We start from the raw sequence: 55,329 nt of genomic DNA, 5'->3' as shown, positions 1-55,329 counted from the left end.
TCGAAGCCGGGCGGCCGACGACGCCGACGGCCAGGCAGCCCTTGCTCATGCGCACCGCACCGGCTGTATCCGCCGCTATGAGCGCAGTTTCATGCGGCCGGTGTTCGACGGTCCCGAGGAACAGGAATCGTTTGTTGTATGAAAGATCGTGAGTGCCTGGCCCTGCGGGTGTGCAGCGGCCGATTGATGCTGCTGGATCAGTCCCGCCTGCCGCATGTGCAGGACTGGTTCGCGGTCGAGGACGTGGCCACCCTGGTCGAGGCGATTCATGCGCTGCGGACCCGCGGCGCGCCGATGATCGCCATTGCGGCTGCGCTGCTGGTCGCGGTGCGCGTCGAAGCGGGTGACGATCGCGAAACCGTGGGCGGTGCGATCGCGCTTCTGCGCGAGGCGCGGCCAACGGCGGTGAATCTCATGCATGCCATGGATGCATTGGCGCGTGCGCTCGAAGCCGACGATTGGCAGGTGGCGGTGGTCGATAGCGCCGAAGCGCTGTTCGATGACGACCGCGCCCTGTGCGATGCCATGGCCGAGTACGGCGCCGCGCTGATTGGCGCCGGCGAGCGTATTCTCACCCACTGCAATACGGGCGGTCTGGCCACGGCCGGGGTCGGGACGGCGCTGGGCGTGATCCGGCGCGCGCACGAACAGGACAAACAGATCTCGGTCTGGGTCGATGAAACCCGGCCGTTATTGCAGGGCGGCCGGCTCACGGCCTGGGAGCTCGGCGAGCTGGGGATCGATTACCGATTGATCACGGACAGCATGGCGGCCAGCTTCATGGCTGCCGGCGAAGTCGACCGCGTGCTGGTCGGTGCGGATCGTATTGCGGCCAACGGTGATTTTGCCAACAAGATCGGCACCTATGGGCTGGCCGTATGGGCGCATCATCACGGGATTCCATTCGGGGTGGTCGCGCCGCATACGACAGTAGACGCCGGCTGTGCCACCGGCGCCCATATTCCTATCGAGCAGCGCAACGCCGCGGAAGTACGCGGCGTGACCGGCGCGGCCGGCGAGCTGTGCTGGGCGCCGGCCGATGCCCGCGTCGCCAACCCCGCCTTCGATGTCACGCCTGCGGCGTTGATCGATCACTGGATTCTGGATACCGGCGTATTCGATCGGCTCGAAGTCGAGGCGGGCGTATTCCAGTTTGGTGGTGCCGCCGTGGTCTCGGCCTAGGCTTCGATCAGCCCGCGCTCGCCGAAGACCTCCTTTGCAGCCGTCATGCCGTTGAGCGCGGCCGGGAACCCGGCATAGACCGCCATCTGGATGATGACCTCGACAATCTGGTCCGGCGTGACGCCCACATTCAATGCGCCGTGGATATGCACCTTGAGTTGGGGCGCACAGTGCCCGAGCGCGGTCAGCGCGGCGACCGTCGCCAGTTCGCGGCTGGCCAGATCCAGGCCCGGCCGTTGATAGATATCGCCGAAGGGAAACTCGATTGTGTAGCGGGCGAGATCGGGCGCGATCGTGCGCAGGCTGTCGATGACGGCTTCGCCTGCCGCCCCGTCGATTTCCTTGAGTTTCGCCAGACCGGCTTCGTAACGCGTAAGTGCCATGCCACTGTCTCCTGAATGATAAAACAGAACGAGAGTGGCCAAGCTACGGCCTGGAGTGAACTCCAGGTCAAGCGTTATGTCAGCTGGCGTGGCTGCGGTCGTAGAACGCGATCTTGGCTTGCATCGCCGCTAAATGATCGCGATCGCGCTGGATCTTTTTCTGCAAGTGCCCAGCATGGGCTTCCAGCATCTGCCGGCGCTCGTCGCATGTGGCGTCACCTTGGGCCCGAAGCTCGGCATAGCGACGAATATCGGCCAGCGGCATCGCCGTATCCTTGAGTCGCAGTACAAAGGCAATCCAGTCGAGATCGCGTACGTCGTACACGCGATGACCGCTGGCATTGCGTGCGATGGTTCGCAATACGCCGATTTTTTCGTAGTAGCGCAGGGTATCGGCGGAAACGCCGCTGCGCGTCGCGAATTCGCCGATATTCACACCGTGAAGACAGCGCTGCCGAATGCGGCGCCCCGAGCGCGATCAGCTCTGGCCGAGCATCTGTTCACCGGCCGGGCGGAACTCCTTGGCGATATCGGTCCCGGTGAATTTCGCCACCCAGCCCTCGGTATTGTTGAACAGCCGAATCACCTTGAAATGTGGCTTGTCGCCCATGTCGAACCAGTGGTGCGTGCCGGCGGGTACGCTGATCAGGTCGTTGGCTTCACAGAGCGTGGCATAGACACGCCCGCCGATATGCAGCGTGAACAGGCCGGCGCCGTCGACGAAGAAGCGGACTTCGTCCTCGCTGTGGCTGTGTTCATCCAGAAACTTGGCCCGCATGGCGTCCTTGTCGGGATGTGCAGGGTGGATACCGATCACATCCCACGTGGCATAGCCGAACTGCGCCTGTAGACGTTCGATATCCGCCGCATAGGCCTCGCCGATCTGTTCGGCCGTGGCCTCGGCGGGCAGCGCATGCTCGGCCGGCCAGCGCTCGAACAGCACGCCGACCCGGTCGAGCTCGGCGGCGATCTCGTCGGCGTCGCGGGTATCCAGGATCGGGGTATCGGTATCGCGGTCGTTATAAACGGTCAGTCGGCTCATCGGACTCACTCTCCTGGCAGATAGGTATGGCCGTCGTGGGCGTCAGATCAGCTCGATGTCGGCAAAGCTGGTCACGATCGGGTGGCCTTCGTGGATTGTAGCTTTTTCATGCGTTTCGTCATCCCGGGCGACCCAGCAGGTCTGCAGGCCGGCCTTGCGCGCGGCGTCCAGCTCGTCGCCGACATCCGATAAAAACAGCAGCGACTCGGGGGGCTCGCCCAGTTCGGCCGCGATCGCGGTATAGCTGGCCGTCTTCTTTTTCGGTCCGACATGGGTATCGAAATATCCGGAGAACAGCCCGGACAGGTCGCCGTGGTCGCTGTAGGTGAACAGCAGCTTCTGAGCGGCCACCGAGCCGGAGGAGTAGACATACAGCGCGCGTCGGTCGTCGGCCCAGGCCTGCAGCGCCGCCACCGCATCGTCATAGACATGGCCGGTGAAATCGCCATCCAGATAACCCTGGCGCCAGACCCGGCCCTGCAGTGCCTTGAGCGGCGTCGCCTTGCGATCGGCGGCCATCCAGTCGTCGAGGATGGCGATCACCGTGTCCAGATCGGCGTCTGGCCGGCGTGCCTGCTCGCGCACCTCGTCGAGAAGTGCTGTGATCTGTGGATCGTCGGCGTGGGCGCGGACGAAATCCGGCAGATACGCCCGTGCGTAGGGAAACAGCACTTCGTGGACGAAGGCGATATCCGAGGTCGTGCCTTCGATATCGGTGATGATCGCCACGACTTCCGGCGTGGGTTCTTCCAGCCGCAGTCGGCTCGGGTCGCTCATGCGTGTGTCTCCAGTTGCCGGCGCGTCAGCTCGCAGCCGAGCAGGAATTCCCAGCCCTCCAGGTGTCGGCGGGCGGCGGCGATATCGCGGCCCCAGGCATAGATGCCATGTCCACGCACGAGAAAGCCGTGCGCGATGGCTGCGGTGTCCATGCAGCCGGCGACCGTGGCCGCGAGCGCGTCCATATCCTGGTTGTTGTCGACCACCGGAAGCACCAGCCGACCCAGATGATCGCTCTGGCCGGTGATCGCCTTCTGCATTTCGTAGCCTTCGAAGACCAACTCGCTCGGCTCTGACAGGCGCGAGAGCAGCGTGTTGGCGATCGAATGGACATGCAGGACCGCACCGATGGCAGCATCTCGGCGGTAGAGAGCCAGGTGCAGGCCTGTTTCGGCCGAGGCTCGCCCCTGGCCGAGCACGGTGCCGTCGAGCGCGACCGGAAGCAGCTGCGCCGGCGTGAGCGTGCCCTTGTCGACGCCCGAAGCGGTGACCAGCACCGAATCGCTGTCGTCTCGACGAACCGAGAAGTTACCGCCGGTGGCCGGGCACAGGCCGCGCTCGGCGAACCATCGGGCACAAGCGCAGAGGGCCTCGGCCAGCGGACGATCGCGCAGGCTGGGAGCGGCAGTCATGGGCCGGACTCGAGAAAAATCATGGCGCAAGCGTAGCGCCGCTTGGCCCGTCGACCAAGCGGTGCGGTTGATGGGCGACCGATGCATGCGCCACAGCCCGGCCGCGGCCGGGCTTCGAGGCCGGTTCGGGCCCGATCAGGCGCTCGCGCTCGCGCGCGCCGAGACCTGCTCGTGCCAGCGGGCCAGGTGTGACTGGTCCTCGCCGATGCGCAGCTTGACCACGCGCGCGAAATCAACCGCGCACAGGGCGGTGATATCCGCCACGGTGAACACGTCGCCGGCGATGTATTGGCTGTCGGCCAGATGCCGGTCCACGAAGCCGAACATCTTCGTTGCCCGTTCGAGGCTGATCTCGCCGAACTCGCGCGAGCATTTTTCGCGGTCCGCGAAGGTGGCGGTGATGTTGCGAAAGGCCAGCGCCACCGGGAACAGCAGCCCCAGTTCCATACGTCGGTTCCACATCTCCACCCGGGCCTTATCGAGCGCGTCGCGGCCCATCAGCGGCGGTTCGGGATGAATCTCCTCGAAATAGCGGCTGATCGCCATCGATTCGGAGATGAAGGTGCCATCGTCGAGCTCGAGTGTGGGCACCCCGCCCATCGGGTTCTTCTGCTTGAAATCGGCCGACAGATTATCGCCAGCGGCCAGATCCAGCTCGATCCGTTCGACGTCGTTCAGATCGATGCCTTTTTCGGCCATGAACATGCGGGCACGGCGCGGGTTGGGCGCGCGGGCGGTTTCATAGAGTTTCATGAAGTCTCCTCGGGGTCGATTGCGGCCGTGGTATCGGCACGCAGGAATCGTTCAGCTGTCGCGGATCACGCGCTCGCACTGGTCGGCGAGTACGCGTACGGAATCGCCGAACGACTTGAAGCGTTCGTCGGTCGTCTTGCCCTCGACATAACGCTTGTAGATCTGCTGCAGGATCGCGGCCAGACGAAACAGCCCGAACACCTGGTAGAACGGCCAGTCGTCGATCGTCTGGCCGGTGGCCTCGCGGTAGCGTTCGAGCATCTCGTCGCGGGTGAGCATGCCGGGCAGCTGGGTCGGACCCATACGAATGGCCCGCAGGGGCTCCGGGTCGTCGGCCTGCACCCAGTAGGCCATCGAGCAGCCGAAATCCATCACCGGGTCGCCGAGCGTGGCCATTTCCCAGTCGAGCACGCCGATGATGCGCGTCAAGTCCGTATCGAAGACCACGTTGTCGAGCTTGTAGTCGTTATGGATGATCGCGGTGCGCGTCACGTCGGGGATGCGTGCGGCCAGCCAGTCCATGATCGCCGTGCATTCCGGTACGTCCTCGGTGCGCGCATTGCGATAGCGCTTGTTCCAGCCGGTGATCTGGCGCTGGATATACCCTTCGGGCTTGCCGAAATCACGCATGCCGGCGGCATCGATATCGGTTGTGTGCAGCGCGGCCTGGACATCGAGCAGCTGCTCGCAGAGCCGGGTGGCGCCGGCCGGCGACAGGACCACATCGTCCGGCAGGTCGCGACGTACGATCGTCCCCCGCAATCGCTCCATGACATAGAACTCGGCGCCGATCACCGATTCGTCGGTGCAGTGGATGACTGGCCGGGGCGCGTAGTCGTAAACCCCGTGCAGGCGCGAGAGCACGCCATACTCACGGCCCATGTCGTGGGCCGAGGCCACCTGACTGCCGAACGGCGGCCGACGCAGTACGTATTCATCGCCGTCGACCTGCAGCAGGTAGGTCAGGTTCGACGCGCCGCCGGGAAACTGGGCGATCTCGATGACACCCTCGGCGGGCACCAGCGACGGCGCATGGTCGCGGCAATAGGCCGTCAGTGCCTGGGCATCGATGGCCTCGCCCTCGCGGATATCGCGGGCCTGGTCGATCGCGGTCATGAGTCGTTCTCCGTGGCCAAGGGCCGGGCCAGCGCCGGCTCTATCGTATGGGTGATCAACGCAGCGTAACGGGTCAGGGTGAGCCCGCGCTCACGGTGCTTGCCATGCTTGAGATACCAGTCCTGCAACATGGCCTTGATCAGACCGGCCGCGACCGCGGCATCGCAGTCGCCATAAACGCCGGCCTGCTGGCCGGCGCGGATGATGTCGCTGAAGATATCTTCCGAGGCCCGCTCCATGGCCACGGCCTCGCGTCGTTCGTCGGCGGCCAGATGGTGGGCTTCCATATAGAGAAAGAAGAACCACTCACGCAGGGCCTCGGTGATCATCAGATGCGCCTGGATCGCGCGCGCCAAGCGCTCGCGTGGGTCGTCGAGATCGGCCAGCGCGGTCTGCATGGTCTCGCCCAGCGTGAGCGCGATACGTCGCTGGATCAGGCGCGCCAGTTCATCCTTGTTGCCGATATAGGCATACAAGCCGCCGAGCGACAGTCCGCTGGCCCGTGCCAGCTCGCGCAGGGTCATGGCGGCAAAGCCCTTGCGATTGGCCAGCCGCAAGGTCGATTCGATGATGCGGGCAAGGTTGTCGGCGGCCACGTCGGGGCTGCGCACCGAAATCTGGCCCTCTCGGGCGGCCACGATGCGACGACACAGCGACGGCGTATCCAGGCCATGCGCACGAACGAATGCCGCCTGGGCCGTATCCGGCGCCATTTCGGTCATCGGAAGGTCACCAGGGCGGCGTCGCCGGCCCGGCGCTGGGCCGAAATATCGTTGAAACCGAGCAGCCGCCAACCGTCCCGGGTCGAGCGCAGGTCGGTAACGGCGGCGTTGTAGAGGCTCCAGTTCAGCTCGAGGGTGGTGGTATCCGGGATGCCCAGCGCCGTGCCTACGGCGACCGCGATCGGCCCGCCGGAGGAGAACACGGCAAACCGTGTATCGCGCGGATAGTCGTCGTGCAGGCGGGCCAGGGCGGCGCTTACGCGTGCCTTGAATGCGGCCCACGGCTCGAAGTCGCCCTCACCCGTGTGGCCGGCCAGCCACCGGCGCATCACCTGTTCGAAAGCACGCTGAAACAACCGACGGTCGGTGTGCAGTTCGTCGCGGCGGGCCGCGAGATCGGGGTGTTCGTCGAGTACGCCAGGCAGATAAGCCCCGAACAGGGCGTCGGCATCGTATTCGTCGAAGCCGGGGTCCACATACGGCTCGCCGGACGCGCCGAGCCGCTCGGCGGCCAGGCGCGCGGTATGCTGTTGTCGCCGCGGCCGGCCCGAGATCCAGGCATCGAAGCTCAGGCCGTGGTCGGCCAGCTGTGCGCCCACCAGGCGGGCCTGGCGCTGGCCGATCGCCGACAGCCGGTCATAATCGTCGGTGCCGAATCGGGCCTGACCGTGGCGGATGAGCAGAAGCTGCGACATGGCGCGACTATAGGCAGGCCCGGTCAAGGCGGTCAACGTCAAACGGACGTTCGTTCGGTATGCTGGGCGATCACACTTTTTCAGGCTCGGGGGAGCGGCAAATGGCAGGCAAGGGCGGACAGGACCGGTTCGAGCACAAACGTATTGCGATCACGGGCGCGGGCAGCGGCCTCGGGCGCGAGCTCGCCCTGTCGTTCGCGCGCGACGGCTGGCGGGTGGCAGTCACCGATATCCAGACCGGCCGTGCACGACGGGTGGCCGGGGAGGTCAACGAGGCCGGCGGCCAGGCGATTGCACAGACGCTAGACACGCGCCGAGACGAGGATTTCGCGGCGTTGTCGAAGCGGCTGGTGGAGGAATGGGACGGCGTGGATGTGTTCGTCAACAATGCGGGTGTTTCCAGTGCCGGCACGGTGGTCGAGACCGCGATCGAGGACTGGGACTGGATGCTCGATATCAATCTGATGGGCACGGTCCGCGGCGCGCGTGCCATGTTGCCGCTGCTGCGCCGGTCGCGTGGTCATCTGGTCAACACCGCTTCGTTTGCCGCAATCGCCAATGCCCCGGGCATGGCCGCCTACAACGTCGCCAAGGCGGGTGTGCTGTCGCTGTCGGAATCGATACGCGGTGAAGAGCATGCCAACGGCGTGGGCGTCACGGTGGCCTGCCCGGCGTTTTTTGCGACCAATCTGCTGGAGTCTTTCCGGGGTACCAACGATCGGCAGAAAGCCATGGTCAGAAAGCTCATGGAGCGCGCCAAGATCAGCGCCTCCGATGTCGCCGCGGCCATACATCAGGCGGTCATCGACGATCGGTTTCTGGTCATCCCGGGGCGCACAGCCCGCTGGCAGTATCGGATGAAGCGTCTATCGCCCGAGACATTCTTCGACGCCGTGCTCAAGGCCACGCGCTCTTTCAACCGGTCCTGAGTGTTCCGCACGCGCGGGGATCGTTGTCATGGCCGATAAGACCTTCATGATCTACGGTGCCTATGGCTATACGGGCGAGCTGATCGCGCGGCAGGCGGTGGCGCAGGGTATGACGCCGGTGCTGGCCGGGCGTGACGATGACCGGGTGCACGAGCTGGCCCGTTCGCTGGGCCTGACGTCGCGGACCTTCGGCCTGAGCGAGGCCGCCGAGATCACGCCGCATCTGTCCGATATCGATGTGCTGCTGCACTGCGCGGGCCCGTTCTCGGCCACGGCGCCGCAGATGATCGCGGCCTGTATCCATACCGGAACCCACTACCTGGATATCGCCGGCGAGATCGACGTGTTCGAACATGCCTTTTCGCGCGATGGGGATGCTCGTTCAGCCGGCGTCGCCCTGTGCTGCGGGGCGGGCTTCGACGTGGTGCCCACCGATTGTGTGGCGGCCTATCTGCATGCGGCGCTGCCCGATGCGTGTCGTCTTGCGCTGGGTTTCGATTCGCGCACCGGCCTGTCGCCCGGTACGGCGCGTACCACGGTCGAGGCGCTGGCCGAGGGCGGGCGTGTGCGCCGTGACGACGAATTGACAGAGATCGCATGGGCCGAAGGCGTGCGTACCATAGATTTCGGCGCTGGCCCGAAGCAGGCCGCCTGTGTGCCCTGGGGCGATATAGCCACCGCCTGGCGTACCACCGGTATCGGTGATATCGCGGTCTATATCCCGGTGTCGCCGGCACGTATCCGTCAGCTGCGCCGGCTCGACCGCATAGGCCCGCTGGTCGCCCTGGGCCCGGTCCAGCGCTGGCTCAAATGGCGCGCCGGTCGCATCGTCGGGCCGGATGCCACCCGCCGCGAGCACACCGAGACACATGTCTGGGGCGAGGTCGTCAATGCCGCGGGCGAGCGTCGGGTCGCCCGGCTGACGGTCGCCAATGGTTATACGGTTACCGTCCACGCGAGTCTGGCCATGGTCGGGCATCTGTTCGAACACGCGCCCAGCCCGGGTACCTATACACCGTCGCAGCTGGCCGGCCGGACGCTGGCCGAGCGGCTGCCGGGCAGCGGTCAGGTCGTGATCGACGATCACTGAACAGGCTGAGTCGGCGGGTATCGGCTCGGTCGCGACACTTGAGCCGGCATATCGTATGCGGTCCGGTGCAGCGCAGCCGACCGCGATTGGCTAGCCATGGACATCCGGGCCGGCAAGAAAGCGGGGCGAACAGGCGGCGGTATCCAGATCGAAGTACGCGGCCATCACGGCATGGAGTGCCGGGTGTGCGCGCGCCAGATCGGCACCGCGCTGGAAGAAGGCCTCCACGGCCACGGCAAAGAATTCGGTCGGGCTCTGTGCGCCGTAGAGGTCGATCACCGGCGAGCCGTCGCGGCGCAGGGTCTCGAACGCCTCGGCGAACGATGAGGACCAGCTGTCGAACCGTGCCATGGGCGGCGCGCCCTCGACGCCGGGGGCGGCAAAATCCAGCAGGTGTGCGAATTCGTGCAACACGACATTGTCGGGGGCGCCGGCCAGCGCCTGTTCGATATCCGCCCAAGACAGGATCACGCGGCCTTCGACCCAGGCCTCGCCCGAGGCCAGCATCGGCAGGTCATCGACCAGACCGTGTTCGTCGGGGGTCTCGCGCGGAATATAGAAGGCGTCCGGGTAGATCAGAATTTCGCCGGGCGGGGTGAACGAATCCGGATGCGCGCCCAGACACAGCATGCTCGCCTGGCCGGCCACCGTCAGCCGCATGGTGCGGGTGATCGCGAGCCCGTCGCAGCCCACGAAACGGACGTCGGCAAGCAGCCGAGCGCTCAGACGCAGCAATTTGTCGTGTTGGCGCGCATCCAGCAGCTCTCGCCAGGGCAGGCGGGCGAGCAGTTCGCGGCGGTCGTCGGCGTCCAGGCGAGCCGGCGGGCGCCAGCGGCGCCGTAGCTGCGGATACGCCATAATCAGGGCCGCCACCGCCAGAGCGCCGGCGATGACCACGAGCGCGCCGAGGCTGTTCATGACAAGGGCCGTATCGGGATGGGCATGCGGCGAAGGGAGCGCGTTTTGATGTCCTGGCTACAGATTCTACAGAGCATTTTCGGCACGGTGATGTCGTTCGTCATCTGGTCGCTGCTGGTGTATCTGTTCTATCTGGCGCGCAACTGGACGCTGGAACGCAAGCTCAAGCAGCTCATCGAGCCGGCGCGCAGCGACCCCGACGAAGATCGTGTACATGTCGTGTGTGCCAACGGCACCGGTGTGCGCGTAACCGTGCGCGACGTGCGGCTGATCACCTCGGGCGACACCCACGTCAGCCTGACTTATCTGGGCGATACCGGCGATGTGATCCGGCCGCGCAAACCCGACGACATCATCGCCCGGCGGCGCAACAAGGTGCTCACCCGACACGAAAAGGCGGGCCAGGTCGAGCGCAATTTCGTGGAGCTGCCGGCCCAGACCGCCGGCATGTGGGCGCTGACGGCCGATCAGGTCGACGATTCGGAATGGCGATTCGTCGAATGCCTGATGGTCATCGACTATCCGACCCTGCTCAATTCAAGAAAGCTGATGACGGTTACCGCCAAGGATCGCATCCTGGAGGACCTCAACGCCGACTTCCGGCAGTACATCGTCTCGCGGGCCGCCCGAAGCCGTAGCTGAGGCGCGGCTACTCGTTGGCCACGCCGTGCGGTACGTGTCCGGCGGCGACCATGGCCGAGGCCTTGCCGATATGACTGGCCTGGTCGTCGAAGAAGATATCCGCGCCGAAAGCGCTCAGAAACGCCGACTTGGTCAAGCCGCCGAGAAACAGCGCTTCATCGATACGGATATGCCAGGCCCGCAATGTACGGATGACCCGTTCATGGGCAGGTGCACTGCGTGAGGTCACCAGCGCGGTGCGAATAGGGCAGTCGGCCGGGTCGAATTCGGCCTGGATACGGGTCAGCGCTTCCAGAAACGCCTTGAACGGGCCACCCGGCAACGGCTCGCCGGCCGAGCTGGCTTCGCTGGCGGTGAATGCAGCCAGCCCCTGCTCCTTGAAGATGCGCTCGGCATCGTCGGAGAACAGCACCGCGTCGCCGTCGAAGGCGATCTTGAGTGCGCCCTCGGCCGCGCTCAGCGAGTGGCCGGGCACGATGGTGGCGGCCGCACAGCCGGCCGACAGCGCTGCGCGCACATCGTCCGGGTCGGCCGAGAGGAACAAATCGCCCCCGAACGCACCCACGTAACGGTAGGGTGATGTGCCGCTGGTGAAGGCCGCGCGGGTGATCGGCAGCTGGTGATGCGCAATGGAGTTGAATACCCGCAGACCGGTATCGGCACTGTTGCGCGACAGCAGGATCACCTCCACCCGCTCGTGCCGATCATCGTTGAGCGCCAGCAGTTTGCGTACGAGACCGAAGGCCACCCCCGGCTCGAGCACGTCCTCTTCGTGTTCGATCTGGTAGGCGCAATAGGCCTCGCGCCCCGATTCCTCGAATACGCGATGACTTTCTTCGAGATCGAACAGCGCCCGGGAGGAAATTCCTACCACCAGTTTGTTGTTTTCTTGGCTCATGGTCGGTTGCCGTGTCGTAATCGCCGCGGTCGGCGCCCTGGCTCGAGTCTTGCAGGCAGTTGCCATGTCGACGCTGCGTTGCTGTTGCCGCTGGCTCGGGCCGCGGTCGACGATTGTTGCATATGTCTGTCCATGGCACCGGGTGCCGTGTTCAGTTACAGTTCACCGAACGGAATCGTGTTGGGGCACGGTTTCGGGGGATTTCAGGTATATCAGGGAGAAAATCATGAGCACGACACCGTTCCGGTCCGCCAGAGTGCGGGCTGCCGTCCGAGGTGTGCTGGGCACCACCATCGCCGTACCGATGCTGTTTTCCGCCATGCCGGCGCTTGCCCAGGGCAGCCAGCAGGATCAGATGCAGCAGCTGCGCGATCAGATTCGCATGCTGCAACAGAAAGTCGACGACATGGCCGCTCAGCAGGATGCGGCCCAGGCCCGTCAGCAGGCCCGCTCCGAAACCGACGCGGCCTCGCAGACCGCGATCGGCCAGGCAGACAAGGAGCCCGCGGACGGCTTCAAGGTCGGCAATACCACCGTCAAGCTCAACGGTTATCTCAAGTTCGACGCGGTCTACGACTTCGAGGACGATCACGGCGCCTCGCTCGGTCCGTCGGACGCGATCGCCACGCTCAATGCCAAAGGCACCGACCACCCCGGTGACGGCAATATCGGCGCGACCGTCAAGCAGACCCGTCTGAAACTGTCCACGACCACCGAAACCGAGACGTTCGGCGAGATCGGCGGCTATATCGAGATGGATTTCTACGGCGACAACTACAGCGACGCGTTCGGCGATGGCCCGGACCCGCGTGTTCGTCGTGCGTATCTGACAGTGGGCAACTTCCTGATCGGCCGCGACTGGTCCACGTTCTCGGACTTCAACTACGGCACCACGCTGAACTTCTACGGCCCGCAGGCTCAGCTGTTCGAGCGTCAGGCTCAGGTGCGCTACACGTTCGACATGAAGGACGCCGGCACGCTCGACGTGGCGCTCGAGACGCCAACCGGTGATGGCGTGGAGAACGGACTGGCGAGCGACGACGGCTCCCCGTACTTCCAGTCGAACCAAACCGGCAACGAGGACTCGCCGCTACCCGATTTCGCGATCCGCTATCAGGGCTCGCAGGGCCCGGTCAGCTTCCAGGTGGCCGGCATCGCGCGCTACCTGAAGGCCGATATCCAGGGTTTCAACGGCGCCGACGACAACGGCAACGACACGACGTTCGGCTGGGGTCTGGATGTGGGTGCGACCTGGTCGCTGCCCACGGGCACGACCCTCATGGGCACCGTGGCCGGTGGTGAAGGCATCGGCAAGTACATCTATGCGCCGGCCGGTGGTGCGGATACCTATATCAATAACAACGGCGAGCTGGAAGCATTCCAGCGCTGGGGTTATATCGCGACGATCTCCCAGGAGCTGACCTCCGAGCTCACGGGCAACGTGATCTGGGGCCAGGCGTTCTCGGAAAACCCGAACAACGTCTCGTATTCGACCGCCGCGTTCCACGACAACTCCGACACGCTCGCGGTCAACCTGCTTTACACGCCGGTCGATCCGTTGACCCTGGGTATCGAATACAACCGGGCGTTCTACGAGCAGCAGGACGGCGTCGACGCCACCGCCCAGAACGTGCAGTTCTCCACGATCTACAACTTCTAGGCGTCATGCGGCGGCCGCGTTCGCGCGGCCGTCCACCGATCGAGGCCCCGGCAATGCCGGGGCCTTTTTTGTGTCCGTCGATCCCTATCGCGCACCGATCGCAGGTAGAGTAACGCCATGACTCGCAAGGCCTCTGTCCGCTCGCACCCCTCGCCCGCTCTGCACCGGGCGCTCGAACTTCACCGCGCCGGGCGGCTCGATGCCGCCGAGGCGGCGTATGCCGCGATCAAGCGCCGCGATGCCGATTATGCCGAGTCGTTGCGGCTGCGCGGGGTGCTTGCCCAGCAACGTCGACAACCGGCGGCCGCGGTGCGTCTGCTGCGCCGCGCCTGCGAACAGCAGCCGGCCAATCCGATCCACCACCACACCCTCGCCGAGGCCCTGCGTGCCAACGGCGACCTGGCGGGGGCCATCGCCAGTTATCGGCGTGCCTGGGCGCTGGCACCGGGCCGCCATGCCACCGGAATCGATCTGGGCGATGTCCAGGCACAGCGCGGCGACGGTGAGGCCGCACTGGCCAGCTATCGGGCGGTGGCCGACGCCGCACCCGATCATGCCCAGGCCAATGAGCGCATCGCCGGCTTGCTGGCCGAGCGAGGCCAGCCCGGGGCGGCGCGCGACCAGCTCGCCCACTGGGCGGCGAATATCGGCGCCGATCGTGCCCAGGCCCATCGTGTAGCGGCGGCCCATGCCGCAATCGGCGATTTCGATACGGCCGCTGCGCGCTATCGTGATCTGCTGGCCGAGGGTGGCGACGACGCCACGGCCTGTGCCGGGCTGGGCAGCGTGTTGCAGAGTCAGGGCGATTTCGCCGGCGCACGCGAATGGCTCGAGCGCGCGCTCGATCTGCGGCCGGATATCGGCTGGGTCTACGCGGCACTGGTCGCCGATCGTGACTATACGATCTCGCCAGCGCGCGAGGCCGACATGCAGCGGCTGGCCGATGCGCCGCAGACCAGCCCGCGATCGCGTATCAGCCTGCATTTTGCGCTCGGCCAGCTGCTCGACCGGCGCGGCGAAACCGAGGCGGCCTTTGCGCATTTCGCGACCGCCAATCGTGCGCACGCCCGCGCCGAACCGTTCGATCAGGCGATCTTCGACGATCGTATGGCGCGGATCATGGCGCAATATACGGCCGGTTTCTTCGAGCGACGGCCGGCGGCCGGGCATGCCTCGGCGCGCCCGGTATTCGTCGTGGGAATGCCGCGTTCAGGGACCAGCCTGGTCGAACAGATCATCGCAAGCCACCCGCAGGCGCATGGGGCCGGCGAACTGGACGATATTCGCCGGATCGCACGTGAGCTGCCGGTCGCGCTCGGCGATCGCCGACGATTTCCCGAATGCGCCGATGCGCTGGCCGATCCGCTGGCCGAGCAGCTTGCGAGCCGGTATCTGGCCACGCTCGAGGCGCTCGATCCGGTCGTCGAACGCGTGACCGACAAGATGCCGTTCAATATGCTCTGGCTTGGTCTGATCGCCCAGCTGTTTCCCAATGCGCGCGTGATCTACTGTCGTCGCGAGCCGATGGACAACTGCCTGTCGTGCTATTTCCAGATCTTCAGCAAGGGGCTGCGCTTTGCCTACGATCTGGGCCATCTCGGCCATGTCTATCGTCAGCATGAACGCCTGATGGCCCATTGGCAGTCGGTGCTGCCACTGCCGATCCTGACGGTGGACTACGAGACCCTGGTCGCCGAGCCCGAGACCCAGAGCCGGCGTCTGATCGATTTCATCGGTCTGGACTGGGACGACCGCTGTCTGGCTTTCCACGAGACCGAGCGCGCTGTCCGTACCGCCAGCGTCTGGCAGGTGCGCCAGCCCGTCTACGCATCGTCGGTGGCGCGCTGGCAGGCCTATGCCGGCCAGCTGGAGCCCTTGCGCAGGGCGCTGGAGCGCGCATGAGCGATCTCATCACGCCGACCGAGCACGGTCTGTACTGTGCGCCCGGGGATTTTCATATCGACCCCTGGCGATCGGTCGACCGGGCGTTGATCACCCACGGTCATGCTGATCATGCACGGGCTGGTCACGGTCACTACTGGGCGGCCCGGCCGGGGCTCGGCATCCTCTATCAGCGGCTGGGCCGCGACATCGCGCTCACCGGTGTGGACTACGGCCAGCCGCTGGATTTCGGCGGGGTGCGCGTGTCTTTCCATCCGGCCGGGCACGTGCTGGGCTCGGCCCAGATCCGTGTCGAGTACGACGGTGAGGTCTGGGTGGCATCCGGCGACTACAAGCGTCAGCCCGATCCGACCTGTGCGGCATTCGAAGTGGTGCCCTGCGATACGTTCATTACCGAAGCGACCTTCGCGCTGCCGGTCTATCGCTGGGACGACACCCCGGCCGTGGCCGCGGATATCCGACACTGGTGGCAGACCAACGCCGAGGCCGGGCGCACCAGCGTGCTGTTCTGCTATTCGCTGGGCAAGGCGCAGCGCCTGCTCGCTGAACTGGCGGGGTTGGCCGACATGCCGGCCGGGGCCATGGCCTATCTGCATGGCGCGCTGGTCCCGTTGACTCGCCTGTATCGCGAGGCCGGCATCGACATGCTGGCCACCGAGCCGGTCAGCGCCTGCGACAAGCGCCACGATTTCGCTCGGGCGCTGGTCATGGCCCCGCCCTCGGCCGCCGGCTCACGTTGGATGCGGCGTTTTCCACGACATTCCACCGGCTTTGCCTCCGGCTGGATGCGGATTCGCGGCAACCGGCGCCGGCGCGGCTACGACCGTGGCTTCGTGTTGTCCGATCATGCCGACTGGCCCGGGCTGATAGACACGATCGAGGCCACCGGCGCGCACCGGGTACTGGCCACGCACGGCCGGACCGATGTGCTCGTGGCCTATCTGCGAGATCGCGGTATCGATGCCGCCCCGCTGGTGACCGAGTATGCCGATACCGCTGAGGCCGAGGCCCGGGCCGATTGAACTCCAGACGCGGCTCGACAATCACGGCCCGGGGCGAGGGTGACGGCATACACGAGGCCTCGGTATGCTGGCCGGCGATCGGAAACCGGCACTGCAGGCGTCATGTTCGACTCCGCTGCCGCCGATACCGGCTGCTGAGGCCGAGGCTTGCCCATTCGGGCGGACGACAGGGTTTGGGGGTATATCCATGAACACGGCGCGCCCTACCGCAACGGCGTTGTCGCGTGCCGACGTCGAACGCGACGAACGCGAGCGGCTGCAGCTCCAGCGTATGGAGCGCGCCCTGGTGCGTGCCTGGCTGGGGGCGCCGTCGGCGATCGCCGATGCCGACTACCAGTGTCTGCGTTATGCCCTGGGTCTGGCCAGACTGCATGTGTTCCGCCCGGCCAGCGGCCAGGATGATGTCACCGTCGACTCCGCCCAGATCGCGCCGCTGCGCGCCTGGCTGCTCGAACATCTATACGACCGGCTGCGCGGTTCGGCGACGGCCGAGGAAAAGCTGGTCTACTGTCTCGAGGCCGTGCCGGGCCTGCGTGCGCGCTGTATCGCGCTGCGGCGCCGGTTGCTGGCCACCCATGGCAACGACTTCGATGCCGCGGCGCTCGACCGCGAGGCCGGCCGCCGGGCCCTGGTCGTGGTTGCCGGTGGGGGCGGCGGGGCCGGCTATGTCTATGCCGGCGCCTTCGCTCGGCTCATGGAAGACAATCTCATTCCGGACTACATCGTGGGCAATTCGATCGGCGCCATCCTGGGCCTGTTTCGTGCCCAGCGACGCCACGGCGATGTCAACGAATACCTGGATTTTGCCCGGCCACTGAAAAACGGCGATATCTTCTCCACCGCGCGTCGGCGTCGCGAGTTCTGTCTGCCGGGGCTGCTGCACCTGCATCTGCGGGCCTTGCACCAGCGCATGTCCACCGGTGATCTGCGCCGGCCCCTGCGGCTCGACGAAATGGAGATCCCGCTGGATCTGATCGTGGCGGGCATTCGCCGACGGCCCTACGAGCGGCTGGCCTCGGATGTACGCGCACCCGAACGTGGCGCCGACCGCTGGCTGCCGATGTGGATGCGTGTGGCCGCACGCTTTACCCGCCTGCTGCAGTTCTTTTCGGCGGATGTGGTCGAGCCGATCGTACTCGGCCGGGATACCGACACCCGGGCAGTGCATGCCGTGGACGCCGCCGGCTTCTCGGCGGCGGTGCCGACGATCCTGCAGTACGAGCCGGGCCCCAGAGCCGGCGTCACGCGCGAGATATTCTCCGAGCTGATGGCCCGACGCGAGCTGGCGGCGATCGTCGACGGCGGTGTAGCCGACAACGTGCCCGCCCGGGCTGCATGGCAGGGCGTGGCCGCCGGGCGGGCCGCCACGGCGACGCGCAATGCCTACTACCTGGCCTTCGACTGTTTCTTTCCCCGGGTGGATGCCAAGAATCTCTGGCTCTGGCCGATCACGCAGACGGTGCAGATGCAGATGCGCATCAATCGAGTGTATGCCGACACGATGGTTCGTTTCGACAAGACCCTGTCGCCTTTGAATATCGTGCCCGGCGGCGAGGCGCTGGATCTGGCCGTCGGCTGGGGATACCGTCAGATGGACGCCCAGATCGACGAGGTGCGCGAGATGCTGCGCCCAGTGGCGCTGACCGGGGCCGATGCGCGGGCGGTGGCCTCGTGAGCCGTCGCGAAAAAGCACCACACGCGCTGGACGCGTTCGATCTGGTCGATCCGAAGCGCAGCCTCGGCGAACGGCTGTTCCTGCTCTGGGATCTGGCCATCATCGTGCTGGTGTCGATCAATCTGGTGCTGATCGTGTTCGACGCTTTGTTCGCGGTCGGCCCGTTGTCGTCGGCCTTCGACGCGCTGTGGCCGGCCGGCCACGACTGGTACGAAAGCCGTATCCACGAAAATTTCGTGACCATCGATCTGATGTTCGTGGCCGTCTTCGTCGCCGATGTGCTGGCCGGCTGGGCGGTGGCGATCTACCAGCAGCGCTACTATCGCTGGTTCTTCTATCCCTTCGCGCGCTGGTACGACGTGCTGGGCTGCGTGCCGGTAGCGGGTTTCCGTTTTCTGCGCATCCTGCGCGTGATCTCGATTCTGATGCGTCTGCAACGCCTGGGCGCGATCGATATCCGCAACTGGGCCGTATACAAGACGGCCATGGTCTACTACGACATCGTCGTTGAAGAGATCTCCGATCGGGTGGTCATCAAGGTGCTGAGCGGCGCCCAGGACGAACTGCAGAGCGGCGGCCGCGAACTGTCCAACCAGGTCGTGCGCGAGGTGATCCAGCCGCGCCAGCAGCGGCTGGTGGCTTCGGCCAGCACCCATATCGAGAACGCCATCATCAGCGCCTACAAGGCCAACCGCGAGCAGCTGCAGGCCTATGTGGCGTCGGTGGTCAATCGCGGGGTGGACAACAACAGCGCGCTGAAGAATCTCGAGCGCGTGCCGATGCTGGGCAGCTTCGTGTCCCGGGCGCTGGACGAGGCGATCACCGATACCGTCAACAATGTGCTCGACGAAGCGGTGGCGGGTCTGTCCTCGGCGGACTTCGACGCGCTGGTCCAGAACATCACCGACAGCGTGATAACCCGCCTGCTGGCCGATGATATCGGCGAGAGCTCGGAGGTGCGCGATGCCGTCGTCGAGATTCTGGACTTGGTCAAGCAGCAGGTCGCGGTCCAGCGCTGGCGCGAGCATTTCGAGTAATCTGAGCAGGTTGTCAGCCACGGTCCGGGAGCGCGCCATGTCGATACGCAGGCCGGGGAGAGTCGCTGCAAGCCTGTTGCTGCTGGCCGGGCTTGCCGTCTTGGCCGGCTGTGACTGGTCTTCGGAACTGGGTGTCGGCAGCGGACACGACGATGGCGTGACCGATACGACCGAGCCGGTGGCCGATACCGATGTCTCGGGGCTTGCGTTGGCCGTATCCGACCGCAGCTTCGACGCGACCCGCGATGCGCTGGTCGCAGCCTACCGCGAGCGCAATCGCTATCTGGCGGATGTGATCGATCACCGCCAGCGCGCAGCCAACGTGACGCTCGAGCTGCGCCCGACCACGGTGTATTTTCTCGACGATCCCAACCGCACCGCGGCACTGGTCGCGGCCGATCCGCGCGTCGGGCTCGACCTGCCGGCACGGATTCTGGTCTATCGCGATGACGACGGCGAAGTGGGCCTGGCGTACAACAGCGGCAATTATCTGGCGGCACGCTTCGATCTCGCCGATGCGGAAGACGGTGCCCTGGACAGCTACGACGACGATCTGCAGGCGCTGGTCGAACAAGCCGCTGACAACGCGGTGGACAATCGCGGGTCGAGTGCGGGCCTGGACGAGGGCGCAGGTATCGTATCGGTGGACAGTCGGGTCGGCTTCGCCGCGACCGTGTCGAATCTGAACACTGCGATCAACGCCGATGCCGACCTGGCCAGCGTGTTCACTGTCGACTTTGCCCAGCGTGCGCTGCAGATCGGGCGTGCGCTCAATCCGAGCACTTTGTTCGTGTTCGGCGACGTCTCGGCGGACTCCCGCCTCATGCAGGCCGGTCAGACCGCAGGCATCGATCTGCCCGAGAAGATGCTGGTGACCCAGGCCGATGACGGTCGGGTCACGATCTACTACGAAAGCCCGCGCTTCGTGGCCGATCGCCACGATATCCAGGGGCAGAGCGATCGTATCGAGGCCATCGCCAACCGGCTGGCAGCGCTTGCCGATACGGCGGCGGGCCGCTCGACGCCCGGGCCGGGCGCAGGGGCCGGCCAGGGCACCGTCCTGACGGCCGGCCCCCAGGCCACACCTTAACGGCCGGCGTCGTCGGCGGGCGTGTTCAGCAGCGCCAGCGGCACGAGATACACATGCTTGTCCTGGGCGGGCACGACCAGATGCTGGCCCACGAGCACCGGCCCGGCGGGAGCCAGCGGCTTGTCGCTGAGCTTGTAGCGCTTGCGCAGCGTGCCGCTGGCCAGATCCACGACCAGGATTTCGCCGGCCGCGTTGACCGCATACACCGTGCCGTCGTGAATGACCACCGGCGCCTTCATCGCACCACTGTCGAGGCGCCATAGACGCGTGCCGTCCAGGGTGAATGCCTGCAGGCTTTTGCTGGTCGGGCTGCCGACCACGACGCGATCCTCGGCGACCACCGGCGCGCCGCTGCGGTTGTTCTTCACCGGTCCGCCGATACCCAGCGACACCTCCCAGCGCCGTTGGCCGGTCGCGGCATCGATCGCATACAGCCGATGATCGAAGCGGTCCGGTCGATCGGTGCCGATCACGCCGGTGGTATAGACGGTATCGCCGGCCACGGCGGGCGGCACGTCGTCCACGCCGCCGATCATGTCCGGGAAATCGCTGTGCCAGACCACGGTCTGTCCGACAGGGTCGATACAAAACAGTCGATACGGATCGCCGCCGCCGACGAACAGCCGGCCCTGTGTATCGAGCGCCGGCGAGGACATGCTCACGAACGATCCCAAGCGAATCAGGCCCAGCTGGCGCCCGGTATTCAGGTCCAGTACATGGACGGCCCGGTCACCGGTGGCCGCGTAGACCCTACCCTGGTCGATCACGGGGGTGGGCATGACTTCGCCGATGGTGCGATAGCGCCAGCGTACGGTGCCATCGTCCAGATCCAGTGCGATCACGCCGGAGGCCCCGGTGCCGCGTACGTAGTTGACCTCGTTCGGATCATCGTCGGAGGGGAAATAGCGATTGCCGTAGCCGACGACGCCGATCTTGCCGGCCCACACGATCTCCGAGTGCACCCAGTTGGGTGCATTCAGCGACCAGCGATCGGTGCCGGTGGCCGGATCGATACGCTGGAGCGCACCGGCCAGATGGTTGCCGACCAGCAGGTCGCCGTCGTAGACGGTGGGCGTCGCGCGCACCTCGTCAGGCGTGGGGAGCGCGCTCACGCGGTCGGTCGGGGCGGCGAGCTGGGTATCGACCACGGCATTGCGATCGGCCCCGTCGCGATACTGCAGCCAGTCCGCCCGGGCCGGTACGGCGAGTGCAAGCCCAATGAGCAACAGGCCGATAAACTGCAGGCGGCAAGACAACACTAACGACCGTAAAAACATCAGCCTGGCTCCGATCAGGACAGAGGAATTACCATCTTACGGCCTGGCCGCGTACGTCAATATGAACGAACGGCCCATGGTAGGCATTGCCCGGGTAGGCGCTCAATCCGCCGGCCAGATCGGGCTCTGTGGCCGTGACGGTTTCTACCAGATCCGCCAGCCATTCGGCGTCGGCAAGCGTGATGGCACCGTCGGCATCGAGATCGTCCATCTCGCCGTCAGCGTCGGCATCCACGAAGATATCGGCCGCGCTGCCGAACAGATGCTGGCTATAGACGGTCGTGTTGCCGATATCGGCGTTGTACCAGGGCGTGCGATAGCCGCTCATGATCACCACCGCGTTCGGGGCCACGCCGGCCGCGATCAACGCGCCTCGGATGTGCTCGAGCTTGTCCAGCAGGGCCGGGCGGATCAGCACGTATTTGGGCCAGTGCTCGGGCTGCTGGTGGCAGAGGAAATCGCCGAGGCTGAAATGCGGCGACACGGCCACGCTCGCGTTCGTCGGCGTGACTTCCACCAGCCCGCGCGGCGGCGCGCTGTGCGGATCCCGTGCCCGGGCGGTCGGCTCGTAGCGACCGATATCGTAGCCGTTGAGCTGGCTTTCGCGAGCATCGAAGGGCGTCTTCACGAAGACGTTGATCCGCATCTCGCCGCCGGTGGCGCGATTGCGCAGGCTGATGGGGTACAGCCCCGGCGTACGCGGTACCTGCCAGCGCCATGCGTCGCCGAGTCGCCGTGGCGGCGGCCCGAAGCCATAGGTGGCCAGGCTCAGATCGGCGGCTGTCGGCACATCGGTCACTCTCAGCGTGACCGATGTGCCCGGCATGACGAACACTGCATTGACCGGGCCCTGCAGAGCGCGCTCGCCGATACGCACGGCAAAGCCGGGTTCGCCGCCGAACAGCGTGCCGTCCAGCGCGCGCGTCATGCTCAAGCGCTGGGCGTGCGCGCCCGCGGCCGCCGCCAGCCACAGCGCCAGCACGAGGCTGGTCGCGAGGGCCGTGCGTGTGGCGCGCGGCCGGCTCAACCGGCGTCCTGCCACCGGCTCGTGCGGTGGCTGCGCTGCATGGCACGTTCCAACTGCGGATCGTGGTTATACAGATCGTTGCGGAACTGCACGCCGTCGTCGTTGACGAAGGCCGTCCAGTAGATCAGATAGACCGGCAGCGGTTCGGCCAGATTCACGCGCTCGCGCCCGCCTTCGTGGAGTGCCTTGTCGATTCGGGCGGCATCCCACTCGGGGCGGCCGGCGAGCACGAAGCCGGCGAGTGCGGCCGGATCGGCCACGCGCACACAGCCGTGGCTGAAGTCGCGCTGGGTGCGCGAGAACAACTGCTCCGACGGACTGTCGTGAAGATAGACCGCATATTCGTTGGGAAACATGAACTTGACCAGACCGAGCGCGTTATGCGGACCGGCCGCCTGGCGCATATGCAGCTGGCCGGATTCGACCCGGTCCAGGTTGGCCGGGGTGGCGGCGAGCGGCTCGGCGTTGGGGCCGAAGGCACGCACGATCTGGTACTGGCGCCGGTCGAGATAGCCGGCATCGGCGCGTGCCTTGGGCAGGATCTCGTCGACCGCGATGCCGTGCGGGATATTCCAGAACGGGCGGAAGATCACGTAACGCATGCGATCCGAGAACACCGGTGTGGCACGGTCGTCGTAGGATTTGCCGACCACCACGTTCATCTCGAGCACGGCCTGGCCATCATCGTAGGCGCGCAGGCGGTATTCGGGAATGTTGACCATGACATAGCGGTCGCCCAGATCGCCCGGCAGCCAGCGCCAGCGCTCCAGGTTGAGCTCGATCTGGTGGGCCCGGCGCTCGGCCGGAACATTCAGTGCGGCCCGCGTGGACGGGCCGACGCGCCCGTCCACGGCCAGCCCGTGGCGGCGCTGAAAGTGCCGCACTGCTGCGGCCAGCTGCTGGTCATAGCGGCGCGAGGTCAGATCGACGGGCGGCTTGTCGTCGAGTCGCTCCAGGCGCGGCACGCCGTCGTCGACGGTGTCGCCGGCAGGCGAGTCTGGCGGCAGATCGCCGGTCACATGCAGGCGTCGCCGCAATGCCGGTACCCGGGCATCGCGCATGCCGGATTCCAGCAGCGGCCCGTCGGCCAGCATGGGCCAGCCGCCGTCGTCGACAATCGCACGATAGTCGGCCAGCGCCTTGACCAGCAGCGTATAGCCGGCATGCGGCGGGCGCAGCTCGGCCAGCGCGTCGTCCACGTTGCCGTCGTCGGTGGCGCGGGCCAGCGCACCGGCGTAATCGCCGGGCGGCAGGTCCTCGTACCAGCGCGGTCGCAGGTCGCGGCCCGGCTCTATTCGGCCTCGGTGCAGATCCACGGCATAGGCCACGAACGCACGGCTGAGGCGGATATCCAGCTTCGCCAGATCCGCGGGCTGGAGCGGGCCGGGGGCGGCGTCGAGGGTCTCGATGCGTTCGGCCAGCCGATCGTAGCCGTAATCGGCGGCGATCAGACCCTGGCGGTCGGCACGGGACAACGCGTCCAGCAGTGACTTGATGGCCGCACGTGGCGCGCGGTCGGGCCCGAACCAGGCTGGCCGATCGTCGCGGGCACCATAGAAATCCGCCACGGCAGTGCCGACGGTGGTATCGGGCAGCGCCGCGAGTTGTGCGGTCATCGCCTGAACCATCGGATCGACGGGCGGCGGCGTATTCGGGGCGGGCTCGGCTTCGGTGTCGCGGACGGGCTGGCTGCTGCAGGCCGCCAACAGCATCACCAGGACAGCACAGGCTGCCCGGCAGGCTTGGCGTTTCACGGGAGAGGGAACTCGTTGATTTTTCTTTTCGCCATGCTATCGCGACACAGCGAAAATAACGACCGCGCCGGCCCGGACCGGCGTTGTCTCAACGCGCGTTTTCGATCTCGACCATGGGTCGGATCCGGCGCAGGCGTTCCAGCGGATCGTTCGTGGCCAGCAGATCGTGCTTGGTGGCGGCATCGAAAGGCAGCAGCTCGGTCAGTCGTGCTGACAGCCAGCTCGCCGAATCGTAGGCTCGGCCCTGAGCCTCGTAAGGCAGGCCGACCTCCTCGATCAAGGCGGCTGCGACCTGCTTGAGCTGTGAGAACTCGATCGGACAGGCGCTGTCGGCGTCTTCAGTGATGACCGATATCGTGCCCCACCACAGGCCGTCGTCGGCTTGGCGGCTGTGGCCGAGCTCGAAGCGCTGCTGGCCTTTCACGGTAATGCCCAGGTGGCCGTCGTCCAGGCGATCGAAGTCGATGATCTCGACCAGCGTACCCACCGCGCGCGGGGTGCTGAAAGAGCCCTTGTCCCTGGCCGGCTGAGCCGCGCACACCCCGAATCCCCGCTGCTCGCGCATGCAGGCCGCGACCATGTCCAGATAACGCGGTTCGAAGATGCGCAGCGGCATGATGCCGCCGGGGAACACCACGGTGGACAAGGGGAACAGGGCGTATTCGGAGTGATCCATAGTCAGTCGCGGCCGATAAAACCAAGCGGGCTATCCGCAACGGGCAGGCCGGGCGGAGCCTGTCCGTCACCCCATCTTACGCGCTCGCGCAGCGCGGCGTTGCAGACGGGCCGGCATGGACGTGGCCGACGTGGCCGGCTATGGTCGCCCACCATGACCGACACCCGCGCGATCGACGGCATCGACAAGAGCGAACCCGAGGTACGGGCCGAGATCGCGCGTCGTTTTCACGACCGTATCCCGCATATCGCCGCGCTCGGGCTGGAAATCGTCGACGTGTCCGGCCCCACGATCGTCGTGGAGCTGCCGTTTCGCGAGGATTTCGTGGGCGACCCGATGGCCGGTCTATGGCATACCGCCGTCGGCACGAGTGCGGCCGACAGCGCGTGCGGCCTGGCGGTGTTCCTGGCGCTGCCGGGGCTGGAAACGGTGGCCACGCTGGATCTGCGCATGGACTACCTGCGCCCGGCGCGGGCCGGTCAATCGCTGGTCGTCGAAGCCGAGTGCCATCACATCACCCGTTGTGTGGCCTTCGTACGCGCCACGCTGCACCAGAACACGCCCGATCGGCCGACCGCGCTGTGTCACGCGGCGTTCATGCGCACCGGCCGATCGGTGCGTCCATGAGTCGTGCCGACCAGACCCTGCGTGCGGCGCTGGACGCGGGCGATCATACGGCCGTGGTCCAGGCCATCCCCTATGCCCGCTATCTCGGCCTGTCGGTCGAGACCGAAGCCGCGGCGCGATTCTATCGCCTGCCGTTTCGGCACGATCTGATCGGCAATGCCCGCAAGGGCGCGCTGCATGGCGGTACGGTAGCAGGACTGCTGGAACTGGCCATGCAGCTGGAGGTGCTGATCGTCGAGGCGCAATTGCGGTTGCCGTATCCGGTCGATTTCTCTATCGACTACTGGCGCTCGGCCGCTGCGCGCGACTGTCTGTGTCGATGCCGGCTGATCCGCTCCGGCCGGCGGATCGCCCAGGTTCAAGCCGAATGCTGGCAGGACGATGCCGAGCGACCGATCGCTTTTGCCCGGGCCGATTTTCTGCTGCGCGCGGTCGACGAGTCCGGCCCCGATTGAATGCCGCGCCGCGCCGACGCAGCCGCCCGTACCGGGCGTCGAGCCCGCGTGCCCATGGACGAATGCCCGGGTTGAGATATCGACAACCGGCTATCCATCTCCTGTCCATCCGTGTCGTCGGGTCGAGCCGGGTTGGCCGAGTGACGATCGGCGCCGGCACGCTCCGAGTCGGGCGGGAACCCCTTGCCCGTCGAAGCGCCGCTATGCCGGGTTGTCCTGGCCGGCTGTAGAATGACGCCGTTCAACGCGCAATTGGGGAATCTCGGATATGGCATCAGACGGCGAACGTCTGGTCGGCGATCTGCTCGACCAGCTCGACCTGGAACCGCTGGAACAGCGACTGTTTCGCGGCAGCTCCCGGGATCTGGGTGGCAAGAGCGTATTCGGGGGCCAGGTGGCCGGCCAGGCGATGGTGGCGGCCACGCGCACCGTCGAGCCCCAGTTCCTGGCGCATTCGATGCACGGCTATTTCCTGCGTCCGGGCGATATGGAAGCCGCCATCGTCTACGAAGTGGACAACATCCGCGACGGCCGCAGTTTCGCCACACGGCGGGTCCAGGCGATCCAGCACGGCCGGCCGATCTTCTCGATGCTGGCGTCGTTCCATATCGAGGAACACGGCTATATCCATCAGATGGCCATGCCGGACGTACCCGGGCCCGAGGATCTGGCCAGCCACGACGAGCTGCGTCGCAACTGGGTCGACCAGCTCGACCGGGTACCAGAGTCACTGCGCGAGGCGGTCGGCCGCGAGGTGGCCATCGACATGCGCGCGGTGCGTCCCTGGAACATGCTCGCCCCCGACAAGCGCGACGCCGTCCAGCACGTCTGGCTCAAGGCCAAGGCTCCGCTGCCTGACAGCCAGGCCGTTCATCGGGCGGTACTGACCTACGCCAGTGACTTCAACCTGCTGGCAACTTCGTTGTTTCCGCACGGCGTGTCGTTCTTCACGCCGGGCATGCAGATGGCCAGCATCGACCACGCGATCTGGTTCCATCGCGATCTGGCCATGGACGACTGGCTGCTCTATTCGATGGACAGTCCCGGCGCCCAGGATGCGCGCGGGCTGTCACGTGGGCTGATCTTCAACCGTGCCGGCGAGTTGGTGGCCTCGGTCGCTCAGGAAGGGCTGATCCGCCAGCGCGAACACGCGCCGGATTAGGCCCGGGGCGACGAGCGGTCATGATCGCGTCATGCCCGATGGTTAGCCTCGATGCGTATCGCGGAGACCTGCCGCGCGCTCGGGGTCCATCATGGCGAGATCGCATCGTATCCGGCAGGCTGTCGATCTTGGCGTGGTCGGGTTGTGTATCGCGCTGGGCCTGGCCGCCGCGCCGCTGTTCGGCGCCCCAGGTGCGCGCCATGCAGGCGCGACGGCGCAGATGTCCCAGCCTCGAGGTGCGCCCGACATGACTCGCGACAAGATCGTCATCGCCCATCGCGGCGCCTCGGGCTATCTGCCCGAGCACACCCTGCCGGCCTATGCCATGGCCTATGCGCTGGGCGCGGACTTCATCGAGCCGGATCTGGTGATGACCGCCGACCATCGGCTGATCTGTCTGCACGATATCCATCTCGAGTCCACCACGGATGTGGCACAGAAGTTCCCCGATAGAGCACGCGACGACGGGCGGTGGTACGCCGCGGATTTCACCCTGGCCGAGATCGAATCGCTCGACGTCGTCGAGCGCACCCGGCCGGACGGCCGCCGCGTGTTTCCGGGGCGTTTCAACGACCGCGCACGCGGTTTCAAGGTGCCGACGCTGGTGGCCGTGATCGAGATGGTGCAGTCGCTCAATCGCGAGACCCGTCGCGAGGTCGGGCTCTACCCCGAGACCAAGAACCCCGCCTTTCATGATGCCCAGGACCTGCCGCTGGAACGGGTGCTGCTCGAGCGGCTGGCCGAATACGGCTATGTCGGACGCGATGCGAACGTCTTCGTGCAGAGCTTCGATGCGAACAATCTCAGGGAGATGCGCGAGGTCTTCGGCTCGGATCTGCCCCAGATTCAGCTCATCGAAGGCAGCGGCGAGGCCTTCGACGCGATGGTCACGCCCGCGGGCCTGGACGAGATCGCGACCTATGCCGACGGTATCGGGCCTGACAAGCGCCGGATTGCCGCGACGGACGGCGCGCTGGTGGTCGCCGCGCATCGGCGGGGCCTGCTCGTACACCCCTATACCTTTCGTGCCGACCAGCTGCCGGCCGGTACACGCCGGCTCGAGGATGAGCTGCGCACCTATTACCATCGCTACGACGTGGACGGGCTGTTCACCGACTTCACCGACATCGCGGTCGGCGTGATCCATCCCGATTATCGTGCCCGCCTGTATCCCGACTAGCGCACGGGCTCAGCGTTCGCCGAGCTGGCGGGCCCGGGCGGCCAGCCGCTTGCGCCATTCCGGCGCGAGTGTGGGCAGTTCGGCGAGCCTCAGCAGGGCCCGGCGGTCGTCCTCGTCGGGCACGCGTGCGGCCTGTATCGACCACAGGCGGGCCAGGGTGATGCCGTGGGTGGCCGTCTCGATACGTGCTAGCCGATCCCCGGCGCGGATGTCGCCTGGCTCGATCACCCGGTACAGCCAGCCGGCCGCACCGGCGGCGGCCACCGCGCGTGCCAGGCCTGCGATGCCGGTACGGGCGCCGATCTTCCAGCACGGTTGGCGCGGTTGGGCAATCTGGACTGTCGCCTGGCCCAGGCGAAATACGTCGCCGATATGCACGTCGGCTTCGGTCATGCCGTGGGTGCTGATGTTTTCGCCCAGCGCGCCGGGCACGAACGCGTCCTCGAAGCCGGGATAGCGCGCCTGCCAAAGCCGGTAGTGCTCGGCCGGATAGTGATTGAGCGCTCGCTCGGGGCCGCCGTGATGAATCGGATCGGCCACCGTATCGCCGGCTACGCCGCCGGCGTCGAGCCAACGCGCATCCGTGACAGGACGCTTGTCGATCGCGCTGGCTGCCCCGTCGCCTGCCAGCGGGCCGATGCGGCCTATGAACAGGGCGTCGACGACGGTATCCGGCACGGTGGACGCAGGGTGGTCAGGCATCGATGGCTCCGGTGGCAGATGAGCAGCGTCGTCGCGCCGTCGAAAACAGCGCGGACCGAGGCCCGATCGTGGCACACTTCCGGCTGTTTTTTGCTGTATGGGACAGCCATGGACACGAATATCAGGCCGGCCGGGCGCCTACGACGATGAGTCAGGTGCGGGCCGGCCTTGGCTCCACGCAGCTGGGCCTGGCCGGCGGGATCGCCACGCTGCTGGGCATCGGTATGGCGCGTTTTGCCTATACGCCGCTGATTCCGGCGCTGGTCGATGCCGGCTGGTTTTCCAGCCATGCCGCGGCCTATCTGGGCGCGGTGAATCTGCTGGGCTATCTGCTGGGTGCGGCGCTGGCCCATCGAGCCACGCTGATCTTCGGCACGCGCGCGGTGCTCGGTGTATGCCTGGCGATCACGGTGGCCAGTCTGGTTGGCTGTGCGCTGGACTGGGGCGTAATCTGGTACGGCATCTGGCGCCTGGCCTGCGGCGTGACCGGCGCGATGCTGGTGGTCGTGGGGGCGCCGGCGGCCTTGTCGCGGGTCGCCCCGGCCGAGCGCGCGCGCACCAGTGCCCTGGTGTTTACCGGCATCGGGCTGGGCGTCATGGCCAGCGGCACGCTGGTGCCGTGGCTCGCAGGGTTCGGTGTGGCGCTGCCCTGGCTCGCGCTGGCGGCGGTCGCACTGGGACTGGCGCTCTGGAGCTGGTTTTCGGTATGGCGACACCTGGCGCCGCTCGATCGCGCGCCCACGTCTGTTGCCGACGACGGCGCGCTGCCGATGTGGCCGATCATGCTTGTCATCGTCGCCTACGGGCTGGATGCCATCGGGTTCGTGCCGCATACGCTGTTCTGGGTGGACTATATTGCCCGTGAGCTCGGCCGCGGTCTGGCCACGGGCAGCGCCTACTGGGTCGTGTTCGGGTTCGGTGCCGCCTGCGGGCCGCTGGTGGCCGGTGCGGTGGCCGCCCGCGTGGGTTTTCGCCCGGCGCTGGTCGGTGCCCTGGGGATCAAGGCGGCCGCGGTCGGCCTGGCATTGGTCTCGGACAGCGCGTGGGCGCTGGCGCTGTCGTCTTTCTGCGTCGGCCTGCTCGTGCCGGGTACGGTGACCCTGACCTCCGGTTCGATCGCCGAACTGTGCCCGCCCGAACGTCAACAGCAGCTCTGGGGCTGGGCGACGTTGTCGTTCGCTCTCGCCCAGACCGTGGGTGCCTATGGCATGTCGTGGGGCTACGAGCAGCTTGGCCGGTACCTGCCGCTGTTCGCGCTGGCTTTCGTGGCCCTGCTGGCTGCCCTGGCGAGCGCGCTCGCCGCGGCTTGCCAACGTACGCCGTGAGTTCCGCCGTTCGCCAGCGACAGGGGCCGCTGCTGGTCTCGGGCGCGATCGCGCTGCTGCTGGGTATCGGCCTGGGCCGCTATGCGTTCACCCCGCTGATACCGTCGCTGGTACAGGCCGGCTGGTTCAGCGCCGAGCAGACGGCCGAGCTGGGTGCGATCAACCTGCTGGGTTATCTGGTCGGGGCGGCGACTGCCCATCTGATGGTGCGTCGTCTGGGTCCGCGGGCCGTGATCGGCGGGGCGCTGGCCGCGCTCACGCTCAGTCTGCTGTCGTGTGCGCTGCCCGGAGGCATGATCTGGTATGGGCCCTGGCGTTTGATCGCCGGTTGGGCCGCGGCCACGCTCACGATCGTGGTGACCCCGATCGTGATGGGCCGCATGCCCGCCGCACGACGCCCGGCCGCGTCGGCGATCGTGTTCACGGGCATGGGCGTAGGCACGATCACGGCGAGCCTGCTGGTACCGCTGCTGGCCGAGGCCGGGATCGCGACGACCTGGATCGCGGTAGGCGTGCTCGGCGGCGTACTGGCCGGATGGAGCTGGCGTGCGGTCTGGCGTCATCTGCCCGCCGGTTCGGCCGCGACGAACACGCAGGACGGCGGGTCGGAGCCTGCGACACCCGAGCCCGCCTCGTGGCCGGTCGTGACGTTGATCATCGTCGCCTATGGGCTGAACTCCGCCGGCTATGTGCCGCATTCGCTTTACTGGGTCGACTATATCGCGCGCGAATTGGGACGCGGTCTGGCGGTCGGCAACGCCTGCTGGTTGGCGCTGGGCGTCGGCGGCCTCCTCGGCCCGGCGCTGGGCGGCTATGCGGCCGCGCGGCTGGGCTTCCGGGCCGCCCTGATCGTGGCGTTCCTGGCGATGACCGCGGCCACCGCATTGCCGCTGGCCTCGTCATCGCTCGCGGCGCTGGGCGTATCGTCGTTCATGGTCGGCGCGATGGTGCCGGCGATCATCACGCTGACTGCCGGAACCGTGGTCGAGATCGCGCCGGCCGATCGCCGTCAGCAGATCTGGGGCTGGGCCACGTTGTCGTTCGCCGTGGCCCAGACGCTGGGCGGCTTTGGCATGTCTGCGTTGTATGCGTCGGCCGACAGCTATCGCGCCACGATCGCGCTGGGTGCGTTGCTGCTGTGTCTGGGAGCGGGGTGCGTGATCACGGCCGCCGTGCTCGGGCGCCAGCGCACTTCGCCGGCCACACGCTGAGATCATTCACGGCCTGCGCCGAGCCTAGCGTTTGGGCGCCCGGATACGCGGGCGAAAACCGGCAGGCTTGTCGGCGATCCATGCAACGAACTGGGCGATCTTCGGGTGGGCGAGCAGATCGGCGCGGGTGTTGTACACCTCGGCGAGCGTCTTTTCATCGAGCACGGCATGAATATGGCTGTGGCAGGGCCGGCAGACGTGCAGAATCGCGCCCAGGCGTTCGTTACGATCGAAACGCTTGCGAATCCGCTTGAGCCGATGGGTTCGGCGCGGAATCAGGTGGTGACGCGTGGTCCGCACACCGCGGCGACCGCACAGCGCACAGCTCGGGCCGTCCGAGCTCGGGCGTGCCGGAGCCATCAGCCGTCAGGCGAGCAGGCGCGACGGCGCTGCCAGCGCACCAGACGAACCAGCGTGTACAGCGTATGAGCGATCCATACGACAAAGGCCGCCGGCAGGCTGGCCAGGATCAGCCAGCCGAACATGCCCGCGCCGTAAAGCACGCCGCCGATATCGGCGCCGAAAAGATAGCAGGGCTGGACGCCGGATTCGTCGACCCGGCAACCGAGGGTCTGACCGAGCGCGCCGGCCCCGGCCGAGATGGCCCACGGTGCGATGGCGGATATGCCGATCGCCAGCTGGACGACGACGAAAGCGACGAGCGGGGCCAACGGGAAGCCCGACGACGGTCGGCCGTTCATCGATCAGCTGCCGTGAACGCTGTCTCCGGCGACGGCGTCATCGGCCGGCTCCAGTTCGTCGAGCGCATCGTCGAGATAAGTCAGCAGGTGCTGCATGGACGGCAACGAGCGTCGGCAGGCGATCAACCCGAACTCCAGCGAATCGCGATAGCTGGCCAGGCTGATGTTCAACGCCTGGCCGTCGAGCACGATCGAGACCGGGTACATGCCCTGCATCTCGGCATCGCCGAAATACAGTGTCTCCCGCGGACCCGGTACGTTGGAAATGACCACGTTGAACGACTGATGACGCGGCGCAAGCCCGGTCAGCAGGTTCAGTCCGGCCGGGGTGGACAACGCAGCGATGAACGCCATGATCTGTTCGGGCGACATGTCCCGATACCGGCGTTTCCAGTGATTCACCGAGCGCTGGATCGCGGCCAGCCGCTCGACCGGGTCCGCGATATGGGTGGCCAGGCTGGAAAAGATCATCGCCACGCGATTGCCGGTGCCGCTGTCGTCGTCATGCAGCGAAACCGGCAGCATCGCGACCAGAGGCCGGTCGGGCAGATCGTTCTGTTCGAGCAGATACGCGCGCAGGGCACTGGCGCACATGGCCAGTACGATGTCGTTGACCGTGGCGTCGAACGCCTTGGCGATCCGCTTGATACGGGTCAGCGAGTAGGACTGGGCCGCAAACCGGCGCGAACCGCTGACCCGACAGTTGAGCAGGCTGGCAGGGGCCTGGGCGATCGAGGTGAAATCGTCGTCGCTGCGGGCATCGTGCCATGCATGCACGATCTCCTGGCCGGCACGCGGCAGTGCAGCGATCTGACGGGTGGTCGCCTGCAGTGTGCGCCAGGCGTCGGTCAACGGCCCGGCGCGGCGGGCCGCGTCTTCGCTTTCGGTGGCCGGCAACTGCCAGGGCACCCGCATCGAGCGCGCGTCCGGGGCGTCCTGGAGCGATCGGCGCAGAATCCGCATGGCGCTGATGCCGTCCATCATCGAGTGGTGGAACTTGCTGTAGATCGCAAAACGGTCGTCGACCACGCCTTCGATCACATAGACCTCCCACATCGGCCGGGAGCGATCCAGCAGCGCGCCGTGCAGCATGGACACCAGCGCCAGAAGATCCCGGATCGCTCCGGGCCTGGGCAGCGCCAGATGTCGAACGTGGTATTCCAGGTCGAAGCTGACGTCGTCGACCCAGAACGGCTGGCCGAAGCGGTATTTCAGGCGGCGATTGAACGGCGGCGTCACATCGTCGAACTCGCGCGCCCGGGCGACGAGATCGCGGACATAATCGGGCCCGGCGCCCGCGGGCAGACTGAAAAGCTGCAGACCGCCGACGTGCATGGGCTGGTTGCGACGTTCCAGTCGCAGAAAGATCTGGTCGATGGGATTGAGAAGCTGCATACGTATCGACTCGGCAGGCCCGGATACGGGCGTTCGCGCGCGACCCGCCGCGCTTACGACAGATCGATAGCGTGTGCCTTCAAATCGGCCATGTCCACCAGCTCCAGGGCAGCTTCGGCAGTAGCCGTCAGAATGACACGGGGCGCGGCGCCGGCGGCGAGCGCCTCGCCCCAGCGTGCGGCACACAGACACCAGCGATCCCCGGCTTTCAGTCCGGGAAAGCCGAATTCAGGGTGGGCCGTCGTCAGGTCGTTGCCGCGCTCGCGCGAGAAGGCGAGAAACGCGTCGGTGACCACGGCGCACACGGCATGGACGCCTGCATCCTCTGGGCCGACCCGGCAATAGCCGTCGCGGTAGAAGCCGGTCATCGGCGCGCTGCAGCACAATGCCAGCGGCTGGCCGAGGACGTTGCGGGCGGGTTGGCTCATTGCTGCATCTCGTTCTGGCGCATGGGCATGCGGTCGATCTCGCCGAACAGCGCCGGTAGATCGAATGTCTCGGTCTGGCGTGTCTTCACGCCGCCATCCTTGCCGATGAGCACGGTCTCGAAGCCGTCCGCGGCGTGCAGGTCGACGAGCGCCTCGCGATCGATACCCTGCTCGATATTGCTGACGACCGGGCCCGTGGGCCCGAGCACGAACCAGGCGATGTCGCGATCGGCGATACCGGCGGACCGGGCCAGCGTGTCGCGATGATCGGCTGCTTCGGTATCGGTCGGGGCGAACACCACGATCACCCGGTACTGCCATTGCAGCTGCGACAGCGAAGCGGCACCGGCGCCGTGCGCCGTGCCGATCAGCCCGGACAGGAGGCCGATCAACAGCACGCTACGCATGAACCAAGCTCCGTGCGAGCACGGGTTCGAGCGTGGCCGAACGCGTGCCCGGTACCGGCGCGTTGCCCGTGCCGTAATAGGTGGCTACCACCGACAGTTTGCGTGCGTCGGTGCGGTTGGCGCCCGCCGCATGCAGCGTGTTGGCATCGAAGAACAGGACATCGCCGGGCGCCAGTTCGGCGTCGACCGCGGTGGCGATCAGTTCACGGTTATCAGCCACGTCTTCGCGCAGGAACAGCTCGCTGTCCATGGCCTCGGCGGCGAACTGCATTCGGTGGGTTCCGGGCAGCAGGCGCATGCCGCCGTTGTCCGGCGTCTCGTCGCCGAGGGCGAGCCAGGCGTTGACCAGATGCGGCGTCTCGAAGTGCCAATAGCGCAGATCCCGGTGCCAGGCGGTCGCCGTGGAGAAACGCGGGGTCTTGGTCATCACGCAATTGTGATGATTGCGCGATAGCCAGACTGTATCGGAGCCCAGCAGTTGCGCGACCACGGCGGTCAGGCGGTCATCGCGCATCCAGTCCGCGAAGACCGTATCCCGGTCGAAGGCCTGACGCAGACGGCGTGGGGTGTTGCCGCCGGCGGCCGCACGGCTGGCTGGCGCGCCGGGATAGGCGACGTCGGCTTCGTATTCGATCGGCTCGATCTGATCCTCCGCATGGCGAAGAGCCACCCCGCGCAGTGCGTTGATCCGCTCGGCGTTGGCCAGCTGACGAATCACGAGAAAACCGTCGTCCGCGAAGGCCTCGCGCTGGGCCGGCGTCAGCGCCGGTTGCAGTGTTGTATCCATACCTGCATTCATGACGTCATTGTAGACCGCATCCGGCGTTTACGCCGAGGGCCACGCCGCGGTTGCGGATCCGGCCCTGCGGTGCCCGCGTCGTCGGCTTGCCACCGACCTACGGCGCCCTCATCGTTGTGGTCATGAAGCGACGTACGATCATCGGGGGCGGTCTGGGCGTGGTGGCCGTGGCGCTGGGCGCTCGGCTGGCTGCGGGCGCGTTGCTCGAAGGCGCGTCTGGCACGAGATCAGCACAGGAGTTTGCCGTGGACAAGAGTGATCAGGCCTGGCGGGCCCAGCTGTCGCCCGAAGCCTACCAAGTGTTGCGCAAGGCCGGCACGGAGGCCCCGGGTTCGAGCCGACTCAATTCGGTCAAGGCCGTCGGCGAGTATCGCTGTGCTGGCTGTGATCAGACGCTGTTCGCCAGTGACACCAAGTACGACTCGGGCACCGGTTGGCCGAGCTTCTATGACTACGTCGACGGTGCGCTCGGCTTCAAGACCGATTACAAGATGCTCATCCCGCGGCGCGAGTACCACTGCTCGCGCTGTGGCGGCCATCAGGGCCACGTCTTCAAGGATGGACCGGCGCCGACCGGCCTACGCTACTGCAACAACGGCGTGGCGCTGAGCTTCGTGGCTGCCGAACAGGATCGCACGGGCTAAGCGACCGGCATCGGAGACCGACGGCTGACGGTATCGGCGGTGGGCCGCTCGGCTATGCTGCGGACGGCCCTGGACCAACCCGGCCCGGCTGCAGCGTCGTCGTCGGCGAGCCGTGGCCAATAAGAAAAGCCCCGCCGACGCGGGGCTTTCGCAACGCCGACAGATCTGTGAACAGGCCTATTCGAGCATGTCCTGGTGGACATGCTCGGCCTGCGGATCGATCCGTTTCCAGGTCTGGGACTTTCCGATCAGGCTGATGCCGATATAGCCGCGTGCTTCCAGCGTATCCGGGCCGGTCTGGGTGGCCTTGGCCTTGTAGGTCTTGCCGTTGTTCGGATCGTAGATGGAGCCGCCTTCGTACTCGCCGTCGCCGGCATAGCTCAAGCCCTGGAGCACTACCACGCCGAGCAGCCGACGATCGCGCTTGGATTCGTCCGGGTTCTGCTTGTCGTAGCGCGCCTGGCCGTCGGAAGAGCCCACGATCTTGCCCTGCCAGTGGTCATCGGACTGGTAGATCTGCACATAGCCGCCGCTGGCGGTCTCCCACACGCCGGCGATGTCGTCGGCCTGGTGTTCGGCAGCCATCAGTGGGCCGGCGCAGACCAGCAGGGCCGTTGCCAACAACGCACGTTTGAACATGTTTTTCTCCTTGTTCGTTCAATCGTTGACGATAGCATGGGATAACAGACCGAACCGCAGATGAATGCCACCGGTGGCATCATCATGTCGCGCGGTTCGCGGCCGCTCGGACAGCGCGTGTCGAATGCGCCGCGCCGCCGTTCGCGGGCTGGGCTACTGGCCGCCAGGCCGGCCGTCCGCGGTCTGGCCCGGGCCGATGGCGCAATGCCGCGGGTCTGATGTCGGCGCGCAGACAGCCGCCGGGCGGATTCGCGCCAAAGCTCAATACACCCTAGACTCCGCGCCATATCCATTGCATGTGGCCCGAACCGCATGCCCGTTCGGGACGACACCATGGCCGGCGAAGCACTCATAGCCGTATTCATCGATTTCGAGAATCTCGCCCTCGGCGTCAAGGACGTCCCGGGTGGGGATTTCGATATGTCGCTGGTACACAAGCGCGTGCTCGAAAAAGGCCGGTTGGTCTTCAAGCGGGCCTATTGCGACTGGGGCCGCTATCGCGACCAGATGCGTTCGTTTCATGCCATGGGCATCGAGATGATCGATATTCCGCAAACGCGTATCTCCGGCAAGAACAGTGCAGATATCCGCATGGTCGTGGACGCTCTGGACCTATGTTATGCCAAAGGCCATATCGATACGTTCGTGCTTGTTTCCGGCGATTCGGATTTCTCGCCGCTGGTCTCCAAGCTCAAGGAGAACGACAAGCGGGTGATCGGCTGCGGGGTGAAATCGTCGACCTCGGAACTGCTGGTCGCCAACTGTGACGAGTTCATCTACTACGACGATCTGGTCCGCAAGTCCGGCAAGGCGCGCAAGCGCAAGGCCGAGGGCGGACGCCAGGACAAGGGCGCCGAGGCCCGCGAAAAGCTCGTGGAGATCGTGTCTTCGCTGGAGTCCGACTACGACCCGGTGTGGGGGTCGCTGGTCAAGCAGACCATCAAGCGCGTGTATCCGGGGTTCAACGAAAGCTATTACGGCTTCAAGAGTTTCACCGATCTGCTTCAGGCCGCCGAGCAGCATGCCCAGATCACCCTGGAATACGACGCCGAACGCGGCAACTACAAGGTCGCCGTGGCCTGATACAGCGGCGTGGCGAACAGTAAAAAGCCGGGCGTCGCGGTCGCGACGCCCGGCTTTTTCATATTAACGTCGAAGTGGGCGGGCGACCGCCACGGCGGGTGCTACATCTGGCCGCCCGAGGCGCTGTCCGAAGGCGACTCCGAGCCGCTGCCCTGGCTGGCGCCGTTGGACATGTTGCTCTGGGCCCCGGCGCCGGCCTGTGCCGACTTCGGGTTGGCGATGCCGATCACACCGCAGGCCTGACGCGAGCCGGCGGCGCCGATCGGCGGCTGGCTCGGATCGTTGGGCTTGGCGTGGATGATCACCCCACGCCCGATGATCGACTTCGGCCCGGTCAGCGACGCGCCGTCCAGCATGCCTTCGTCCTGGGCGCTGCCGTCGTCGCCGGCATCCAGGTTGCCCAGATCGCCGGTGATGTGGTCGATATCGGCCGGCGGGTTCTCCGAACTGCCCTGCAGATTGAAATGGGTGCCGGCCGAGGTGCCGTCGGCCGCCGAGCAATCGCCATACAGATGAATATGGTAACCGTGCTCGCCCGGTGCCAGGCCCGAGGCCGTGGCGGTGTAGGACAAACCGCCGTCGGACGGCGTGAAGCGTACCGTGGCCATCACATCGTCGTTGCCCTGGGTGCCGTGGAGCACGGCGATTGCGGCCTTGGGCGTATCCTCGTCGGAGGCCTGGCCGGTCTGATCGGCGCCGGTGCTCGCCTGGCCGCCAGCGGCCGCGCCCTCGCCTGCCGCCATCTCGGTGGCACTGTTCTGGCTGTTGGCGCTGGCGGTGTTGGTCTGGGCGTCCGCGCTCGGGTTGTCGGCGGCGGCGCTATCGCTCTCGTCGTTGCTGCCGCAGGCGCTCATGCTCATGGCGATCAGCATCGCAGCGGACAGGGTCAGGACTTTGTTCATGGCGTGCTCCTCGAGAAGGGATTCAGGGGAATATCGGCTCAGCCGCGACGGGCGATGATGCGGTCGACAATGCCACGCGCCTGGTCGGGTTCGGCGAAGACGCGGTCGTAGTGGCGTTGCAGCCAGGGGCCGAAGTCGGCGTTGTCGTCGGTGAGCAGGATCGCCAGCGCGTCGACGTGCTCGCCGCCGCCGCTGGCAGCTTCACGCCGAAGAGCATCGCCCTGCGAGTCGACGAACGCCACGGCCTGTGCGTAGCGAGGCGTATCGGGCTCGGTGACCGAGGCGTTGGTGGATGCGCGGCTGGCCTTGGAGATGCCATTGGCGATCGTCTGCGCTGCTTCGGCCGCGGTGTTGGTGGTACTGGTCAGCGCCGAGCAGCCGCTCAGCAGGATCAGGGTGGCGGCTAGTGCGGCCGTGCTCAGGGTAGACGGCAGCGGGATCGGTCGGGGCATGGAACATCACGATATTCGATAGGGTTGAACCTAAGCTATCGACTGGTCCGCATGAGCACAATAGGTAGAGTTCACCAACGCGGGCCGATCTTGAGCGATCCCAGCAGCTGGCCGGGCCGCGATGTCTATCGCACCCCGAGACGGGCTTCGGCCACCTGCCGGATTTCGATCATGCGCCGCGCTATGTCGAGATCGAAGGCCTGCGCATGCACCATGTTGCTGCCGACCCTGCGCACGGCCCGCCGGTGGTCCTGATGCCCGGCGAACCCAGGTGGAGCTATCCATATCGGCACATGCTCACGTCGCTGGCTGCGGCCGGTTGTCGCGTGCTCGCGCCCGATCTGATCGGCTGCGGTCGTTCGGACAAACCCTGCGCGTCACTTTCTGCAGAAAGGATCAAGGGCCGCAGATCGCGCGCTTCATGCCGTCCTGCCTGACCGGTCCGGACCCGGGGTGAACGGCGGCGAACAGATCAGGCCAGCGCCTGATACAGCGCACGATATTGCCCGGCCGCACGGCTGCGTGGGGCGAATGTCGCGACCGGCGCGCGATGCTCGCCCATCTTTTCTACATGCGTAGCGTAGTCGACAAACACGTCCGGCGCCTTTTTCATGCTGGGCGGCGGCGAGTCGATGAGCTCGCGATGCAGCCGGCGGCGCCGATCGGCCATGGAGAAGAACGGAATCACCCGGGTTTTGCCGACTTTCTTGTCGTCGACATGGGTGAGCACTTCATCAAGCGCGCGCAGCGACAGCGGCGTCGGCACCACGGGTACGATCACCCGGTCGGCGGCCCGTAATACCGAGGTGGCCAGTGCGCCGATGCCCGGCGGGCAGTCCAGTATGAGCAGGGAAAACGTTTCGGAAAACGGGTCGATCAGCGTCTCGAGTACCTTGCGTGGCTGCCGGGCGGCATGTATCTGTGCATCCCAGTCTCGATAGCCGCGCGAGCCGGGCAGTACCGACAGGCGGTCATGCACCGTGGCCTGAACATGACGCCCGAGCGCCTCCTTGCCGGAGACGACCCGCTTGGCCGAGACTTCGGCAGCCTCGTCGACGCCCAGATACCAGCTTGCCGCGCCCTGCGGGTCGAGATCCCACAGCAGAACGTGCTCACCGGCCCGGGCGGCCTCGAATGCGAGATTGACGGCAGCGGCTGTCTTGCCGACACCGCCTTTTAAGCTGTACAGCGCGAACGTTTTCATGACGCGAGTGTAAGCAGAAATCGTCGTGCCCATCTATCGTGGAACGATGGCAGGTTTGGCCGGGCTGGATACAGCGGTTAGGCTCGCGCGATGCGCATCGACCTGATTGCCGACACCCACGGTCGGCTCGACCCGCGAATCGCCGAGGCAGTGGCCGGCGCCGACTTGCTCGTCCATGCTGGGGATGTCGGCGCCGGCATCGACGAACAGCTCGCGGCACTGGCTGACCCGGTCATCATCGTGGCTGGCAATAACGACCCGGCCGACTGTCCATGGCCTGTCGAACAGGTGGTCGATCTGCCGGGCGGCCGGCTGGCGATCATGCATGGCCATCAATGGCCGGCCCGTACCCGGCATCGGCGCTTGTGTGAACGTTTCCACGACGCTCGCGCCGTGGTCTGTGGCCACAGCCATCGCCGTGTCATCGAAACCGATGGCCAGCCCTGGCTACTCAACCCCGGCGCGGCCGGCCGGACTCGTGCCTACGGCGGGCCGGGTTTCCTGCGGCTGACCATTATCGATGAGCGCTGGCAGATCGAGCCGCATGTCTTCGAGCCATGGCGGGCGCGCCGGCCGCGCCGCTGACACCCGGCGCGCGTTCGATCCATCAGTCATGCCCGGCCATATCGCATGCGGGCGATGGTCGGCTGTCAATAGACGGCGTTGTTCTTCAAGGCATCGGCTTCGGCAATGTCGGCGGCGGTCCGGGTGCGCATGCGCTCGCCAGCGCCCATCGCTTCGAGAACGAAGGCGAAGATCAGCGCGGTTTCTTCGAGTGCTGTGAAGCGCCCGGGCAGGCCGCCGTGGCCGGCAGCCATATGGGTCTTGAGCAGCAGCGGGTTATCGTCGGTCTTGAGTTCGCGCAGCTTGGCGACCCATTTGGCCGGCTCCCAGTAGGTCACGCGCGGGTCGGAAACGCCGGCGATGACCAATAGGGCCGGATAATCCTGGGCGGTGACGTTCTGATACGGGCAATAGCTTCGAATCGTGGCGAACGCATCGGCATCGTCGCGCGGGTTGCCCCATTCGGGCCATTCCGGGGGCGTGAGCGGCAGGCTGTCGTCCATCATCGTGTTGAGGACGTCGACGAAGGGCACATCGGCGACGGCCGCGCCCCATAGATCCGGCCGCTGATTGAGTACGGCGCCGACCAGCATGCCCCCGGCGCTGCCACCGTGCGGCACGATCCCGCCGGCACGGGTATAGCCTTGGGCGATCAACGTTTCGGCCACAGTGATGAAGTCCGAGAAGGTATTGGGTTTGTGTTCGAGCTTGCCGGCGCGATACCAGCCATAGCCGCGTTCCTGACCGCCGCGGACGTGGGCGATGGCATGTACGAATCCACGGTCGACCAGCGAAAACCGGCTGCCGGAGAAGGCAGCGGGCTCGGAAATACCGTAGGCACCGTAGCCGTGCAGCAGGCAGGGCGCCCGGCCGTCGAGTGCCAGGTCGGCCCGATGGGTGACGGTGATCGGAATCGAGGCGCCGTCGGCGGCGGTGGCGAACAGGCGCCGGACCACGTAGTCGGAGGGGTCGAAGCCGCTGGGCACCTCGCGACGCTTGCGCAGGGTGCGCGACTGCGTGCCCATATCGTAATCGTAGGTCTCGTCAGGCGTGTCCGGTGCGCTGTAGACGAATCGAAGCGCCGCGGTGTCGTGTTCATAGCCGGGCGCGATGCCCAGGCTGTAGGCTTCGGCCGGAAAGGCGATAGCGTGGCTGGCCGCCTCGCCGTCGCCGACCCGCTTGTCGGTGATCACGATACGCGGCAACGCATCGGCACGTTCCATCCGGACGCGAAAATCGGCGAACTCGACGTGATCGAGCAGCAGGCGCCCCGGCTCGTGGTCGACCAGCGTTTGCCAATGCGCTTTGCCGGGGGTGGCGACCGGCGCCCAGGCCAGCTTGAAGTCCTCGGCGCCATCGGCGTTGGTGAGTATGACGAAACGCTCGCCGTCGTCTTCGACCGAATATTCGACGCCGGTCTCGCGTGCGGCGATCAGCGTCGGCGTCTCCCACGGTGTATCGGCATGGATGAAGTGCGTTTCGCTGGTGGCATGGTCGTGGGCGTTGATCAGGATGAAGCGCTCGCTCTGGGTCGTGCTCACCGATACGAAAAAGCCCGGGTCGGCCTCGCTGTAGACACACTCGGCGGTCTCGGGTTCGGCACCGAGTGCGAGCCGCCAGACCTTGCACGGCCGGTGGTTGTCATCGAGCGTGGTGTAGAAGAGCGTGCCGCTGTCTGTCGACCACAGCAGATTCCCGGTCGTGTTGGCAATCGGTGGCTGGATTTCTTCGCCGCTGGCGCCTTCGTCGTCGATTGGCCGTACATGGAGGGTGTAGGCCTCGGAGCCGCGCTCGTCGAGTGCGAAAGCGAGCAGGCGGTGATCGCGACTGTGGTGCACCGCGCCCAGGCTGAAATAGGGCCGGTCTGCGGCCTCGGCGTCGCCGTCGAGCAGGCACTGTTCTTCGGGTAGCGGTTCGCCGGGCGCGCTCTGCCCGTCGTAGTGGCGCGGTGCCCGGCAGAAGATCGGATGCTGGCCGGATTCGCGGTAGCGTACGTAGTAGACCCAAGGGCCTTCCGGCACCGGTACGCTGGCGTCGCGCTCGGCGATACGGCCACGCAGTTCGGCAACCAGCTCTCTACGAAGGGTGCCGCAACGGCGCATCCAGGCATCGGTATAGGCGTTTTCGGCGTCCAGGTGCGCGCGGATTTCCGGCGCCAGGCGCGACGGTTCGTGCATGGCCTCGCGCCAGTTGGCGTCCCTCAGCCAGGCATAGTCGTCGATGAGGGTCACGTCGTGGACCGTGCGCGTCTTGCGCCGTCGAGCGGCCCGGGGCGGCTCGGCATGTTCACCGTCAACGGGTTCGGGCACGGTCGCGGGGCGGTTGGTCATGGCTTTTGCGGTCGATGGATTGACGCGGGTCGCCGCGTGCTAACCGGTCATCATCGGCCGAGCCCGGGTTTCGATCAAGCCAGGTCGGCGTGCTCGCTGCGCTCGCCGGGACCGCCGATCAAGCGGATCGCACGGCGATGCGCCTGCTCCACGGCGGCGCGATCGCGAGTGCTGGTCATTGCTTCCAGCGCGGCCTCTCGCAAAGCATCTGCCTGTGTGCGCATGAGTTTTCTCTGGTCACCGTCGGTCAGGAACTCGCCGGTCTCTCCCATTCGGCGCAGCATGTGCACAGAGGCGTTACGGTCGGTGGCGAAGTAACTGCGCAGCTGGTCGTAGATTGCCTCGGCCAGCGCCGTGAAGTCGAATCCGGCGGCCCATACGCGCAGCCGCCCGTCGCCGTCGAAATGATGCAGATGCGCGACATCCCGTCGCGCCAGTCGGTTGAGCGCGACGCTCAGCCAGTCCAGACAGCCCATGGCGGTATACGGGTCGTTGATACCCGGCGACAACGCCCGTGCAGCGATCTCGACCAGTTCGTTGACCAGAAAGAACACGTCCTGCGACTGGGTGCGCTGGCGGCCCCAGGCATAGGCATCGACCAGGGCGGCGGTCACGTCGTCGTCGACACGCCCGGCCGGCCAGGCCTTTAGCAATGTCTGGCCCGTGGCTACGAAATCGCCCGGCCCGCGTTCGATCCGCAGCACCAGGTCGTGCTGGACCGCCTGATTGACGAGCGACCGATAGATGAGATTCTGGATGTAGCCGTCGCCGTCGGCTCGAACCGCCACCGCCGTGTCGCTGAAATCCGACGGCAGAAAAGCCGACGGCTGCTGGGCCGCCTCGATCGAACGTCGCTCATAGTCGTCGATGGCGGCGTCCAGGTCGCGAGCGACATTGCCCACCACGTTGGAGACATGCAGCGATTCGGTGATGTGGTGGATGAAATAGATCAGCACCGCCAGGCTGGCCACGGCCATGAAGATCGCAAACAGCATGGCCAGATGCGGCACGAAGGTCGCGGCCGTATCGTCACCGGCCTGAATCGTGCGCAGCAGCAACAGACAGTAGACGAACGTGGACACGAACGTGCCCAGCGTCACTTGGTTGCCGGTGTCGTTCATGAAATTGGTGAGCAGTCTCGGGCCGAGCGTGGACGTGGTGTATGACAGTGCGGCGATGGTGATCGAAAACGTCACGCCCGCCACGCCGATCATCGAGCCGGCCACGGTAGTCAACAGGCCTCGCGCGCCCTCGGCCTGGACCTGATAGACCCACGGAACGGCGTTGACCCACTCGTTGCCGATCACCCGGTCGATTGCGATGAGTGCGAAGGAGGCGAGCGCGGCGAGAATCGACATCACCGTCGGGACGAACCAGTAGCTGCTGCGCAGTTCGTTCCAGATTTTCGTTAACTGCGCCATTTGGCCGCGTCCATGCAAAGTCGGATGATGGAGGGGCACTTTACCGCAGGAGGCTGTGCATCATGCAGCGCGAAATACAGGATGTGGCCATCGAGTGTGTCAAGGGCGATATCACCCGTCAGTGCGATATCGACATCATCGTCAACGCGGCCAACAAGCAGCTCAAGGGCGGTGGCGGCGTGGACGGGGCGATCAATCGCGCGGCCGGCCCGCGTCTGGTCGAGGCCAGCCGCGCCCTCGGTCCGATCGAAGCCGGCGAGGCGGTGATCACGCCGGCCTTCGAGCTGCCCAACGATCACGTGATTCATTGCGCCGGCCCGGTCTACAGCCAGCGCCAGCCGGTCGCCGAACAGCTGGCGAGCTGCTATCGGCAGGCCATGGCGCTGGCTGACAAGGCCGGTGCCCGGTCCATCGCCTTTCCGGCGATCTCCTGCGGCATCTACGGTTACCCGCTCGGCGAGGCCGGCCGGATTGCGATCGATACCGTGACCGACGCCATCGAACGGGGCACGGGCCTGACCCATGTGCGCTTCGTCCTGTTTTCCGACGAGACGCTCGCAGCGTTCGGCAACGCCCTGTCCGCACGCTAGCCGCCGGCCGGCGTCATGGCTCGGCGCTGGCTTCACCGGTTTGTCATGAACGCCCTCTAAGGTGCTTCGCATTCGATGCGCGATCGGGGATCGCGCCTGACCACCGACTCGAAAGCACAAGGGAGCGATCCGTGAGCCAAGAAATCGAAGACCACCGTCTGCTTAACGACAGCGATAACGAACCGTTTTCCTCCGTGCTGGAGCGGCGGCTGTCGCGTCGCGACATCATGCGCGGCGGACTCAACGTGGCCGCGGTGAGCATGCTCGCCGGCTTCGGGCTGACCGCCTGCAGCAGCGACGACGATGGCGTGGATACCGACCGCGGCATGAACGACGACGACACGGCCGCGGCCATGAGGCTGGCATTCGAAGCCGTGGCCGGGTCCAAGACCGACGCCGTGGTCGTGCCCGAGGGCTATACCGCCCAGGTGTTCATCCCGTGGGGGACCCCGATCAATGCCTCGGCGCCCGCGTTCTCCGAGAATCTGGCCTTCACGCCGGAGATCCAGGACAACAGCGTGGGCATGCATCACGACGGCATGTATCACTTCCCGCTGGACGACGACAACGCCTCCCGCGATTTCCTGCTCGCGATGAACAACGAATACATCGACCAGGCGGCGCTCTGGGCGCCCCAGGGCGGCCCGACCGGTCAGCAAGACGGCGAAGGCGCCCGTCCGGCCGATGAAGTGCGCACCGAGATCAACGCGCATGGCGTGACCGTGGTCCGAGTCGTGCGCTCCGACGAAGGTGTCTGGTCGCTGGCCGACGATACGTCCTACAACCGCCGGATCACCACGGCCACGCCGATCGCGCTGCGCGGTCCCGTGGCCGGCTCGGACTACGTCAAGACGGCCTACTCCGAAAACGGCACGGTCACCCGCGGCACCAACAACAACTGTGCCTGCGGTTATACGCCCTGGGGCACCTACCTGAGCTGCGAGGAGAACTGGCCAAGCGTGTTCATCAAGGATGGCGAGCGCTATGCCGACGACGATCGCCTGGGCATCAGCGCCGGGCGGGGCCGGTATGCCTGGGAGACCGCGGCGGGTGATGCCACCGAGGACAATGGCGAATTCGCGCGTTTCGATGCCACGCCGCGCGGCGAATCGGCCACCGACGACTATCGCAACGAACCCCGTACCTACGGCTATATCGTCGAGATCGACCCGTACACCCAGACCTCGCGGCCGATCAAGCGTACGGCCCTGGGCCGTTTTCGCCATGAAGGGTGCTGGGTGGGCAAGCTCACCGAAGGCCAGCCGGTGGTGTTCTATTCCGGGCACGACTCGCGCAACGAATATATCTACAAGTTCGTCTCCGACGCCCTGTGGAGTGAAACCGATGCCAACATGCCGTCTGCCATGGGTACGGACCGGCTGGCGCTGGGCGACAAGTATCTGGATGCCGGCACGCTGTACGTCGCCCGGTTCAACGACGATGGCAGCGGCGAGTGGCTGGCGCTGACGCCGGATGCCATGACCCAGAGCGGCGATCAGACGCTGGCCGCCGCCCTGGGTCTGGCCGCCGATGATCTGGCCGGCATCATCATCCACACCTGTGATGCAGCCGATCTGGTCGGCGCCACGCCCATGGACCGGCCGGAGTGGGGCACCGTCGACCCGGTATCGGGCGATGTCTACATGACCTGTACCAACAATTCGGATCGAACCGCCCAAGGGACCGAGGCCATGTTCACCCAGGGTGCGAACGACCTCGCCGAGCTCGGCGCAGGGTATGCGAGCGCGCCGGTCAATGCGGCCAACCCCCGAGCGGATAATGAAGGCGGACAGGTGATCCGCTGGCGGGAACCGTCGCCGGGCGACACCACGTTCTCTTGGGACATCTTCGTGTTCGGGGGCGCGGCCGGCTCCGACGACAATCCGTCCGGTCTGACCGAATCCAACCAGTTCGCCAGCCCCGACGGTCTCTGGTACGACGACCGCGACGACGGGCAAGGCATTCTGTGGATCCAGACCGACAATAGCGGCAACGAGGTCGACGACGATACCAACGACCAGGTGCTGGCGGTAATCCCGTCATCGGTCAGCCGCGCCAACGGCGACATGTCGGTGATCGATCCGTCCGACCAGGCGCAGCTCAAGCGTTTCGCGGTCGGGCCCAACGGCTGTGAGGTCACCGGCATCTTCGCCACGCCGGACAAGCGTGCGCTGTTCATCAACATTCAGCACCCGGGCAACTGGCCCTCCACCGACGATGCCACCCAGGTCACCCGCGGCAGCGTGCGACCGCGGGCGTCGACGGTCGTCATCCAGAAGGCCGACGGCGGGCAGATCGCGGTCTGAGAGGGCTCGGACCCGGTCACGACAAGGGCTGCCCACGGGCGGCCCTTGTCGTTGGTGCCACGTGGAACGCCGTACAATCAACGACCTGCAGCGCCTAACGGGGATTTTTAGCCTCGCGCGACTGTATCTTTGAGACATGCCGCGAATGCATCGACCAGCCGCTCATCGGCGCAGGCGCGGCGCAACACCCGCACTTCGGAGGCGCCGGTCTCGCCGGCAAGCGCTCGAAAACAGACGCGATCGCTGGCGGTACGAGTCAGCGGCTCGGGCACGAGCGCGATACCCATGCCGTACTCGACCATCGTGACCACCGTCTGCCACAGTCGCGCCTCGTGGCGGATCTGCGGGCTGAAACCGGCACCGATGCAGAGCGCGACGATCTGGTCGTGATAGTGCGGCGATACCGCGCGTGGAAAGAGGATGAACGCCTCGTCGGCCAGGTTCGCCAGGTCGATCGTTTGATCCCGGGCACGTGCATGATTGACCGGCAGACAGCAGACGAATGGCTCGTGGCACAGCGTTTCGCTGACGATGTCGTGCGTAGGACGGTTCCAGTGCGCACAGCCGATATCGATCCGCCGGCCGGTCAGCGCAGCGATCTGTTCATCGGTATTGAGTTCCTTGAGCACGATATCGATCCGCGGATGTCGGCATGCGAAGGATTCGATGGCTTCCGGCAGGCCGCGCAGCAACATCGAATTGACGAACCCCACGCGCAGGCGACCGGTCAGCCCATCGGCAGAACGCCGTACGAGCTGTTCGGCATCGGCAGCATGGGCAAGCAGGCGTTCGGCTTCGACCAGCAGCAGCGCGCCGGCACTGGTCAGCTCCACGCGCTTGTTATTGCGGCGCAGCAGGACCACGCCGAGCTGTTGTTCGAACTTCTTGATATCGAAGCTCAGTGCCGGCTGCGAGATATGCAGACGTGCCGCCGCCCGCCCGAAGTGCAGCTCGTGTGCGACGGCCACGAAATAGCGTAGCTGCTTCAGGTCCATGGTCAGGTGGCGATCTTCGATAAGCGGCGTTTATCGAACAGGATAGCAATTGTATTGGACGTCTATCGAAAACGGCTTCTAGGCTGGGGTAGCGATCCAACCGAGCCTGCCCATGTCGACCGATTCAGCCCACCGCGGCGATACCACCTCACAGCGCAACATTCCGGATGCGCACGGCCTCAGCCTGTTCGAGCGCGACCCCGATCTGGCGCGCGTGCTGCGGGTCTATCTCGGCGACGAACGCTATGCCGAGCTCGAGCCGTCGCTCGTGGCGCTGGGCCGGCAAGCCGCGAGCGAACTCGACGACTGGGCGCTGACCGCCGATAAGAATCCGCCCAAGCTGGTGCATCGCAATCGACGCGGCGAGGATATCCAGTGTCTGGACAAGCATCCGAGCTATGTCGCGCTCGAACGTGTGGCATACGGCGAACTCGGCCTGGCCGCACTCAGCCATACCGACACGAAACGCCCGTCGCTGATCAAGTACGCGCTGACGTATCTGTTCGTACAGGCCGAATTCGGATTGTGTTGCCCGGTGAGCATGACGGACTCGCTCACGCGTACGCTGCGCAAGTTCGGTGACGCCGAGCTCGTCGACCGGTTTCTGCCCTATCTGACGTCGCGCGACATGGATACGCTCTATCAGGGCGCGATGTTCATGACCGAACAGGCCGCCGGCTCGGATATCGCCCGGATTACCACCCGGGCCTACGAACAGGACGGCGAGTGGCGGCTGGCCGGCGACAAGTGGTTCTGTTCCAATGTCGACGCCGATCTGGCCATGGTGCTCGCCCGCGCCGACGATGCGCCCGAGGGCATGGCCGGTATCGGCCTGTTCCTTCTGCCCAAGACGCTGGCCGACGGCACACGCAACCGGTATCGGATCGTGCGCCTCAAGGACAAGCTGGGCACGCGTTCGATGGCCAGCGGCGAGATCGTACTCGAAGGTGCCACGGCCTATCTGATCGGCGATATCGGCCGCGGTTTCCAGCAGATCGCGGACATGATGAACATGTCGCGACTGTCCAACGGCGTACGCGCGGCCGGGCTCATGCGGCGCGCGCTCAGCGAATCGTTGCATGTCGCCCGCCATCGCGAAGCGTTCGGCCGCCGCCTGATCGACATGCCGCTCATGCAGCGCCAGTTGCTCAAGATCATGCTGCCCGCCGAGCAGGCGCGTTCGATGTTCATGCAGATCAGCCGGTGTCTGGACGCTGCCGATGCCGGCGACGACACAGCCGCAAAACTCGTGCGCATCCTCACGCCGCTGATCAAGTTCCGGGCCACCCGCGACTCCCGCAAGGCCACCGCCGACGCCATGGAGGTGCGCGGCGGCGTTGGCTATATCGAGGAATGGCCGGATGCCAAGCTCCTGCGCGATGCGCATCTGGGCTCGATCTGGGAGGGCACCAGCAATATCGTCGCGCTCGATGTCCTGCGTGCGGTACGCCGACAGCAAACGCTGGCACCGCTGGTGAGCTATCTGCATTCGCTGCTCGCCGACGACGGCATCCCCGATGCCGTGCGGACAACGCTTGCAGCGCGGGTGGATCGTGTCGCCAGCCTGGTGGCCGAAACGGCTGACCAGGGCGACGACGAGATCGTGCGCCAGGTCGCCAGCGCGCTCTATCATCTGTGCAGCGCGGTGTTTCTGGCCTGGGAAGCCGCTCGACAGCCGGCCGATGCCCGCCGTCTGGCACTGGCGCTGCTGGTGGTGCGCCACAAATTGACGCCGGCGGATCCGCTCGCCCCTGCGCCGGCCGGCGACGAGGCTACGGTTGTGCGCACGCTGCTCGATGAAAGCCCGATGGCTGTCGAGCAGGCGCTCACGTTGTGCGCCTGAGAGCACGTCAGCGCCGCGCCAGCGGTTGAGGCCACCGCTCGCTGGGGGCGTCAGTAGAGCAGGCAGCGGGCGGTATGACCCTCGCCGAAGTCCCGCGCGGCCGGGTCTTCGCGCCGGCAGCGGTCCATCGCGTACGGGCATCGCGGGTGAAAATGACAGCCGCTCGGCGGATCGGCCGGGGAGGGCAGATCGCCGCTCAGCCGGATGCGCTCGCGGCTGATATCGCCGCCGATCGCCGGCCGTGCCGACAAAAGGGCCTGCGTATAAGGATGCCGGGGCTCGGTGAGCACGCGCTCGGCCGGGCCGGATTCGACGATACGCCCCAGATACATCACCGCGATGTCATCGGCCAGATACGACACCACCGCCATGTCGTGGGTGATGAACAGGTAGGCCAGACCGCGTTCGCTTTGCAGGCTCTTGAGCAGATTGAGGACCTGCGCCTGCACCGAAACATCCAGCGCGCTGGTCGGTTCGTCGCAGATCAACAGGGCCGGCTCCAGGGCCAGCGCCCGGGCGAGGCAGATACGCTGTCGCTGTCCGCCGGAGAATTCGTGCGGATAGCGCTCGAGCGCGGATTCGGGCATGCCCACGTCGGCCAGCAGCGCCGCCGCTCGCGCCCGGCGTTCGCCGGCGTTGGCGCCGATCCGCTGTGCTACCAGCCCCTCGGCGAGGATCTCGCCGACCAGCATCCGCGGGTTCATCGACGAGAACGGATCCTGAAAGATCATCTGCAAGCGCCGCCGGGCCGCGCGTAGCGCGCGCCCCGACAGCTCGGCCAGATTCCGGTCTTCGAAATCCACGCGGCCGGCCGTCGGGTCGACCAGCCGGGCCAGCGCGCGGCCGAGGGTGGTCTTGCCGCAGCCGGACTCGCCGACCAGCGCGAGCGTGCGACCGGCAGACAGCGTCAGCGACACCCCGTCCACGGCCTTCACATGGCCGACCGTACGCTTGAACAGGCCACGCGTGATGGGAAAGTGAACCGCCACCTCCTGGGCATCGAGCACCGTCGGCGCCGGGCTCGTGCGCTTGCCTGCACAGACCGCGGCCGGCTGCTCGGCCGTCGGCGGCGCCGCCGGCAGCGGCCGGCCGGCGTGCCTTGCATCGTAGAGATGGCAGCGTACTGCGCTGCCGCGGTCGTGTTGCCAGCTCGGCGGGGTCTCGAAACAGTCCTGCCAGGCATGCTCGCAGCGTTCGGCGAAACGACAGGCGGGCAGGGTTGCGGTCAGTGGCGGCACTGTGCCGCGGATCGCCGCCAGCTTCTGGCCGCGCTGGGTTGCACCCGGCAGGCTGGCAAACAGCTTGCGGGTATAGGGATGGCGCGGGGCTGCGAACAGTGTCTGGCGATCGGCGAGTTCGACGATATGCCCGGCATACATCACGGCCACCCGATCGGCGACCTCGCTGACCACGGCCAGGTCGTGGGTGATCAGCAGCAGCGCCATGCCGCGCCGGCGCTGGATATCGGCCAGCAGCGCCAGAATCTGAGCCTGAATGGTCACATCGAGGGCAGTGGTCGGCTCGTCGGCGATCAGCAGTTCGGGTTCGCCGGCCAGCGCTATGGCGATCACCACGCGTTGCTTGAGCCCGCCCGACAGCTGATGCGGATAGGCATCCCAGCGGCGTTCGGGTTCGGGCATGCCCACCTCGGCGAGCAGCTCCAGGCCGCGCTCGCGGGCTGTACTGCGTGCCAGACCCAGATGCGCCGACAGTGCCTCGCCGATCTGCTGGCCGATGGTCAGCACAGGGTTGAGCGCGCTCATGGGTTCCTGGAACACCATGCCGATCCGTCGGCCGCGCAGTGCGCGCAGTTCGCGTTCGGCCAGCCCCAATAGATCGGTACCGGACAGGCATACCCGGCCATCGAGCACGCGCGTGGCCGGACGCGGGGCCAGCCCCATCAGCGACAGGGCGGTCATCGACTTGCCGCAGCCCGACTCGCCGAGCAGGGCGAGCGTCTCGCCGGCGGCGATCGAAAAGCTCACGTCGTCGACCGCACGTAGCAGTCCGGCGGGGGTATCCAGCCAGGTCCGCAGCGATTCCACTTCCAGCAGCGCGGGACCGGCCATGTCAGCGAGCTCCGCCGGCGGGTTCGGCGGGCGCGGATTCGGCCACGGTGCGGCCCCCGTCATCGCCGCGCAGGCGCGGGTCGAAAGCATCACGAACCACGTCGGCGAACAGATTGGCCGCCAGCACCAGGACCAGCATGAACACGAACGCCGCGGCCAGTGGCCACCACACGATCGGGTCGCGCGCCATTTCCAGGCGCGCGCCGTTGATCATGTTGCCCCAGCTGTTCATCGTCGGGTCCACGCCCACGCCGATATAGCTGAGCACGGCTTCGGCCAGCACCAGCGCGGAGAAATCCAGCACTACCTGGATGAGCACGATATGCATGACATTGGGCAGCATGTGGCGTGCCAGGATACGGATCGGGCCGGTCCCCAGACCGCGGGCTGCGGCCACGTAATCCAGCTCGGAGAGCTTGCGCGTCTCGGCACGCAGCAACCGGCACAGCCCGGTCCAGCTGGTGATGCCGAGGATCAGGCACAGAAACAGCAGCCGCAGGTCGGCCCGGGCCGCGGTCGTGCCGAAGGCATCGGCATTGTTCTCCATGTAGACCTGCATCATCAGCACCGCCGCGGCGATGAGCAGCACGCCCGGGATCGAGCTCAGCGTGGTGTAGAGATACTGAATGACATCGTCCACCCAGCCGCGGAAATAGCCGGCCAACGTGCCGAGCACGAGCGCGAACGGCAGCATCACCAGGGTTGTCAACGTGCCGATGGCCAGCCCCGTACGGATGCTTTTGATCGCCTGGTAGAACACGTCCTGCCCGACCTTGTCGGTACCCAGCACGTGATAGTGCGGGGCAAGCGCGGCCAGCGCACCGACGGCCACGGCCAGGCTGGCCGCGGTGATCAGCGCGGCTCGCCAGGCCAGCGGGGTGGCATCGCGAGCGATACGCGCGGCAACACGGCCGGGCCGATGCCGCATGCGCACCGCGATAGCCAGAACCAGCAGCACGGCCATGACTGCCCAGACCGCCAGCCCGTAGGCGCTGCCGAGTGCGGCGCGGCGTGCGATATCGGCGCCCCGGGTGAGGCCCGTATCGTCCAGCGTCGTGCCGGCATGAGCCAGCCGCGGATAGACCTGGACCTTGGTGCCGCCCGGTTCGGTGACCACCTGCTGGACATAGGAATGCAACGAGAACGGTGCCGAATAGGTGTACTCGTCGTTTGCGATCAGGGGCGCGGCGATCGCATCCAGAACGCTGACCAGCTCGCCCGAGACGTGGGTCTCGCCGGTCTCGGACGTCACGGTCGGGCGGTAGTGAATGCTGTCGAGTACGCCCACGGCCGTATAGGCCAGCAGGATCACCAGCGTGATCATGCCCACCGGGCGGGAGAACACGCGCAGCCAGGGCAGACGCAACGGCTTGCTGCGTGCCGCACACACCGCGAATACCGCGATCGCGATCAGCAGCAGATAGATCAGAGCATCGGTATAGAGCACGACGATCATTACGCTACAACCGTATCCGGGGGTCGAACAGCGTGTAGCTGATATCGGTGAGCAGCAGGCCCACGATATAGAGGACCGAGCCGAGAAAGACCATTGCCCGCACGATGGCGAAATCCTGCTGGTTGATAGCTTCGATGGTATAGCTGCCCAGCCCCGGTATGCCGAAGAACGACTCCATGATCAGGCTGCCCATGAACAACAGCGGCAGCAGCACCACCACGCCGGTGAGAATGGGGATCATGCCGTTCTTGAGTACGTGCACGAACAGAATCCGCAGATCCGACAAACCCTTGGCACGGGCGGTGCGGACATAGTCCTTGCCGAACTCCTCGACGAAGATGGTCCGATACCAGCGCGAGCCGGCGCCGATACCGCCGACGATGCCGATGAGCACCGGCAGGACCAGGAACTTGGCCATGTCCCAGCCCGCATCGAATCCGGAAATCGGCACGAGATTCATGAGTTTACCGGCGACGAACTGCCCGGCGATGATATAGAACAGCGGCGAGATGGACATCAGCAGCACACAGACCACGACGCCGCCCCAGTCGATCGCGGTGGCCCGGAAGAACACCAGCAGCAGGCCGAAGGTGATATTGACCAGCATGCCCACGATCAGCGTCGGCAGGGCCAGCGCCAGACTCGGGCCCATGCGCTCGCGGATGTCGGCCGCGATCGAACGCCCGGCGTCGGAGGCGCCGAAGTCGAACGCCATCACCTTGACCGACTTCTGGAAGAACAGCGTGTCGGTGACGGTGTTCAAGCCCTGTTTATCGTCGTTGTAGAGATACGGCAGGTCGTAGCCGTGGGTGGCTTTCCAGGTCTGGATGGCCTCGGGGGTCACCCGCTTGGCGCCCAGCTGCATGCGCGCGATGTCGTCGGGTGTGTTGACCACGAAAAACAGCATGAAGGTGATCAGATTCACCCCGATCAGCACCGGAATGGCATAGAGCGCACGACGGATGATATAGCCGAGCATCAGCGCGCCTCGTCGAGCGGCCGGCGCACGGTCGCCCGTTCGCGCCGGCGGTGAATCCACAGGCCAGGGGCCAGCAGAAGGCCGACGAGCAACCCTCCCGCGACCAGTGGCCACAGTGACGGCGGATTCCACAGCCGTCGCATCCGGGCCCGCTGTTCGGCGTCCAGGCGCAGATATTTCACCGTGTTGTTGGCCATGGCATTGGGCTTGGCATTGGCCAGCCAGCCCTGATAGAGCCCGTACTGACGCGGAAACATGCCCCATACCCAGGGCGCGTCGCGGCGAACGATCTCGATCATGCGCTCAATGATCGCCTGTCGCTCGGGCCCGTCGGGCATGTCGCGCATCTGCCGGAAGAGTCGATCGAAGACGGGGTTTTCATAGTTGGCGATGTTCTGGCCGTGCTCGTCGACGGCGTTGTTGGGCCCATACAGCAGGAACAGGAAGTTCTCCGGGTCGGGATAGTCGGCCATCCAGCCGGAGCCGAAATACAGCTGTACGTTGCCATCGGCGGTCTTCTGCTGGAAACGGCTCCAGGTCGTGGCACGCACCACGAGCTGG

57 protein-coding genes (2 of these 57 cut by a window edge) are annotated in these 55,329 nt (G+C 66.2%); 24 read left to right on the top strand and 33 right to left on the bottom strand.

The window, feature by feature from the left end:
- Positions 1-142: the 3' portion of an NIPSNAP family protein gene (locus T31B1_RS02350; protein WP_353247852.1), read on the top strand. It extends 194 nt beyond the left edge of the window; the window shows 142 of its 336 coding nt (coding positions 195-336); its start codon lies beyond the left edge, outside the window; its stop codon occupies positions 140-142.
- Entirely contained in the window at positions 139-1,182 is a 1,044-nt protein-coding gene (gene mtnA, locus T31B1_RS02345; protein WP_353247851.1) for an S-methyl-5-thioribose-1-phosphate isomerase, read from the top strand. The genes T31B1_RS02350 and mtnA overlap by 4 nt, the downstream gene beginning before the upstream one ends.
- Here mtnA and T31B1_RS02340 read toward each other — a convergent pair.
- The 9 genes from T31B1_RS02340 to T31B1_RS02300 form a co-directional block, all read right to left on the bottom strand.
- A complete protein-coding gene (locus T31B1_RS02340) occupies positions 1,179-1,565 on the bottom strand; it encodes a carboxymuconolactone decarboxylase family protein (protein WP_353247850.1) in 387 nt (128 codons plus the stop codon). The genes mtnA and T31B1_RS02340 overlap by 4 nt on opposite strands.
- Before the next feature lie 79 nt (positions 1,566-1,644).
- Positions 1,645-2,001: a MerR family transcriptional regulator gene (locus tag T31B1_RS02335; protein WP_353247849.1), complete on the bottom strand. Its 357-nt coding sequence runs from the start codon at positions 1,999-2,001 to the stop codon at positions 1,645-1,647.
- Between the two features lie 42 nt (positions 2,002-2,043).
- Positions 2,044-2,607 (bottom strand): 1,2-dihydroxy-3-keto-5-methylthiopentene dioxygenase, encoded by a 564-nt coding sequence (locus T31B1_RS02330; protein ID WP_353247848.1) that lies wholly within the window; start codon positions 2,605-2,607, stop codon positions 2,044-2,046.
- Between the two features lie 42 nt (positions 2,608-2,649).
- Positions 2,650-3,384, bottom strand: a complete 735-nt coding sequence (mtnC, locus tag T31B1_RS02325) for an acireductone synthase (RefSeq protein ID WP_353247847.1) — start codon at positions 3,382-3,384, stop codon at positions 2,650-2,652.
- Positions 3,381-4,016, bottom strand: a complete 636-nt coding sequence (locus T31B1_RS02320) for a methylthioribulose 1-phosphate dehydratase (RefSeq protein WP_353247846.1) — start codon at positions 4,014-4,016, stop codon at positions 3,381-3,383. The genes mtnC and T31B1_RS02320 overlap by 4 nt, the downstream gene beginning before the upstream one ends.
- A gap of 135 nt (positions 4,017-4,151) precedes the next feature.
- Positions 4,152-4,769 carry a glutathione S-transferase family protein gene (locus T31B1_RS02315; RefSeq protein ID WP_353247845.1) on the bottom strand — a complete coding sequence of 206 codons (618 nt, stop codon included), beginning with the start codon at positions 4,767-4,769 and terminating at the stop codon, positions 4,152-4,154.
- Between the two features lie 51 nt (positions 4,770-4,820).
- Entirely contained in the window at positions 4,821-5,885 is a 1,065-nt protein-coding gene (locus T31B1_RS02310) for a phosphotransferase family protein (protein ID WP_353247844.1), read from the bottom strand.
- The gene (locus tag T31B1_RS02305; RefSeq protein WP_353247843.1) at positions 5,882-6,607 is read right to left on the bottom strand and encodes a TetR/AcrR family transcriptional regulator; all 726 of its coding nucleotides are present in this window, start codon (positions 6,605-6,607) and stop codon (positions 5,882-5,884) included. Before T31B1_RS02305 ends, T31B1_RS02310 begins: the two co-directional genes overlap by 4 nt.
- Positions 6,604-7,302: a histidine phosphatase family protein gene (locus tag T31B1_RS02300; RefSeq protein WP_353247842.1), complete on the bottom strand. Its 699-nt coding sequence runs from the start codon at positions 7,300-7,302 to the stop codon at positions 6,604-6,606. The genes T31B1_RS02305 and T31B1_RS02300 overlap by 4 nt, the downstream gene beginning before the upstream one ends.
- A gap of 101 nt (positions 7,303-7,403) precedes the next feature.
- On the opposite strand from T31B1_RS02300, the gene T31B1_RS02295 reads away from it, so the two are divergent.
- Together T31B1_RS02295 and T31B1_RS02290 are read left to right on the top strand one after the other, a co-directional pair.
- A complete protein-coding gene (locus T31B1_RS02295; protein ID WP_353247841.1) occupies positions 7,404-8,231 on the top strand; it encodes an SDR family oxidoreductase in 828 nt (275 codons plus the stop codon).
- 28 nt (positions 8,232-8,259) lie between these two features.
- A complete protein-coding gene (locus T31B1_RS02290; RefSeq protein WP_353247840.1) occupies positions 8,260-9,321 on the top strand; it encodes a saccharopine dehydrogenase family protein in 1,062 nt (353 codons plus the stop codon).
- 90 nt (positions 9,322-9,411) lie between these two features.
- On the opposite strand, the gene T31B1_RS02285 is transcribed toward T31B1_RS02290, so the two are convergent.
- Positions 9,412-10,239: a M90 family metallopeptidase gene (locus T31B1_RS02285; protein WP_353247839.1), complete on the bottom strand. Its 828-nt coding sequence runs from the start codon at positions 10,237-10,239 to the stop codon at positions 9,412-9,414.
- Between the two features lie 48 nt (positions 10,240-10,287).
- Here T31B1_RS02285 and T31B1_RS02280 point away from each other — a divergent pair, with 48 nt between their 5' ends.
- Positions 10,288-10,881 (top strand): hypothetical protein, encoded by a 594-nt coding sequence (locus T31B1_RS02280; RefSeq protein ID WP_353247838.1) that lies wholly within the window; start codon positions 10,288-10,290, stop codon positions 10,879-10,881.
- Between the two features lie 7 nt (positions 10,882-10,888).
- Here the strand turns inward: T31B1_RS02280 and T31B1_RS02275 are convergent, their stop codons facing one another.
- Positions 10,889-11,779 (bottom strand): 5'-nucleotidase, encoded by an 891-nt coding sequence (locus T31B1_RS02275; protein ID WP_353247837.1) that lies wholly within the window; start codon positions 11,777-11,779, stop codon positions 10,889-10,891.
- 226 nt (positions 11,780-12,005) lie between these two features.
- Here T31B1_RS02275 and T31B1_RS02270 point away from each other — a divergent pair, with 226 nt between their 5' ends.
- From T31B1_RS02270 to T31B1_RS02245, 6 genes are all read left to right on the top strand, one after another.
- The gene (locus T31B1_RS02270; protein WP_353247836.1) at positions 12,006-13,439 is read left to right on the top strand and encodes a DcaP family trimeric outer membrane transporter; all 1,434 of its coding nucleotides are present in this window, start codon (positions 12,006-12,008) and stop codon (positions 13,437-13,439) included.
- 117 nt (positions 13,440-13,556) lie between these two features.
- Entirely contained in the window at positions 13,557-15,341 is a 1,785-nt protein-coding gene (locus T31B1_RS02265; protein WP_353247835.1) for a tetratricopeptide repeat-containing sulfotransferase family protein, read from the top strand.
- Positions 15,338-16,363, top strand: a complete 1,026-nt coding sequence (locus T31B1_RS02260) for a ligase-associated DNA damage response exonuclease (RefSeq protein ID WP_353247834.1) — start codon at positions 15,338-15,340, stop codon at positions 16,361-16,363. Before T31B1_RS02265 ends, T31B1_RS02260 begins: the two co-directional genes overlap by 4 nt.
- 187 nt (positions 16,364-16,550) lie before the next feature.
- Positions 16,551-18,038 (top strand): patatin-like phospholipase family protein, encoded by a 1,488-nt coding sequence (locus T31B1_RS02255; RefSeq protein ID WP_353247833.1) that lies wholly within the window; start codon positions 16,551-16,553, stop codon positions 18,036-18,038.
- Positions 18,035-19,075 (top strand): ion transporter, encoded by a 1,041-nt coding sequence (locus T31B1_RS02250; RefSeq protein WP_353247832.1) that lies wholly within the window; start codon positions 18,035-18,037, stop codon positions 19,073-19,075. The genes T31B1_RS02255 and T31B1_RS02250 overlap by 4 nt, the downstream gene beginning before the upstream one ends.
- A gap of 37 nt (positions 19,076-19,112) precedes the next feature.
- Positions 19,113-20,165, top strand: a complete 1,053-nt coding sequence (locus tag T31B1_RS02245; RefSeq protein WP_353247831.1) for a DUF302 domain-containing protein — start codon at positions 19,113-19,115, stop codon at positions 20,163-20,165.
- On the opposite strand, the gene T31B1_RS02240 is transcribed toward T31B1_RS02245, so the two are convergent.
- From T31B1_RS02240 to T31B1_RS02225, 4 genes are all read right to left on the bottom strand, one after another.
- Entirely contained in the window at positions 20,162-21,442 is a 1,281-nt protein-coding gene (locus T31B1_RS02240) for an outer membrane protein assembly factor BamB family protein (RefSeq protein ID WP_353247830.1), read from the bottom strand. The two genes, T31B1_RS02245 and T31B1_RS02240, sit on opposite strands and share 4 nt — an antisense overlap.
- Positions 21,443-21,470: 28 nt before the next feature.
- Positions 21,471-22,469 (bottom strand): D-Ala-D-Ala carboxypeptidase family metallohydrolase, encoded by a 999-nt coding sequence (locus T31B1_RS02235; RefSeq protein ID WP_353247829.1) that lies wholly within the window; start codon positions 22,467-22,469, stop codon positions 21,471-21,473.
- Positions 22,466-24,223: a L,D-transpeptidase family protein gene (locus T31B1_RS02230; RefSeq protein WP_353247828.1), complete on the bottom strand. Its 1,758-nt coding sequence runs from the start codon at positions 24,221-24,223 to the stop codon at positions 22,466-22,468. The genes T31B1_RS02235 and T31B1_RS02230 overlap by 4 nt, the downstream gene beginning before the upstream one ends.
- An 88-nt stretch (positions 24,224-24,311) precedes the next feature.
- The gene (locus tag T31B1_RS02225) at positions 24,312-24,899 is read right to left on the bottom strand and encodes an LON peptidase substrate-binding domain-containing protein (RefSeq protein ID WP_353247827.1); all 588 of its coding nucleotides are present in this window, start codon (positions 24,897-24,899) and stop codon (positions 24,312-24,314) included.
- Positions 24,900-25,052: 153 nt separating this feature from the next.
- Here T31B1_RS02225 and T31B1_RS02220 point away from each other — a divergent pair, with 153 nt between their 5' ends.
- The 4 genes from T31B1_RS02220 (at position 25,053) to glpQ (ending at position 28,323) form a co-directional block, all read left to right on the top strand.
- Positions 25,053-25,526, top strand: a complete 474-nt coding sequence (locus T31B1_RS02220; protein WP_353247826.1) for a PaaI family thioesterase — start codon at positions 25,053-25,055, stop codon at positions 25,524-25,526.
- Positions 25,523-25,981 (top strand): PaaI family thioesterase, encoded by a 459-nt coding sequence (locus tag T31B1_RS02215; protein WP_353247825.1) that lies wholly within the window; start codon positions 25,523-25,525, stop codon positions 25,979-25,981. The genes T31B1_RS02220 and T31B1_RS02215 overlap by 4 nt, the downstream gene beginning before the upstream one ends.
- A gap of 268 nt (positions 25,982-26,249) precedes the next feature.
- Positions 26,250-27,143 (top strand): acyl-CoA thioesterase, encoded by an 894-nt coding sequence (locus T31B1_RS02210; protein WP_353247824.1) that lies wholly within the window; start codon positions 26,250-26,252, stop codon positions 27,141-27,143.
- A 91-nt stretch (positions 27,144-27,234) separates the two neighbouring features.
- On the top strand, positions 27,235-28,323 hold the full coding sequence (glpQ, locus tag T31B1_RS02205) for a glycerophosphodiester phosphodiesterase (RefSeq protein WP_353247823.1): 1,089 nt from the start codon (positions 27,235-27,237) through the stop codon (positions 28,321-28,323).
- Positions 28,324-28,332: 9 nt separating this feature from the next.
- Here glpQ and T31B1_RS02200 read toward each other — a convergent pair whose 3' ends face one another.
- On the bottom strand, positions 28,333-29,025 hold the full coding sequence (locus T31B1_RS02200; RefSeq protein WP_353247822.1) for an MOSC domain-containing protein: 693 nt from the start codon (positions 29,023-29,025) through the stop codon (positions 28,333-28,335).
- Positions 29,026-29,093: 68 nt separating this feature from the next.
- On the opposite strand from T31B1_RS02200, the gene T31B1_RS02195 reads away from it, so the two are divergent.
- Together T31B1_RS02195 and T31B1_RS02190 are read left to right on the top strand one after the other, a co-directional pair.
- Positions 29,094-30,350: a YbfB/YjiJ family MFS transporter gene (locus T31B1_RS02195; protein WP_353247821.1), complete on the top strand. Its 1,257-nt coding sequence runs from the start codon at positions 29,094-29,096 to the stop codon at positions 30,348-30,350.
- Positions 30,347-31,561, top strand: coding sequence for a YbfB/YjiJ family MFS transporter (locus T31B1_RS02190; protein ID WP_353247820.1), 1,215 nt, complete (start codon positions 30,347-30,349; stop codon positions 31,559-31,561). Before T31B1_RS02195 ends, T31B1_RS02190 begins: the two co-directional genes overlap by 4 nt.
- 24 nt (positions 31,562-31,585) lie before the next feature.
- Here the strand turns inward: T31B1_RS02190 and T31B1_RS02185 are convergent, their stop codons facing one another.
- From T31B1_RS02185 to T31B1_RS02160, 6 genes are read right to left on the bottom strand one after another with little or no spacing between them, the layout of a single operon-like run.
- On the bottom strand, positions 31,586-31,921 hold the full coding sequence (locus T31B1_RS02185) for a hypothetical protein (protein ID WP_353247819.1): 336 nt from the start codon (positions 31,919-31,921) through the stop codon (positions 31,586-31,588).
- The gene (locus tag T31B1_RS02180; RefSeq protein ID WP_353247818.1) at positions 31,921-32,262 is read right to left on the bottom strand and encodes a hypothetical protein; all 342 of its coding nucleotides are present in this window, start codon (positions 32,260-32,262) and stop codon (positions 31,921-31,923) included. The genes T31B1_RS02185 and T31B1_RS02180 overlap by 1 nt, the downstream gene beginning before the upstream one ends.
- Positions 32,263-32,265: 3 nt before the next feature.
- The gene (locus T31B1_RS02175) at positions 32,266-33,657 is read right to left on the bottom strand and encodes a WS/DGAT/MGAT family O-acyltransferase (RefSeq protein WP_353247817.1); all 1,392 of its coding nucleotides are present in this window, start codon (positions 33,655-33,657) and stop codon (positions 32,266-32,268) included.
- 53 nt (positions 33,658-33,710) lie between these two features.
- On the bottom strand, positions 33,711-34,085 hold the full coding sequence (locus T31B1_RS02170; protein ID WP_353247816.1) for a DUF2237 family protein: 375 nt from the start codon (positions 34,083-34,085) through the stop codon (positions 33,711-33,713).
- Positions 34,082-34,492 (bottom strand): DUF4174 domain-containing protein, encoded by a 411-nt coding sequence (locus T31B1_RS02165; protein WP_353247815.1) that lies wholly within the window; start codon positions 34,490-34,492, stop codon positions 34,082-34,084. The genes T31B1_RS02170 and T31B1_RS02165 overlap by 4 nt, the downstream gene beginning before the upstream one ends.
- Complete coding sequence (locus T31B1_RS02160; protein ID WP_353247814.1) at positions 34,485-35,279, bottom strand: phytanoyl-CoA dioxygenase family protein; 795 nt, start codon at positions 35,277-35,279, stop codon at positions 34,485-34,487. The genes T31B1_RS02165 and T31B1_RS02160 overlap by 8 nt, the downstream gene beginning before the upstream one ends.
- A gap of 134 nt (positions 35,280-35,413) precedes the next feature.
- On the opposite strand from T31B1_RS02160, the gene msrB reads away from it, so the two are divergent.
- Entirely contained in the window at positions 35,414-35,935 is a 522-nt protein-coding gene (msrB, locus tag T31B1_RS02155) for a peptide-methionine (R)-S-oxide reductase MsrB (RefSeq protein ID WP_353247813.1), read from the top strand.
- A gap of 177 nt (positions 35,936-36,112) precedes the next feature.
- On the opposite strand, the gene T31B1_RS02150 is transcribed toward msrB, so the two are convergent.
- On the bottom strand, positions 36,113-36,574 hold the full coding sequence (locus tag T31B1_RS02150) for a DUF2147 domain-containing protein (RefSeq protein WP_353247812.1): 462 nt from the start codon (positions 36,572-36,574) through the stop codon (positions 36,113-36,115).
- Between the two features lie 312 nt (positions 36,575-36,886).
- Between T31B1_RS02150 and T31B1_RS02145 the strand changes: the two genes are divergently transcribed.
- Entirely contained in the window at positions 36,887-37,657 is a 771-nt protein-coding gene (locus T31B1_RS02145; RefSeq protein ID WP_353247811.1) for an NYN domain-containing protein, read from the top strand.
- Positions 37,658-37,758: 101 nt separating this feature from the next.
- Here the strand turns inward: T31B1_RS02145 and T31B1_RS02140 are convergent, their stop codons facing one another.
- Complete coding sequence (locus T31B1_RS02140) at positions 37,759-38,559, bottom strand: superoxide dismutase family protein (protein WP_353247810.1); 801 nt, start codon at positions 38,557-38,559, stop codon at positions 37,759-37,761.
- A gap of 38 nt (positions 38,560-38,597) precedes the next feature.
- Positions 38,598-39,011 (bottom strand): DUF3015 family protein, encoded by a 414-nt coding sequence (locus tag T31B1_RS02135; protein ID WP_353247809.1) that lies wholly within the window; start codon positions 39,009-39,011, stop codon positions 38,598-38,600.
- A gap of 206 nt (positions 39,012-39,217) precedes the next feature.
- Here T31B1_RS02135 and T31B1_RS02130 point away from each other — a divergent pair, with 206 nt between their 5' ends.
- Complete coding sequence (locus tag T31B1_RS02130) at positions 39,218-39,448, top strand: alpha/beta fold hydrolase (RefSeq protein ID WP_353247808.1); 231 nt, start codon at positions 39,218-39,220, stop codon at positions 39,446-39,448.
- Positions 39,449-39,483: 35 nt separating this feature from the next.
- On the opposite strand, the gene T31B1_RS02125 is transcribed toward T31B1_RS02130, so the two are convergent.
- Entirely contained in the window at positions 39,484-40,215 is a 732-nt protein-coding gene (locus T31B1_RS02125; protein ID WP_353247807.1) for a ParA family protein, read from the bottom strand.
- A 90-nt stretch (positions 40,216-40,305) separates the two neighbouring features.
- Here T31B1_RS02125 and T31B1_RS02120 point away from each other — a divergent pair, with 90 nt between their 5' ends.
- Positions 40,306-40,800, top strand: coding sequence for a metallophosphoesterase family protein (locus T31B1_RS02120; protein WP_353247806.1), 495 nt, complete (start codon positions 40,306-40,308; stop codon positions 40,798-40,800).
- 65 nt (positions 40,801-40,865) lie between these two features.
- On the opposite strand, the gene T31B1_RS02115 is transcribed toward T31B1_RS02120, so the two are convergent.
- Together T31B1_RS02115 and T31B1_RS02110 are read right to left on the bottom strand one after the other, a co-directional pair.
- The gene (locus tag T31B1_RS02115; protein ID WP_353247805.1) at positions 40,866-43,109 is read right to left on the bottom strand and encodes a S9 family peptidase; all 2,244 of its coding nucleotides are present in this window, start codon (positions 43,107-43,109) and stop codon (positions 40,866-40,868) included.
- A gap of 74 nt (positions 43,110-43,183) precedes the next feature.
- The gene (locus T31B1_RS02110; protein ID WP_353247804.1) at positions 43,184-44,530 is read right to left on the bottom strand and encodes a DUF2254 domain-containing protein; all 1,347 of its coding nucleotides are present in this window, start codon (positions 44,528-44,530) and stop codon (positions 43,184-43,186) included.
- A gap of 62 nt (positions 44,531-44,592) precedes the next feature.
- Between T31B1_RS02110 and T31B1_RS02105 the strand changes: the two genes are divergently transcribed.
- Both T31B1_RS02105 and T31B1_RS02100 read left to right on the top strand, forming a co-directional pair.
- Positions 44,593-45,120 carry an O-acetyl-ADP-ribose deacetylase gene (locus tag T31B1_RS02105; RefSeq protein WP_353247803.1) on the top strand — a complete coding sequence of 176 codons (528 nt, stop codon included), beginning with the start codon at positions 44,593-44,595 and terminating at the stop codon, positions 45,118-45,120.
- 131 nt (positions 45,121-45,251) lie between these two features.
- Positions 45,252-47,426, top strand: coding sequence for a PhoX family protein (locus T31B1_RS02100; RefSeq protein ID WP_353247802.1), 2,175 nt, complete (start codon positions 45,252-45,254; stop codon positions 47,424-47,426).
- Between the two features lie 107 nt (positions 47,427-47,533).
- Here T31B1_RS02100 and T31B1_RS02095 read toward each other — a convergent pair whose 3' ends face one another.
- Positions 47,534-48,421 (bottom strand): LysR family transcriptional regulator, encoded by an 888-nt coding sequence (locus T31B1_RS02095; protein WP_353247801.1) that lies wholly within the window; start codon positions 48,419-48,421, stop codon positions 47,534-47,536.
- A gap of 112 nt (positions 48,422-48,533) precedes the next feature.
- Here T31B1_RS02095 and T31B1_RS02090 point away from each other — a divergent pair, with 112 nt between their 5' ends.
- The gene (locus tag T31B1_RS02090) at positions 48,534-50,264 is read left to right on the top strand and encodes an acyl-CoA dehydrogenase family protein (RefSeq protein WP_353247800.1); all 1,731 of its coding nucleotides are present in this window, start codon (positions 48,534-48,536) and stop codon (positions 50,262-50,264) included.
- A 50-nt stretch (positions 50,265-50,314) separates the two neighbouring features.
- Here T31B1_RS02090 and T31B1_RS02085 read toward each other — a convergent pair whose 3' ends face one another.
- The 4 genes in view from T31B1_RS02085 to T31B1_RS02070 are tightly spaced (at most 4 nt apart) and all read right to left on the bottom strand, a layout consistent with a single transcriptional unit that may run on beyond the window.
- A complete protein-coding gene (locus T31B1_RS02085) occupies positions 50,315-52,333 on the bottom strand; it encodes an ABC transporter ATP-binding protein (protein WP_353247799.1) in 2,019 nt (672 codons plus the stop codon).
- A gap of 1 nt (position 52,334) precedes the next feature.
- Entirely contained in the window at positions 52,335-53,789 is a 1,455-nt protein-coding gene (locus tag T31B1_RS02080) for an ABC transporter permease (protein WP_353247798.1), read from the bottom strand.
- Positions 53,790-53,793: 4 nt separating this feature from the next.
- Positions 53,794-54,768 (bottom strand): ABC transporter permease, encoded by a 975-nt coding sequence (locus T31B1_RS02075; protein ID WP_353247797.1) that lies wholly within the window; start codon positions 54,766-54,768, stop codon positions 53,794-53,796.
- On the bottom strand, positions 54,768-55,329 hold the 3' end of the coding sequence (locus T31B1_RS02070; RefSeq protein WP_353247796.1) for an ABC transporter substrate-binding protein. It continues 1,661 nt past the right edge of the window; 562 of the gene's 2,223 nt are visible here — the last part of the coding sequence; the start codon falls outside the window, past its right edge; its stop codon occupies positions 54,768-54,770. The genes T31B1_RS02075 and T31B1_RS02070 overlap by 1 nt, the downstream gene beginning before the upstream one ends.

Source organism: Salinisphaera sp. T31B1 (assembly GCF_040361275.1).
Taxonomy (GTDB): Bacteria; Pseudomonadota; Gammaproteobacteria; order Nevskiales; family Salinisphaeraceae; genus Salinisphaera.
The sequence above is the reverse complement of the archived record's forward strand: the minus strand, read 5'-3'. Positions and strand labels throughout refer to the sequence as shown.

Bases quoted from the DNA above. Each gene is read 5' to 3' on its own strand.
- mtnA (WP_353247851.1), top strand. From the start codon at position 139: ATGAAAGATCGTGAGTGCCTGGCCCTGCGGGTGTGCAGCGGCCGATTG.
- T31B1_RS02340 (WP_353247850.1), bottom strand. From the start codon at position 1,565: ATGGCACTTACGCGTTACGAAGCCGGTCTGGCGAAACTCAAGGAAATC.
- T31B1_RS02330 (WP_353247848.1), bottom strand. From the start codon at position 2,607: ATGAGCCGACTGACCGTTTATAACGACCGCGATACCGATACCCCGATC.
- mtnC (WP_353247847.1), bottom strand. From the start codon at position 3,384: ATGAGCGACCCGAGCCGACTGCGGCTGGAAGAACCCACGCCGGAAGTC.
- T31B1_RS02320 (WP_353247846.1), bottom strand. From the start codon at position 4,016: ATGACTGCCGCTCCCAGCCTGCGCGATCGTCCGCTGGCCGAGGCCCTC.
- T31B1_RS02315 (WP_353247845.1), bottom strand. From the start codon at position 4,769: ATGAAACTCTATGAAACCGCCCGCGCGCCCAACCCGCGCCGTGCCCGC.
- T31B1_RS02310 (WP_353247844.1), bottom strand. From the start codon at position 5,885: ATGACCGCGATCGACCAGGCCCGCGATATCCGCGAGGGCGAGGCCATC.
- T31B1_RS02305 (WP_353247843.1), bottom strand. From the start codon at position 6,607: ATGACCGAAATGGCGCCGGATACGGCCCAGGCGGCATTCGTTCGTGCG.
- T31B1_RS02300 (WP_353247842.1), bottom strand. From the start codon at position 7,302: ATGTCGCAGCTTCTGCTCATCCGCCACGGTCAGGCCCGATTCGGCACC.
- T31B1_RS02295 (WP_353247841.1), top strand. From the start codon at position 7,404: ATGGCAGGCAAGGGCGGACAGGACCGGTTCGAGCACAAACGTATTGCG.
- T31B1_RS02290 (WP_353247840.1), top strand. From the start codon at position 8,260: ATGGCCGATAAGACCTTCATGATCTACGGTGCCTATGGCTATACGGGC.
- T31B1_RS02285 (WP_353247839.1), bottom strand. From the start codon at position 10,239: ATGAACAGCCTCGGCGCGCTCGTGGTCATCGCCGGCGCTCTGGCGGTG.
- T31B1_RS02280 (WP_353247838.1), top strand. From the start codon at position 10,288: ATGTCCTGGCTACAGATTCTACAGAGCATTTTCGGCACGGTGATGTCG.
- T31B1_RS02275 (WP_353247837.1), bottom strand. From the start codon at position 11,779: ATGAGCCAAGAAAACAACAAACTGGTGGTAGGAATTTCCTCCCGGGCG.
- T31B1_RS02270 (WP_353247836.1), top strand. From the start codon at position 12,006: ATGAGCACGACACCGTTCCGGTCCGCCAGAGTGCGGGCTGCCGTCCGA.
- T31B1_RS02265 (WP_353247835.1), top strand. From the start codon at position 13,557: ATGACTCGCAAGGCCTCTGTCCGCTCGCACCCCTCGCCCGCTCTGCAC.
- T31B1_RS02260 (WP_353247834.1), top strand. From the start codon at position 15,338: ATGAGCGATCTCATCACGCCGACCGAGCACGGTCTGTACTGTGCGCCC.
- T31B1_RS02255 (WP_353247833.1), top strand. From the start codon at position 16,551: ATGAACACGGCGCGCCCTACCGCAACGGCGTTGTCGCGTGCCGACGTC.
- T31B1_RS02245 (WP_353247831.1), top strand. From the start codon at position 19,113: ATGTCGATACGCAGGCCGGGGAGAGTCGCTGCAAGCCTGTTGCTGCTG.
- T31B1_RS02240 (WP_353247830.1), bottom strand. From the start codon at position 21,442: ATGTTTTTACGGTCGTTAGTGTTGTCTTGCCGCCTGCAGTTTATCGGC.
- T31B1_RS02225 (WP_353247827.1), bottom strand. From the start codon at position 24,899: ATGGATCACTCCGAATACGCCCTGTTCCCCTTGTCCACCGTGGTGTTC.
- T31B1_RS02220 (WP_353247826.1), top strand. From the start codon at position 25,053: ATGACCGACACCCGCGCGATCGACGGCATCGACAAGAGCGAACCCGAG.
- T31B1_RS02215 (WP_353247825.1), top strand. From the start codon at position 25,523: ATGAGTCGTGCCGACCAGACCCTGCGTGCGGCGCTGGACGCGGGCGAT.
- T31B1_RS02210 (WP_353247824.1), top strand. From the start codon at position 26,250: ATGGCATCAGACGGCGAACGTCTGGTCGGCGATCTGCTCGACCAGCTC.
- glpQ (WP_353247823.1), top strand. From the start codon at position 27,235: ATGGCGAGATCGCATCGTATCCGGCAGGCTGTCGATCTTGGCGTGGTC.
- T31B1_RS02200 (WP_353247822.1), bottom strand. From the start codon at position 29,025: ATGCCTGACCACCCTGCGTCCACCGTGCCGGATACCGTCGTCGACGCC.
- T31B1_RS02185 (WP_353247819.1), bottom strand. From the start codon at position 31,921: ATGGCTCCGGCACGCCCGAGCTCGGACGGCCCGAGCTGTGCGCTGTGC.
- T31B1_RS02180 (WP_353247818.1), bottom strand. From the start codon at position 32,262: ATGAACGGCCGACCGTCGTCGGGCTTCCCGTTGGCCCCGCTCGTCGCT.
- T31B1_RS02175 (WP_353247817.1), bottom strand. From the start codon at position 33,657: ATGCAGCTTCTCAATCCCATCGACCAGATCTTTCTGCGACTGGAACGT.
- T31B1_RS02170 (WP_353247816.1), bottom strand. From the start codon at position 34,085: ATGAGCCAACCCGCCCGCAACGTCCTCGGCCAGCCGCTGGCATTGTGC.
- T31B1_RS02165 (WP_353247815.1), bottom strand. From the start codon at position 34,492: ATGCGTAGCGTGCTGTTGATCGGCCTCCTGTCCGGGCTGATCGGCACG.
- T31B1_RS02160 (WP_353247814.1), bottom strand. From the start codon at position 35,279: ATGGATACAACACTGCAACCGGCGCTGACGCCGGCCCAGCGCGAGGCC.
- msrB (WP_353247813.1), top strand. From the start codon at position 35,414: ATGAAGCGACGTACGATCATCGGGGGCGGTCTGGGCGTGGTGGCCGTG.
- T31B1_RS02150 (WP_353247812.1), bottom strand. From the start codon at position 36,574: ATGTTCAAACGTGCGTTGTTGGCAACGGCCCTGCTGGTCTGCGCCGGC.
- T31B1_RS02145 (WP_353247811.1), top strand. From the start codon at position 36,887: ATGCCCGTTCGGGACGACACCATGGCCGGCGAAGCACTCATAGCCGTA.
- T31B1_RS02140 (WP_353247810.1), bottom strand. From the start codon at position 38,559: ATGAACAAAGTCCTGACCCTGTCCGCTGCGATGCTGATCGCCATGAGC.
- T31B1_RS02135 (WP_353247809.1), bottom strand. From the start codon at position 39,011: ATGCCCCGACCGATCCCGCTGCCGTCTACCCTGAGCACGGCCGCACTA.
- T31B1_RS02130 (WP_353247808.1), top strand. From the start codon at position 39,218: ATGCACCATGTTGCTGCCGACCCTGCGCACGGCCCGCCGGTGGTCCTG.
- T31B1_RS02125 (WP_353247807.1), bottom strand. From the start codon at position 40,215: ATGAAAACGTTCGCGCTGTACAGCTTAAAAGGCGGTGTCGGCAAGACA.
- T31B1_RS02120 (WP_353247806.1), top strand. From the start codon at position 40,306: ATGCGCATCGACCTGATTGCCGACACCCACGGTCGGCTCGACCCGCGA.
- T31B1_RS02115 (WP_353247805.1), bottom strand. From the start codon at position 43,109: ATGACCAACCGCCCCGCGACCGTGCCCGAACCCGTTGACGGTGAACAT.
- T31B1_RS02110 (WP_353247804.1), bottom strand. From the start codon at position 44,530: ATGGCGCAGTTAACGAAAATCTGGAACGAACTGCGCAGCAGCTACTGG.
- T31B1_RS02105 (WP_353247803.1), top strand. From the start codon at position 44,593: ATGCAGCGCGAAATACAGGATGTGGCCATCGAGTGTGTCAAGGGCGAT.
- T31B1_RS02095 (WP_353247801.1), bottom strand. From the start codon at position 48,421: ATGGACCTGAAGCAGCTACGCTATTTCGTGGCCGTCGCACACGAGCTG.
- T31B1_RS02090 (WP_353247800.1), top strand. From the start codon at position 48,534: ATGTCGACCGATTCAGCCCACCGCGGCGATACCACCTCACAGCGCAAC.
- T31B1_RS02085 (WP_353247799.1), bottom strand. From the start codon at position 52,333: ATGGCCGGTCCCGCGCTGCTGGAAGTGGAATCGCTGCGGACCTGGCTG.
- T31B1_RS02080 (WP_353247798.1), bottom strand. From the start codon at position 53,789: ATGATCGTCGTGCTCTATACCGATGCTCTGATCTATCTGCTGCTGATC.
- T31B1_RS02075 (WP_353247797.1), bottom strand. From the start codon at position 54,768: ATGCTCGGCTATATCATCCGTCGTGCGCTCTATGCCATTCCGGTGCTG.